We start from the raw sequence: 57671 nt of genomic DNA, 5'->3' as shown, positions 1-57671 counted from the left end.
AGGCCGTAGAAGCGACGCTGGTGCTCGCTGATCGCTGCGAGCAGATCGGGGTTCCCTCTGCCCGGCGGGTACTGATTCACCCCACGGGAGATCGCCTCCCTGGCAGCGTCGAGCACCTCGGCGGGGCCGTCCTCATCGGGGAAGCCCTGTCCGAGATTGATCGCACCGGTTCGGGCCGCCGCGGCCGACATCTCTGCGAAGATGGTGGGCGCGACGCTTCCGTCTGGTGCGAGCAGACCGGCACCCGCTGCCGTGCGCCGCCATGCTCCGGGGATGACACTCATGAAGAACAGGCTAAGGCCATAGGTGAAACTCATCTTCGCCATACGAAACGCACAGATACAGGCGTCACTCTAAGAGGGCGTTGTTGAAGGAGCACACACCATGAACGAAGACAGCACCCAGGACCACTCGGCACCTGCGTCGAATGACGCAGCGCCGTCCACCGAGGCAGCAGAGGTCGTCGACCGTTCGACGACGGATGCCGCCGCTGAGACCCCAGGCAGCGTCACCGCTCCGGGTCCATACCAGGGACACCACGTCCCCTCGACTTTCGCGTCGTCACCCGCTCCGGCATTCGAGGCTCCGAGCGCCCCGGTGGCGCCCGCCGCTCAGACAGTGCCCCAGCCCTACTTCGGCGCCCCAGGGCACCAGGCCGGACAGTACCAGGGACCCGTCGGTGCCCCGACCTCGACGTCTCCCGGTGCAGCATTCGGTCTCCACACCGCAGCCGGTCCGGGCCAACCGGACGATGGCACCACGAAGGTCAAGCAGACGAAGCCCCGCGCCGGAGTGAAGTTCGCCGCGATCGTCCTCGCGGCCGCTCTCGTCGGCGGCGTCGCGGGGTTCGGAGGTGGAGCGATCCTCAACGGGATCTCGAATCAGGGGTCTACGGGAGTGGCACAGGGCCCCGACACCATCACGGTCAACAATCCCGGATCCGTGAACGAGACGACCGCCGTCGCGACCGCGGCGCTCCCGTCGGTCGTCACCATCGAGGTGGCGGGCTCCGATCAGGGCGGCAGCGGTTCGGGCGTCATCATCAGCGACGACGGCTACGTGCTGACGAACACCCACGTGGTGACCCTCGGCGGAGCCGTGGCTGATCCGACGATCCGGGTCACCACATCGGACGGTCGTATCTTCTCGGCGACCGTCGTCGGGACCGACCCGATCTACGACCTCGCTGTGATCAAGCTCGAGGATGCGACGGATCTCACCCCGATCGACTTCGCCGACTCGTCGAAGCTCAACGTCGGTGACACCGCGGTGGCCCTGGGCGCACCGCTCGGTCTGTCGAACTCGGTCACGACCGGCATCGTCAGCGCGCTGAACCGCAGCATTCAGATCGCGTCGTCGGCTCTGCCCGATTCGACCTCGGAAGACGCTCCGCAGAACGAGCAGGAGACGCCGGAGGAGGGCGAAGGACCGTTCCAGTTCGACTTGCCGGGCAACACATCGCAGCAGACGTCTGAGTCGATCTCGATCGCGGTGATCCAGACGGACGCGGCGATCAATCACGGGAACTCGGGTGGTGCGCTCGTGAATGGCAAGGGCGAGCTGATCGGCATCAACGTCGCGATCGCGAGTTCCGGGAGCTCCGAGGAGTCGGGGTCCATCGGAATCGGATTCGCGATCCCCGCCAACATCGCCCAGCGGGTGTCGGACGAGATCATCGCGAACGGCGCAGCCAGCCACGGTCTGCTCGGTGCGTCGGTGAGAGATGCGGCCAGCGTCGAGAACGCCGACGTCTCGGGCGCGTACATCGCCGAGGTCACCGGAGGCGGCGCTGCCGCCGCCGGCGGGCTGAAGGCCGACGACGTGGTGACCGCCTTCAACGGAGTCCCCATCACGAGCGCCAGCGACCTCACGGCACAGGTGCGTGCAGCGGCCGCGGGCAGCGAGGCGAAGGTCACGTACATCCGCGGAGGCAAGGAATACGAGATCGAGGTCACCCTGGGCGAGCTCGCCGGCTGACTCGGTCGATCCCGCTCACCGAGAAGGACGCCACCCCGCGATAGGCTCGCGGGGTGGCGTCCTTCTCTTTCGGCTCCGGCAATGCGGCCAAGCTGCTTCGGATACCGCTCTACCTCGTCGGGCGAGTCGGCACGCTCCTCGTTCCGCGCGGTACGCGCTGGGTGTTCGGTTGCGGCGCCGGCATCGGAGACGGTGCGCTCGCCCTGCAGCGCCTCGTCGCGGCCGAGGGGCACGACACCGTCTGGCTCACCTCCTCCGATCGGGAGGACAGCGACGCCGCGGCACTCGGTCTTCGCACGATGCGCAAGGCCAGCCTGCGAGGGTGGTGGGCGACGGCGCGTGCCCGCGTCGTCGTGGTCACGCACGGCCTCGGCGACGTGAACCGCTATGCGGTGTCGGGTGCTTTCATCGTGCAGCTGTGGCACGGGATCCCGCTCAAGCGCATCGGACTCGATTCGCCCGCGACCACACAGGTTCCGAACATCCCCGGCGCCCCGGTGCTGCGCCGCCTCATCGGCCTCCTCTACCGGCGTGCGGCTCAGCGGATCCGAGTCCTGCCGGCTGCATCGCACCGTTCGAGGGGGCGTCTCGAGTCGGCGTTCGCGCTCGGTGACGGTCGAGTCGTCGTCACCGGCGAGCCGCGTGTCGACGTGCTGTCGTCAGGCGATCCGATCGAGCGTCGAGCGACGGCATCCGATCTTCTGCACCGCGTGCTCGGCGGTCTGCCGACGGGTTCTCGGATCATCCTCTACGCGCCGACGTGGCGTGACGGCGCCGACGACCCGGCGATTCCGACGGCTGACCAGTGGGTGCGGATCATCCGTGTGCTCGACGAGCATGACGCTGTGCTGCTCGTGCGCTCCCATCCGCTCGGCGAAGGCGGATACCTGCCCCCGCTGCCCAGCCGGAGGGTCAGGACGCTGGGGGCCGGTCTCCTGTCCGATGTCACCCCCGTGCTTCCGGCGGTCGACATCCTGGTCACCGACTACTCTTCGCTGGCCTACGACGTCGGGCTGCTGAGGATGCCGGTGCTCTTCCTCGCCCCGGACGCAGAGGACTACGCCCGCACGAGAGGCTTCTACGGTCGCTTCCGGGACGTCGCGGGCGAGGACGCGCCGACGAGCTGGGACTCGCTACTCCTTCAGCTGTCGGCACTGCTTGACGATCATGACGTCTTCGCCGCGCAGTCCGAGCGTTCGGGTACGCTCAGCGCGGAGATGCACGCCTTCCGCGACGGAGGCAACACCCGGCGCGTCTACGAGACAATCCGTGCGCGGGGGATTCCCGCGCCGAAGGGAGCAGCATGACCACGGCCAGGATCGATGAGACGGCAGAGACGCTGGTCATCGCAGGCGCCGGTCAGCGCCCTAGCAGGGCGGAGCTGGTCGGGCCTCGCGCCCGTGTCGATGCTCGGATCACCGGCGGGGGCAAGACCTGGAAGGCGACGTTCCCGCTGCGCGCGTCGCGGTGGGGCGGCCCGGAGCTGCCGCTTCCGACGGGGGATTACGAGCTGCGCATCGCGGATGCCGAGTTCAGCGATCTCGTCATCGCCCCGGAGGTGCTGGCGGGTGTGCGGATCGCGGTCGCGGGCTCGACGGTGCGTATCGCAGCGCCGATCGACCCCGCCTACGAGACGAGCGAGGGGCAGGCGACTCTCGAGGGGCGCTATGTCTCCCACCCCGGGGCCACCGAGAACGCCGTCTTCTTCGAGAGCTTCTACGGCCGCACCGTCGGCTGCAACCCGCAGGCCATCGACCGTGCCCTTTTCGCACAGGCGCCGGATGTCGTGCGCTACTGGAGTGTCGTCGACCTGTCCGTTGCGGTTCCGGAAGGGGCGATCGCGGTCGTCGAGGGCAGTCCGGAGTGGTGGCGGGCTCGTGCTGCATCGCGGCTGCTCGTCGTCAACGACTGGCTGCGTCGAAGGTTCGTCCGCAAACCGGGCCAGAAGGTGCTACAGACGTGGCACGGCACGCCGCTGAAGCGGCTCGCTCTGCACCGACCGGGGTTCGACCCTCGTCGCATGGCGGCGGTCGTCAAGGAGTCCCGCCGCTGGGACGTGCTCCTGGCGCAGAACACCTACGCGGAGCGTATTCTCCGCAAGGCATACGCCTTCCTGGGGAGGCCGATCTGGGTCGAGGGGTATCCGAGGAACGACGCCCTCGTCACCGGTGACGCCGGTGCGATCCGAGCCGACCTCGGCATCGCCGACGGCGAGCGGGTGCTGCTGTACGCCCCGACGTGGCGCGATGATCGGACCGAGATGGTCGACTTCATCGACCCGGAGGAGCTCGCGAGGCAGACCGACTCCGTCGTGCTGGTGCGGGGTCACTCGCGAACGATCGACACCGGGCGGGATCGTGCCGGTGCCCGCGTCATCGACGTCACCGGGTACCCCGAGACCTCGAGGCTCCTGCTCGCGGCCGACGTGCTGATCACCGACTATTCGTCGGTCATGTTCGACTTCAGCGTGACGGGAAAACCGATGTTCTTCCTCGTTCCCGACCTCGATCACTATCGAGGAGAACTCCGAGGGTTCTACTTCGATCTCGCGACGCGCGCGCCGGGGCCGCTCGTCCACTCGCAGGACGAACTCGTCGCTGCGCTGGCCGACGGCGAGCACGAGAGCCTCTACGCCGAGCGATACCGCGCCTGGCGGACGCAGTTCAACCCGAGGGACGACGGGCACTCGGCGGAGCGGGTCGTCGCACGCATCCTCGATCAGGGGTACGTCGCCAGGTGAGTCGACGCGTCGGGGTGACGGCGCTAGGGGAGTGGTGTGTTGCGCGTGCCGAGACGCGATGCGTCGACGGTGTCGCGAGCACCGCGCAGCACGCCACCGAGGAACCCGAGGCCCCACGAGAGGTGCATGGTGGGCAGTACCAGCAGAGTCCACAGCCTCTGACGGAGACCGCCCCCGCCAGGTAGGCAGGCGACGGCGACCACGAGCACTAGGTATGCCGCCAACGGCAGATAGACGACGGCCGAGACGATGAGCGAGAGCACTCCGCTGAGGACGCCGGTGAGCTGCAGGATCCCGGTGACGACGGCGACGGCGACGAGCACCACGAGAGCCGGGGGAGCGAAGAAGCGGATGCCGTTGCGGCGTCCGTATCGGCGCACGAGCTCGCCACGCCATGCCCCGGTCGCGCGGAACTGACGCGCGAGGCGCATCCAGCTCTCACGTGGCCAATAGGTCACCGAGAGGTTCGGATCGAACCAGACGAGGTGTCCTGCTTGACGGATCCGGAGGTTGAGCTCCCAATCCTCGCCGCGGCGGATCGACTCATCGAACAGCCCCACTTCTTCGAGCACCGCCCGGCGCATGACGCCGAGGTACGCGGATTCGGCTTCACCCTCGTGAGTACCACCGTGGTAGGCGCCCCCGCCGAGACCCACCGGCGAGTTGTAGAGGCGCGCCACCGACGTCTGGAACGGCGTGCGGCCGTCGGCGCGCATGACGCCGCCGACGTTCGCGGCGCCCGTGCGCTCGAGGGTCTGCAGTGCGAGCGCCGCATAGCCGGGAGCGAGTTCAGAATGCGCGTCGACGCGGACGATCGTCGCGAAGCGGCTCGCCCTGATCGCCGCATTCAATCCGACGGGGATGTGTGCGGCCGGGTTGTCGACGAGCCGGATCCGGTCGTCTTCTGCGGCGAGACGCTGCGCGAGTTCCGTCGTGCCATCGGTGGACGGGCCGAGTGCGAGCACGAGTTCTGCCGGGACCGCCAGCTCCTGGGTCAGCACGGAGGCGATCGCGTGCTCCAAGTAGGCGCGCTCGTTGAGCACGGGCATGACGAACGACACTCCGGTCTCTGGGGCGGCGATGTCGTTGTCGGGCACATGACGATCATGGCATGCGCTGCTCGGACGTTCGCTGATTCGTGAGAGCGGGGATCTCGGGAGCGGCCGTCGGCTCGAGTCCCCGTACTCGGTATCCTGGAGGGATGGGTGCAGTGTCCGACGCGAAGAAGGCCTACCGTCTGCTGAAGCGGGCGCTCGCCTCCCGCAAGGCTGTGCAGCGAGTGCGACGGCGCCTCGCCGAACACGAACCGCACCAGCCGGGGAACTACCAGGTGGCGGTGTACTTCGCCGACGGCGACGTGAACATGTACCAGATGAGGCAGTGGTACCGCCCGCTCGCCGAGCTGTCGAAGCGCTGGCCGGTCGTCGTGCTGTCGCGTTCTGCGACCGGCGCCGACAAGCTGCTCGACGAGGACGGCCCGCCGGTCGCCTTCGTCCCCACGATCCGTGACCTCGAGAGGTTCATCTCGTCGCAGGACATCCGCGTCGTCCTGTACGTCAATCAGAACACCCGCAACTTCCAGATGTTCCGCTACGGCAGGCGCTGGCACGTGTTCATCAACCACGGCGAGTCCGACAAGATGTACATGACCACGAATCAGTACAAGGCGTACGACTACGCGCTGGTCGCCGGGCAGGCCGCGCGCGACCGTCTGTCCAGGACGCTCTGGGACTGGGACATCGATCAGCGCACGATCGAGATCGGCCGCCCGCAGGCCGACCACTACTCGGGCACGCTGCCATACGTGCCGGACGAGCGCACGGTCGTGCTCTACGCCCCGACGTGGGAAGGCGACCGCCCGAGCGCGCACTATGGGTCGATCGCCACGCACGGCGAGACGTTGGTCACGACGCTGCTCGCTTCCCGTGGCCATCGCGTGATCTACCGACCGCACCCTCGGAGCGGAGTCGTGGACGGCGAATACGGCGCAGCGCACCGTCGCATCATCGCGGCCATCGCGGCGGCGAACGCCGCGGACCCCACTGCGCAGCACGTGTACGACAACGGGGCGGAACTCGGATGGCAGCTGGCGGCCGCGGACGTGGCGGTCGTCGACATCTCGGCGATGGTCTACGACCGCCTGGCCGTCGGCAAGCCGCTGATGATCACGCGACCGGCAGACGAGCGCGCATCGATCGACACCAACGGCTACCTGTCGGACTGCGAGTGGCTCAGCGCGGGCGATGCGGGCGACATCGTCGCCGAGGTCGAACGCGTCCGTGCCGATGAGGTGGCCATCGCCAGGCTGCGCATGTGGGTGCAGCACTATTTCGGCGACACCACGCCGGGAGCGGCGACCGAGAAGTTCCACGCGGCGATCGAGCGCCTCATGCACGAGTGGGAGCGCTGGCAGGCGCACGAGATCGGGGCGGTGCGCACCGACGAGGATGACGACGACGAAGAGGCCGACGAAGAGGAGGTCTGACGATGGATCTTCCGCTCACGGCCGCGGTCGCCTCGCATCTCGAGGTACTGACCGATGCACCCTCGACCAATGACGTCCTCAGTGAGCGCGCGCGCGACTCGCCGATGATGCCGCACCTCTCCGTGCTCCTGACCGACACTCAGACAGCGGGGCGCGGCAGGCTCGGCCGCTCTTGGACGGCGGCGCCTGGCGCGTCGCTCGCCGTCTCCGTGCTGCTGCGGCGGCTGCCGTCAGGCGACGCGCGCGGCTGGATCCCTCTCGCGGCCGGCGTGGCGATGGCGGATGCGATCGCCGAGCAGCTTCCGGACCACGACGTGGCTGTCAAATGGCCCAACGACGTGCTGGTCGACGGCCGCAAGATCTGCGGGATCCTGGCACAGGCGACGCAGGATGCCGTGGTCGTGGGAACCGGCGTGAACACGGCGATGACGGAGTCTCAGCTGCCGGTGCAGACTGCGACGTCCTTCGCCGTGATCGGGGTCGGGGCTGACGCCGATCGGCTGCTCGCCACGTATCTGCGCGGACTCGACGAGCTGATCGCCGATCTCGCCGCCGCGGGAGACGCCGTCTCGAGCGGCCTTCATGCCGCGGCGAGCGGGCGCTGCGCGACGATCGGGCTCGATGTGAGGGTCTCGCTTCCGGGGGACTCCGTGCTCGTCGGAACCGCCACAGGACTGGACGCCGACGGTCGGCTGCTGGTGCTGGCCGGGGGTGCGGAGAGGCCGATCTCTGCGGGCGACGTGGTGCACGTTCGGCCGGCATGAGTCTGACACGCCCGGCATGCGAGCCGCGATGTCGGCGGTTGCGGGCACAATGGAGGGGTGACTCAGCCCGTGACTCTCGGCGGAAGGCCGACGATGCCACCGCCGGGTGCGCCCGCAGAAGAGCTGCTCATCGCCCGGTTCCGCACGCACGCCCGGAGGCTCTTCTGGTCGGCTCTGGTGCTGATCGCGGTGTTCGGTGCCACGACGTTCTTCTATGACAATCTGCCTGCGCCGTTCGAGAACTGGATGCTTCTGAGCGCAGCCGGGGTCATCGTCCTCCTGCTGGTGGTCGTGCCCTGGGTCGTCTGGTACTCGCGTTCCGTGACGCTCACCACCCGGCGGGTCATCGTGAACCACGGCATCGGTGCGCGCAACAGGCAGGAGATGTCGCACGCGCGCGGTTACACGATCGGCGTGCGCCGCGGCGTGATCCAGCGGATGTGGGGCGTCGGCACGATCACCCTCTCCAACGGCGTCGACGCGCCGATGCGCCTCGCCAACGTGCCGAATGTGACGCTCGTGCACGAGACGCTCGCCGATCAGATCGAGGTCAGTCAGATCCTCGCGCACCGCGACGCGCAGGCGGGGAACGACGGGACCGCCGGATTCTGAGAGCCGGGCCGCTTCGCCGTGGGCGGCGCGACGAGTGAACGGCGTGCTCGCCGATGCGCGAGAATGGTCAGGACGAATGGAGGCGGCCCATGGCGCTGCGCGTTGGTGTGATCGGTGGAGGCCAGCTGGCTCGGATGATGATCGCTCCGGCGGTCGAGCTCGGACTCGACCTGAGGGTGCTCGCTGAAGACCAGGGGATGGCGGCGCAGCTCGCCGCGACCGCCGTCGGCGACTATCACGACCTCGAGGTCGTCCGTGCGTTCGTCGCCGACGTCGACGTCGTCACCTTCGACCACGAGCACGTCCCCCAGGAGGTGCTGCAGGCTCTCGTCGCCGAGGGCGTCGCCGTTCACCCCGGGCCGGATGCTCTGCAGTTCGCCCAGGACAAACTCCTCATGCGGGCGCGACTCGAAGAACTCGGCGTACCGCAGCCCGACTGGGCACCGGTTCGCGATGCGTCCGAGCTGCAGGCCTTCCTGGACGAGCACGACGGGCAGGCTGTCGTGAAGACGCCGCGCGGCGGCTACGACGGCAAGGGTGTGCGTGTCGTCAGAGCGGCGAGCGAGGCTCAGGACTGGCTCGACGGGCTCGCTGACGGCGAGGCCCTGCTGGTCGAGGAGCTCGTCGGGTTCGTCCGCGAGCTCGCGCAGCAGGTGGCCCGCCGTCCCAGTGGCCAGATCGTCGCCTACCCGGTCGTCGAGACCGTGCAGCGTGACGGCGTGTGCGCCGAGGTGATCGCGCCCGCGCCGCACGCGACCGACCGTCTCGTCCAGGTCGCCGAGGAGATCGGGCGGTCGATCGCCGAGGGGCTCGGAGTCACCGGCATGCTCGCGGTCGAGCTCTTCGAGACCGACGACGAGCGGATTCTCGTGAACGAGCTCGCGATGCGCCCGCACAACAGCGGCCACTGGAGCCAAGACGGTGCCGTCACCGGGCAGTTCGAGCAGCACCTGCGTGCGGTCGCCGATCTGCCCCTCGGCGACACCGCACCGCTGGCTGCGTGGTCCGTGATGGTCAACATCCTCGGTGGGCCGAAGAACGGCTCGCTCGGCGACCGTTTCGCGGGAGCGATGGCGGCGCATCCTTCGGCCAAGATCCACACCTACGGTAAGGCTCCGCGTCCCGGCCGCAAGGTCGGACACGTGAACGTGACCTCCGACGACCTCGACGATGCGGTGTACATCGCCCGCGCCGCAGCGGCTCACTTCGACTGAGGGTGCGACCAGGGGTGTGCCGTTCGGGGTTTCTCCCAGCACCAGACCGTAGCCTGAGTGGGTGACCGAGCCATTGCACTCCTCCACCGCGCCCCTCGTCGGCGTCGTCATGGGATCCGACTCCGACTGGCGCGTGATGAGCGACGCCTCTCAGTCGCTGACCGACTTCGCGATCCCGCACGAGGTCGAGGTCGTCTCGGCCCACCGCACCCCTGACAAGCTCATGCAGTACGCGCGGGATGCACGCGGGCGCGGCATCCGAGTGATCATCGCCGGCGCCGGTGGCGCTGCGCATCTTCCCGGGATGCTCGCCTCGATGACGGCGCTGCCGGTCATCGGGGTTCCCGTGCCGCTCGCCTACCTCGACGGTATGGACTCCCTCCTGTCCATCGTCCAGATGCCGGCAGGCATCCCTGTCGCGACGGTGTCGATCGCGGGAGCCCGCAACGCGGGCATCCTCGCGGCCCGTATTCTCGGTGCCTCGGACGACGACCTCGCTGATCGCATCGAGGCGTACGCGCTCGATCTCGAAGCGCAGGTCGAAGAGAAGAACGATCGGCTGAAGGGGTCCCTGTGACCCTTGCGCCGCCGCGAGGTACGGCGCGACCGCTGATCGAGACTCGCCCTCTGCGGCATCCGAACACCGCGGATGCCGGGATGATGACCAAGCGCGGCTGGTGGCTGGTGCTGGTGAACCTCCTGGTGCCCGGTTCTGCTCAGGTGCTCGCCGGCAATCGCCGGCTCGGGCGCCTCGGCCTCGGAGCGACGCTGCTCGCCTGGTTCCTCGTCATCGTGGGCGCGGGGCTGGCTCTGTTCGCGCGGCCGGTGCTGCTGTGGCTCACGGTCGGCGGCGGATGGTTCTCGGCGGTCGTTCTCACGCTCGTCCAGGTGCTTCTGATCGCCTACCTCGTGTTGTGGGCGGTGCTCACCTTCGACGTGCTGCGGCTGGTCAGACTGGTCAGAGTCCCGGGTCCTTCTAAGTTCGCGATACCTCTCGTTGCCCTGCTTCTGCTCGGTCTCGTCGGAACGGGCACCGGGTACGCCGCGTCCTATGTCGGCACCGCGCGGGGCACGATCAACACGATCTTCGGTCAGAGCGGGCCGAGTCTGCCCCCGAGTGAGGGCTATTACAACATCCTGCTGCTGGGAGCCGACAGCGGCGAGGGCCGCGACTCGATGAGGTTCGACAGCATCTCTGTCGTCTCGGTGAACGCCACCACCGGTGCCGTCACGATAACCGGCATCCCTCGTGAGCTTCCCCACGCGCCCTTCAGCGAAGGAAGCCCGATGCAGGCGCTGTACCCGAACGGCTTCGAAGGCCACAGCTCGAGTTCGTGCGGATGGAACGGCTGGATGAACCACGTCCGCAACGCCGCGGAGATCTGCCGCGACGACAACGGCACGGGGCTGTATCCGGATGCTGCGGGACACGGTTCCGACGCAGGGATCGAGGCCACCAAGGATGCGGCCGAGGGCGTTCTCGGGATCGAGATCCCGTACTACGTCTTCGTCGACATGCACGGCTTCGCAGCTCTGGTCGACGCGCTCGGTGGCGTGGACATCAACGTGACGGAGCGGCTTCCCAAGGGCGGTCCGCCGGATGGCGTGGACCCGTACGACGTGGATGCATGGGCGATCGGCTGGATCGAGGTGGGGCAGCAGCACATGGACGGCGACACCGCGCAGTGGTACGCCCGATCGCGATACACCACCAGCGACTGGGACCGCATGAAGCGTCAGCGTGAACTGCAGGAGGCGATTCTCGCGCAGTTCACCCCGCAGACAGTGCTCACACGCTTCAACGAGGTGGCATCGGCGGGAACGGCGCTGATCAGCACCGATCTGCCTCAGGACAAGCTCCCCGAGTTCTTCGATCTGATGACCAAGGCGCGTGAGCAGACCGTCACGACGATCGAGCTCACTCCCGAGAACGGCGTCGACGAGCATGCTCCCGATTACGGCTTCATCCACGAGATGATCCAGCAGACGCTTCATCCTCCGACGGAGACCCCGACACCGACACCGTGATCCGACGGCGCCGCGGGGCCGGTGATCCCCGGTGGTTCTTCCACACCTCGGCGCATGAATGAACCCACGGCCACCACCTGAGAGTGAAAGTGGTGGCCGTGGGCCTCCGGTGCATGACCGGATTCACCAGACGACGGTGATCGGAGGGGGAGGGATCACCGTCGTCCAGTCGACTCCCGCAGAGCGGGAATCTGACCTAGGAGCGCTTGCGGCGGGTGACGCCTGTTGCGACGAGTACTCCACCAGCCACGAGAGCAGCTGCCCCACCTCCGAGAACCCACGGCGACACGCTGCCGCCGGTGAGCGCCAGCTCGAGCCCGCCGCCGGTGAGCGGAAGCTCGGTGCCTGCGGACGCGACACCGGGGTCGTGGTCGCAGCTCACGGCGGAGTCATGGCCCTCTGAGACCGTGATGGTCGCCGTGTACGACCGCGAACCGCTGAAGGCGAGCGCGTAGGAGCCCTCGCCGTCGGACGGCGGGCGGAACGTGAGGACGAGGCTGCCGTCGGCGGCCGCCGTGTTGCCAGAGATGGCCGAGTCGCCGGCGTTGAGGCCGGAGACGGACACTCCGACGTTCTCGGACGGCAGGAAGTAGCCTGCGCCGAATGCGACGGTGGACACTTCGCAGATGTCGATGATCGGATCATCGACGGTCACCCGCGGTGTGCCCGCATATGAGTCCGACTCGGTCGGAACGACCGGCGAGGCGGAGGCGACAGCAGGTGCCATGAGCACGAGTACGCCAGCGGTAAGGCTGATCGCAGCCAGTTTCTTCAGCATGATTCTCCCCAGAAATACACGCGGAATCGCCTTCGGATACACCCCTGCATCCGACTGCGTGAGTTCTTCCTGTCCCCACGACAGAATTGCAGAACTCAGATATTCCCCAGTGGGAATGACACTACATCATCGAATCGGGAAAGTCACGATGCGCAGCGGAGTTCTTCTCGGGATGTCTCCGGCGTCGTCACCATAGGCGTGTGATCGACCACTGTGAGTCGCTCTCCGGCGCCGGTTCCCTGGAATTCCACGGTGATCTTCGACGATTCTCCCGGGGCCAGGAGCACCTCGTGCTGAACCGCCGACCGGGAGCCGAGCAGAGCCGTCTGCACGCTCATCTCCTCACCGTCGCGGTCGATGTGAGACGGAGTCGCACCTTCCGGGCCGTACACGGTGATGAGGGTGCGGGTCGACCCGGCTGGCACGCCGTAGAACCCGTCCGCGGTCACGTAAGGCGGGAGCGATGTGCTGGCATCCGCCGGTGCGTCGTTCATCCACGTCACCGTCACCTGCGTGGTCGGCTCGCCGTCGCAGGTGCCGATCGAGGTCGTGATGGCAGCGTCGGCATAGAAGTCCATCTTGCCGCCGGTGGTGTCGTTCACCAGCACGCCGATGTGAGTCTGAGCGTCGTCCTCGGGCAGCGCCCCGCCCAGAGTCGACGCCGACAGGATCGCCTCCTCTTCCTCGTGCGCGCTCCAGATGCGGATGCGTCGCTCATCCGCCGACACCGAGAGGGCAGCGACGAGATCCTTCGGATCCGCCCCGGTCAGCGCAGCGGAGAGCAGGGCTCCCGCCGCCTGCGAGAAGATCTCGTCCTGCGCGGCCGGGTCGGGCACCGCGGCGTAGATCTCGGACAGCAGCAGGTCCACCACAGTCTCCTCCGTGGCGGTGAACGGTCCGAATGCGAGCGGTCCTGTGGCTGCGACGAGACTTTCGGTCATCACAGCGTCTACCGCGATGACACCGTCGACCGGCTGCCCGAAGCGGTTCTGCCATCGCGTCGCGATCGCAGGTCCCGCCTCGGTGAAGTCCGGGATGCTCGTCAGGTTCTGCAGGTATCGACCCGGACGATCCTCGAAGAGGGCGACGGTCGACTCACTGAGTGGTATCGGCGTGTCGAGAGGCGGGAAGTCCTGGGTGGATGCCTGCTGCACGAGAGTGATCCTGCCGTTCTCCGCATGAAGAAGCGCGATGGCCCCGATGATGCCTCCCGAGGATCGCAGCTCGGCATTGTTCTGCATCGCGAGCACGTAGTTGCGGGGCCCTTCCGCGCCGAGCATGCTCGGCAGCAGTGCCGACGCTCCGTGCAGCGCTCCGACAACCGTGGCGGCCTGGGTGACAGTCGATCTCATCTCGCGCACGGCATCGGCGAGCGGCGGCAGGGTCGCGTCCGCGTCGATGCCGAGTGCCCGTGTCTCAGCCGAAGTCAGCGTCGCGCTCGCGTCAGCGAGCGAGGGCTCGATCTGCGCGAAAGGCGTCAGATCGATCGCGCCGCCCGAGAGGCCCAGGCTCGCGAGGTCGAGTGCATCAGCTGCCTCCAGGACGGGGAGAAGAGCGTCCGAGGCGACGTCGTCGGCGATCTCGGCGACCTCGCTCACCGCAGAGAAGTTCGGCCCGAGCCACGGCAGGAGGCCGAATCCGAGCCAGATCGGATCGGAGGTCAGGTCGTGAGCCGACTCGGCATGGTGGGCGATGCGTGACGACAGCGACGCTGCTCTGTCGAGGTCGCCCTGTCCGATGGCCTGCTTGAGCTTCGATGACGACGTTGCGACCTCCTGCAGGCTGTTCACGGCCCCGATGCCGCGGATGCCGACCCAGGCGATAGCGAGCACGATGAAGATCACGATCACGCCGATGGTCCACCGCAACCACCGACGACGTACAGGCAGACGTCCGTCACTCACCCCTGCATTCAAGCACGAAGCGACATATCGGGGGTGTGGGGCATTTCCGATCCGCGTCGCGCGCGGTCACGCTCCCAGGTTCTGGGCTGTCGGGCGATTACTGTTGTCGCATGGGTGCTCGGCTGCGTGTGGTTCTGGATCAGCTGACGCATGTCGTGGATGCGGATCACGCATCGGCGGCATCCGACCTCACCGCGGCGCTGATCTCGACAGCCCCCGCCGGGTGCGAGGTCGAAGCGATCGTCCCCTCCGGCGCCGAGGTGCAGATCGCGGGTCTCTCCGATGTGCACCGACTGTCGTTCGCGCGGCGGGAGCTCGCGGCGTCGTGGCAGCTGGGGATCGTACGGGGGGTCGGCGGAGGTCTCATCCACTCGCCCACCCTGATGGCCCCGCTGGTGCGGCATGACCGCCTGCACGACCATGATCAGACCACGGTGACCCTGTGGGATCTGCAGGCGTGGGAAGAGCCTGACTCGCTGTCGAAGACCGCTGTCGCCTGGCAGCGGGCGATGCTGAAGAGGGCCGTCAAGCACGCGGATGCCGTCGTCGTGCCCTCGCACGCGGTCGGTGCGAGATTGGAGGGGATCGCGAAGCTGAGCGGACGGATCCGTGTGATCCCGGGAGCCGCCCCCTGCGACCTCGTCGTGCCGTTCGATGCGACCGCACGACGGGCGTCCCTGTCGCTTCCCGCGGGCTATCTGGTGCTCACCGGGTCCGCCGAGTCGCTCGAACACGGGTTCCGGGCCGCGATCGCCGCAGGCAAGGAAGCCGTCGTGCTCGACGCGCCGGAGGGTTCGGAGCCGAGGCTGGCCGAGGTCGCGGCAGCGGCAGGACTGCCCGAATCGAGGGCGCACATCCGCGGGTCGCTGTCGGTCGCGGACCGGGCCGCGGTACTCGCAGGCGCGTCCGCACTGGTGGCCACCAGCGCGCACGCCGTGTGGCCGTGGCGTGCTGTCGAGGCGATGACCCTCGGAGTGCCGGTGGTCGCCGTCGACAGCGGAGTGCACCACGATGTGATCGCCGACGGGGGAGTGATCACCGAGCCTACGGACATCGCCGAAGCCGTGGTCGATGCCGTCGGTGACGGCGCGCGTCGTCTGAGCGTGCTCGGCGCGGACCGCTCGCGTTCGTTCTCATGGCTCGGCTCGGCCGAGCGCGTGTGGGGACTGCACGCAGATCTGTGAGCTCTGGAAGCCCCGTCCGGGGCGCCCGGGACTGATCAGGAGCGCATGACCTCGACGGCCTCGGCACTGGGGCCGTCGAAGCGCACCTTGCCCTTCTGAAGCAGGATGCCGCGATCGCAGAGGTTCGACACCATGTTGAGATCGTGGCTGACGACGACGAGCGTCTTGCCCTGGTTATGCAGCTCGCGGACGCGAGCGAGGCACTTCTTCTGGAACGGCTCGTCACCGACCGAGAGGATCTCGTCGATCAGCAGCACGTCCATCTCGGTGTGGATCGCCACGGAGAAGGCGAGTCGGAGGAACATGCCGGATGAATAGTGCTTCACCTCGGTGTCGATGAACTGCTCGATCTCGCTGAACGCGACGATCTCGTCGTACCGCGCCTCGGTCTCCTTCTTGCTCATGCCCAGGATCGCGGCATTGAGGAAGATGTTCTCGCGTCCGGACAGATCCGGGTGGAACCCCGCTCCGACCTCGATGAGGCCGGCGACGCGGCCGCGAGTGAGCACGGTGCCGGCATCCGGTTCGAGCACTCCGGAGATCAGTTTCAGCATCGTCGACTTGCCGGATCCGTTGAACCCGAGAAGAGCGACGGATTCGCCCTGCTGGATATCGAACGAGACGCCGTCGAGGGCGTGGAAGTCCGTCGTCAGCGGCTTGCGGCGGATCGCAGCGAGCGCCGTCTCTTTGATCGAATGCGTGTGCCGGAGCTTGAAGGTCTTGTGGACGTCGTCGATGATGATCCGCGGGAGAGGCTGCGCATCAGAGATCTTGGGCAAAGCGGCCCTCCAGTCGGCGGAAGACGAGCTGGCCGATGACCAGCGCGATGAGTGACGTCACGAGTGCGATGAGCCCGTACATCCATACGTCGGGGATCGGGGAGGCATCGGGTCCGAGCGGGAACCAGACTCCGTAGTGGAACAGCTCGACGGCCGCGGTGATCGGATTCAGTCGGTAGAGGACGAAGAGCCACTCGGGCACGACCCTGGCGACCTGGGTCCACTCGTACATCACGGGGGAGGCCCAGATGGCGACCATCACGATGATCTCCACGAAGCTCTGCGCGTCGCGGAACGTGACGTTGATCGAGCCGAAGAAGAGGCCGAGGCCGCTGGCCAGAACGGCGATGATCACGAGAGCCAGGAGGATCGCACCCAGGGAGGCGAAAGTGGGAGCCCAGCCGAAGAACAGCGAGATCGCGATGACGACGATGATCTGCGGCACCGTGTTCACGGCGGCGATCATCATGCTCGCGATCGGGAACATCTCGCGGGGCAGGTAGATCTTCTTGATGAGCGCCGCATTGTCGACCAGCGATCGAGTGCCGTTCGAGAACGCCTCATTGAAGAAGGTCACGACGGTGATGCCGGAGAGCAGATAGATCGGGAAGAAGTCGACCCGGTCGTTCAGGCCGAGGAAGACGCCGATCGCGACGAAGAAGACGACGAACTGCACGAGCGGCTTCACGTACGACCAGAGCCACCCGAAGATGGAGCCACGGTAGCGGATCTGCACTTCCTTGCGCACGATGAGCGAGAGCAGATGCCTTTGCCGGAAGACCTCGAGGAGTCCTCGATTCGCGCCAGGAGTCGTCATTCTCTGGTCGTCGGCTGTGCGAGCCTGTTGCACCGCGATTCCACCTTCCGACGCGCCGACGGTCTCGGGCGCACCGTCAGCAATCATACGATCCCCGGCGCATCGTCCCTGGCAGATCGGTGGGGAAGCCGCGAACGCGAGGCACAGGCTCGTTCCAGGGTCGGGCGCACCGTCGCTGGTAGGCTCGCGGTGGTCTCGTGCGTCCGTCGATCCGAAAGCAAACTGTATCCGTGACACCTCTTCAAGCCCTCGATCAGCCTGCACTCTTCCGATTCGAGGACCCGCAGACGGGCGCGGATCTGTCGGAGCGCGAACGACGCCTTCTCGTCGGGGCTCTGAACTTCCATGCGCTGATGGCGCCCGAGCGCACCCTGCGGATCCATCGCTACGACGGCTCGACCGAGACGACCCCTCGACTCACCGACGACAGCACGTTCGACGGACTCTCGAGGAACAACCGCCACCGCGTCGAGAGCTTCGACATCGTCAGCTCCGTCTCCGCCGAGGAGCGGGACCCCGAGCACACCGAAGCGGCCTCGAACCGACTCGTGGCGTCGCCCACCAGACATGTGCACGTCTCATCCGACGATGTTCTCGACTCCGACCCGTACCGCCCGCAGCGACCTGGGCTTGTGGGCCGGATCGCACGGAGCGTCAAGTCGCGCGCTCCGCTCCTCTACGACGATGCCCGTGATCTCTCGCTGCTCAGATTCCGACGCAGGCTCACGACGGCCATCGAGCCTCGCGACTACGAAGCGGAGTTCCGCCGCGGAGGCGCCCACGAGGGCGAAGTGATCGTGCCGGCAGGTCCCGTCCTCGAAGGAGCGCAGAAGGCCGTGATCATCGGCCTCCACTGGTTCGAGCTCGGCGGCGCTGAGCTCTGGGCCTTCGAGACGGTGCGTCTGGTGCGTGAAGCGGGTCTGCTCCCCATCGTGCTGACGAACCGTGACTCGCACCAGCCGTGGGTCACTCGTCCCGAGCTCGACGGGGCTCTGCTGATCCCGTTCTCGGAGCCCACCGTGGATTCTCAGACGGCCGGCGTGGAACCGCTGCTCCGCGCGCTGCTGCGCACCTTCGACGTGCGCGGTGTCGTCATCCACCACAATCAGTGGCTCTACGATCGGGTGGCGTGGATCGCCGCGTCGCGTCCCGGCATCCCCATCATCGACAGCACTCACATCGTCGAGTACACCGGTGGTGGCTATCCGATGAGCAGCGCGATCGCATCGAGATCGATCACCACGCACCACGTGATCTCGCCGAGCCTCGCCCGCTGGATGACGGACGTGCAGCGCATCCCCGCTGACCGTGTCGTCATGGCACCGCTCGGCGGACTCACCGTGAAGCCGAAGGATGCCGTGTTCCGTCCGCGGACGGCGGGTGAGCAGTTCACCGTCGCGTTCATCGGTCGGATGGCGCGACAGAAGGCGCCGGAGGTCTTCATCACGATGGCGCGACGGCTGAAGCGGCAGGGGTACTCGCTGCGTTTCATCCTGCACGGTGGCGGCGAGCTGTCGAGCTGGGTCGATGACATCATCGAGGCCGAGGGGCTGACAGCCGACATCGTCCGGCGAGCCTCGAACACACCTGTCGCTGCGACGCTCGATGAGGCGCATGTCCTCGTCGTGTCATCTCACAACGAGGGCCTCACGCTCACGACTCTCGAGGCGATCGCGCACGGAGTGCCGGTGATCTCGACGGACGTGGGTGCCCAGGGCGACATCATCCCGGAGTCAGCGCTCGTCCCTCGATATGCGCGCCTCGCCGCACGCAGACTCGCGGAGGCGGTGGCCCCGCTCGTCAACGACGAGGACGCGAGAGAAGCGCTGTGGCGCAAGGAGCGCAAGGCTGAGAAGAAGCTGCTGTCCCAGCAGTCCGCGAGTTCATGGTTCAAGGAAGAGGTGGGCTCGTGGTGAGTGTCGCTGGAGTGGTCGTCACGTTCAATCGGCTCGAGAAGCTGAAGACCGTGATCGCATCGATCGAGGCGCAGACGCACCCGGTCGAGACGCTGTTCGTCATCGACAACGCCTCGACCGACGGCACGGCGGAGTACCTGGCCGCGCTCGAGACGTCGGTTCCCCTCGAAGTCGTGAGCATGTCGACCAACTCCGGGGGAGCGGGCGGGTTCTCGGAGGGGATGCTGCGAGGTTACGCGTCCGGCGCAGACCATGTGTGGATCATGGACGACGACTGCTACCCGAAGCCGGAGGCTCTCGCGAGCCTCATCGCCGGTTTCGACGGGGCGGTCCAGGAGCTCGGCGGCGACGTGCCCTTCGCCTGCTCCGTCGTCGAGTTCACCGACGGCAGCATCTGCGAGATGAACAACCCGGTGACCACGTGGGACTGGGGGCGACTGCTCGTCAAGGGGCAGAAGAACGTCATGGTGACCGCATGCTCGTTCGTGTCCGTGCTGATCCCGCGGTGGGCCATCGCTGAGTACGGACTTCCGTATTCGGAGTACTTCATCTGGTTCGACGACCGCGAATACACGCTTCGCCTCACCGCGCGCTGCCCGGGTGTGCAGGTGCTCGACAGCGTCGTCGTGCATGACATGGGAGACAACCGGGGTGTGAACTTCGCGATGGTCGACCGCAAGAGCCTGTGGAAGTTCTCGTACGGTGTGCGCAACGAGGCCTCCTGGCAGCTGCACCACCGTGGGTTCCTGTACTTCGTCGAGTTCGGTGCGCGACTCTTCGTGAGCCTCCACCGCGGCCGCGTTCCGCTGGATCTGCGTGCGAAGCTGCTCGGCAAGTGGGTGAAGGGCATCACCTTCAATCCGAAGATCCGCTACCCGGAGCAGAGCAAGCGATGAGCTGGCTCTCTGCGCTTCTGCCCTTGATCACGGCGGCCGCGCTGCTCGTAGGCCCGGGGTACCTCATCGCCCGACTGCTCTCGCTGCGTGGACTGTGGGCCTGGGCGTTCGCCGCGCCGGCGTCCGTCACCGTCATCGTCCTCGCTTCTCTGTGGACTCCGCTCGTCGGGATTCGATGGACGCTGCTCCCGGTCGCCGCCACAGCTGCTGCGGTGATGATCGTCGCTGCGGTCATCGGCAGGGCGCTGCGCGGCTCGGAGCCCACGGTGCCCTCCGTGCAGACCCCCCGCGCCACCGTGTGGGCGCTGGTCGCAGCCGGCGTCATCCTCTCGCTGCAGCTGGTCCTGATCGTCGGCGATCCGAACAACATCTCGCAGACTTTCGACAACATCTTCCATCTGAATGCCGTGCGCTACATCATGGACACCGGCTCGGCCTCTCCTCTGACGGTCGGCGGGATGACCAGCCCAGAGGGCGGACTGTGGTTCTATCCTGACGGGTGGCACGCGTTCGTCGCACTGGTCGCCGAGACGACCGGCACGTCTGTCATGATCGCGTCGAACGCCTCCATGATCGCGGTCGCCGCCCTCGTCTGGCCGGCGTCCGTCCTGCTGCTCACGCGCGTCATGGTCGGCGGTCACCCGGTCGTGACGCTGACCGCCGGTGTGCTCGCCGCCATCATCCCCGTGTTCCCTCTCATGCTGATCGACTACGGCGTGCTCTACCCGTACTTCCTCGCGTTGAGCCTCCTTCCGGCCGTCCTGGCGGCCACGATCGAGCTGCTCGGCTTCGCATCCTCCCCGTCGGGGCTCACCAAGGCGACGCTCCTCATCGCTCTGCTGGGAGGGCTGCCCGGCGTCATCATCGCGCACCCCGGCGCTTTCGTCGCGTGGATCGTCCTGGCCATCGTGACCGCGGGGTTCGCCTACGTGAAGTTCGTCCTCGGGGCCCCCGCGCGAGGCCCCCTCATCCGCAACACGGTCTTCTTCGCGCTCGCGCTGTTGCTGGCAGCGGTCGCCTGGACGGTCTTGAAGCCCGCTGCAGAGGCACGCGGTTGGCCGGTGGACCAGACGATCGGGCAGGCGATCGGGCAGGCGATCACACTGTCCCCGACCTACGGAAACGTGAGCTGGGTCGCTGTGTTCCTCCTCGTGATCGGCACGGTGGGCCTCATTCGGCAGCGCAGTCTGTCGGCGGCGCTGCCGATCGCTCTGTATCTCGTCGTCGCGGTTCTCTACGTCGTGTCCAGCGCCATGGTGTGGCCGGAGCTGAGAGACATGCTCACAGGGGCCTGGTACAACAACGCGCCCAGGCTCGCTGCGCTGCTGCCGATGCTCGTGGTGCCGATTGCGGCGCTCGGAGGCCTTCTCCTGTTCGGCTGGATCCGCGGCCTGCTCGCCGCCGAAGGGGCACGGCGCAGAGTCGTCGCGACCGGCATCGCCGCGGTCGGGATCGTGCTCTTCGGCGGGCAGCTCTATGCGAACCAGCAGGCCGTCAGATTCGTGTCCACCGTCTACGCGTACGGCGAAGAGTCTCGGCTCATCTCGATCGACGAGCTCGAGCTGCTGGAACGGTTGCCCGAAGAGACTCCTGAGGATGCGGTGATCGCGGGCAGTGCGTGGACCGGTGCCGGGCTCGCCTACGCCTATGCCGACCGTCGTGTCACGATGCCGCATACGCTGACCAGTCTCACGGAGGATCAGCAGCTCATCCTCGACGAATTGGCTGACGCGGAACCCGGCTCGGAGGTGTGCGACGCGGTAGAACGAACCGGCACGAGCTATGTGCTGGACTTCGGCACCCAGGAGATCCACGGGGCGCGTCACGACTTCGAGGGCCTGCGACGCCTGGCCTCATCCGATGCGGTCACGCTCGTCGACGCCGAGGGCCGGGCGAAACTGTATGAAGTGACGGGATGCTGACACGGTGACTCATGAGATCTTCGTCCCCTTCTGGGGCGAGCCCGCACTCCTGTTCGAGACGGTCGAGTCCGTCCGAGCGCAGAGCGACCCGGATTGGCGGATGGTCGTCATCGACGACTGCTACCCGGACGAGAGCGTCGCCGAGTACTTCGCCACGCTGGGCGACCCGCGCGTCGAGTATTCGAGGAACCCTACGAACCTGGGTATCACCGAGAACTACCGGGAGGCGATCCGTCGGGCCACCAGCGAGTTCGTCACGATCCTCGGGTGCGACGATCTCATGCACCCCGAGTACCTGCGAGTCGTGAGGGCGGCGGCGAAGCGTGTGCCGGGTGTCGACGTCATCCAGCCGGGAGTCATGGTCATCGATGAGAACGGTCGAGAGATCATGCCGCTCGTCGATTCCGTCAAACAGCGGATCCTGGCCCCCAGGACCACAGGAGGGATCGCGGTCCTCACGGGTGCGCAGATGGCCACGAGCCTGATCCGAGGCGATTGGCTGTATTGGCCCTCTCTGACCTTCCGCACCGCGACTCTCAAGCGCATCGACTTCCGTGACGGTCTGCCGATCATCCAGGATCTCGCCCTCCTCATGGACATCGCCTTCGAAGGCGGCTCTCTCGTCTTCGTACCCGAGACCGTGTTCTCGTATCGGCGACACGGCTCGAGCGCATCGCAGAAGACGCTCCTCGACGGGCGGCGTTTCCGGGACGAGCGCACGTACTATCGCGAGGCGTTCGCACTGGCGAGAGCCATCGGCTGGCGCGGGACCGCACGTACGGCCCGAGTCCGGCTCATGTCACGCCTGCACGCGGTCACCGAGCTGCCCGGCGTCATCACGCACGGCGATCGTGCTGGACTACAATCGACGCTGGCGCACATCTTCACCATCTGAGCGCCGAGCTGGCGTGAAGTTCTCGACGGCGATGGATCCCCGGAGGCCCACTGATGCCTGAGCATGTATTGATCACTGGAGGAGCGGGCTTCATCGGCACGCGTCTCGCCGCCCGGTTCGCACAGGACGGTCATGCGGTCACAGTGCTCGACTCGCTCATTCCCCAGGTCCATGGGGATGACCCGCAGCGGACGTCACCTCTGCTGAGATCGCTGCACGGCATCGCGGACGTGATCGAGGGCACCGTGACGTCTACGGACGATCTCCGCCGTGCGCTCGACGGCGCCACGGTCGTGGTGCATCTCGCGGCTGAGACCGGCACGGGGCAGTCGATGTACGAGATCGACCGGTACGTCGAGACCAACGTGGGCGGCACGGCGAAGCTCCTCGATGTGCTCGCGAACGACCACAATTCCGTGCATCGCATCGTCATCGCGTCGTCCAGGTCGATCTACGGCGAGGGCTCGTACCGGACCGCAGACGGACGACTGGTGTACCCCGGTCATCGCGCGGATGCGGATATGGCGGCCGGCGACTTCGACGTCCACCACCCGGGGGAGGAAGCGCTCACGCTCGTACCCACGGACGAAGACGCGAAGCTCCATCCGTCGAGCGTGTACGGGATCACCAAGCAGATGCAGGAATCGCTGGTGATGACGGTGGCTCCGACGATCGGCAAGGACAGCGTCTCGGTCCGGTACCAGAACGTGTACGGGCCCGGCCAGTCGCTCAAGAACCCGTACACGGGCATCCTGTCGATCTTCTCGACCCTGATCCGCCAGGGCAAGGAGATCAATATCTTCGAGGACGGAGAGGAGAGCCGAGACTTCGTGTACATCGACGATGTCGTCGAAGCGACTTTCCTGGCGGCGACCGATCCACGGGCGGCAGGACAGACCTTCAACGTCGGATCCGGGGTCGCCACGACCGTCAACGAGGTCGTCGCCGCGCTCTTCGAGGCTTTCGGCCGCGACGTCCCGACGCGGGTGTCGGGCAACTACCGCCTGGGCGACATCCGACACAATGTCGCGGACACGCGCCGTCTCCAGGAGGTTCTCGGCTTCATTCCCGCGACTGAATTCCGCGACGGGGTGCGCGCGTTCGTCGAATGGGTGCTGTCGGAGCCGATCGAGGCAGACGGCTACGAGCGTTCACTCGATGAGATGAGCAAGAGAAATCTCCTGAAGTGACGCATCCGCTGCTGCGGGCAGAGAAGTTCCCCTATCGGAAAAACAGCCTCAATCTCTTCCGATTGATTCTGGCGTTCCTGGTCCTGTTCGCTCACGCCTTCTATATCGTCGGCCGTTCGGACAGCCCGGGGTTCAACGGCGAGAACCTGGGCGGCTGGGCGGTGATCGGGTTCTTCGTGCTCAGCGGGTTCCTGATCACGCGATCACGATTCCGCTCGGATGCCGGGACCTTTCTCCTGCACCGCATCGCGCGCATCGTCCCGGCGTTCGTGGTCTGCCTGCTCGTGACGGCATTCCTCTTCGCACCGCTGGCTCAGCTGCTGACGAAGGGAACACTCGACGGGTTCCTCACGACGGGACCGACGCCCCTGGAGTACGTGTGGGGAAACCTCTTCCTGCACATCGACCAGTACCAGATCGGCGAGTCGCTCGCGACGGTGCCGTATCCGAACGCATGGAACGGCTCGCTCTGGACGCTGTACTTCGAGTTCCTCTGCTACCTCGTCGTGTGGCTCCTGGGCGGCCTCGCGATCTATCGACGCTCCATCGCCCTCGTCGCATCGCTCTGGCTGGTCTCGGTCGCACTGCGGGCGACCGTCGCGCTGGGCCACACCGGAGGTCTCGACGAGGACTTCTCGCTGTTCGTGCGACTCGTCCCTTACTTCCTGGGCGGCTCGCTGATGTACCTCTTCGTCGAGCGCCGGGGGATCGTTCCGCTGGCGGGCATACTCGCGATACCGGTCGCAGCGGCCCTGATGGTGTTCGTTCCGGTGCTCGGTGGGCCCTTGGCGGCGCCGGTCCTCGGCTACGCGCTGCTCTATCTTTCGACGATCATCCCGCAGCCCTCATGGATCGCGCGCAACGACGTGTCCTACGGCTTCTACATCTACGCCTGGCCCGTCCAGCAGCTGGTGGTCATAGTGGGCGGCGCGCAATGGGGACTCGCTCTCTACATCGTCATCACGACGGCGCTCACGTTCGTGTTGGGATGGATGAGCTGGGTTCTGGTCGAGCGGCACTTCATCCGGCTCGTGCGTGGGCCGAAGGACGGCGTGCGCGAGTCGTCCGATCCCCCCTCATCGGTGCAGGCGCCTGCATAGACCGCCCAGGTGCGTGAGCCCGCTGCGGCCGGCGCGGGGTGGTGCGCGAGCGTCGCGGGCGTCTAGCCGCGATCGGCTCTGGCACGGAGGCGGCGTCCGGCCTCTCGCCACAGGCGCACGAGCAGCAGCCTCGAGCGCAGGGCGGCGGCCAGGCCCCGCGGCCGCGAGGTGGAGGCGTTGCTGTCGTGGACGCGGCGCAGCACCGTCGCCTGGTCGAGATGTGTGAGCGCGCCCGCGCGGTTCGCGGCGGTGGCGATCCATAGATCATGCGATTCGCGGAGGTCTTCGGGGAAGGGCGTGACGAGCGCGAGGATGTCGCGACGAATCGCCATGGCGCATCCGAAGTACGGAGCGTTGCCGGCGAGGATCAGGAGCGCGGTATGCAGCTTCCGAGGCGTCGCGCCGCCGTGGAGGAGCCACGGCCGACCGGTCAGGGGGGAGCGCAGCGGGGCGCGCGAATCGAGCAGCAGCAGATTCGATGCGGCGACGCCGAACTCGGCGGCGGCGTCGGCGAGCGCGTCTCGTCGTCCGGGTACCCAGACGTCGTCCTGATCGCTCAGCAGAAGGACATCTCCATCTGCGAGCGACAGCGCGCGTTCGAAGGACTTCACGTAGCCCAGGTTCTGCGGGTTCCGGTGGACCTCGATGCGGACATCGCGGTAGGTCTCGAGAAGCGCGACGGTGCCGTCGGTGCTCGCGTCGTCCACGACCACCACCTGATCGTCCGGTCGCAGTTCCGCGAGGATCGAATCGAGCTGGTCGCGCAGGTACTCCGCACCGTTGTAGGTAGCCATGCAGACGCTCACAGATGGGTCCTGCATCACGGAGTCTCCTCTTCGGTCTCGGACCGGGCGTCCCTGGTGGTGGTGGCATCGGATCGGGGAGCGAGGCCGACGCGGGTGGCGAGGACGATGCACCCCAGCAGTGTGGCGGTCTCGCTCACCGCGAAGCCGATGGCGACGCCCGTGGTTCCGAGCCACGAACCCAGCGCGACCATCATGGCCACTCCGACGATCGCGGCGAACATGCTGACGGCGAGGACGAAGCCGTCGCGACGCGCGGGGATCAGGATATTGCGGATGAGCGGCGTCGACATCGTCACTGCGATGAAGGCGATTCCGAGGAAGTGGAAGGCCGCGGGGTCACCCTGCTTGTCCGCGCCGAAGAGCAGGCCGCTGAGCAGAGGGCCGCAGATCGCGAGCACGACCCAACCGATCGCCGCGATCACCCCCATGACGGCGAAGGCAGCGAGGTTGCGCGCGCGGCGGCTCCGATGATCGGTGGTCTCCAGCACCCAGCCCTGAAGCGCGTTCCCGGCGGCGGACACCCCGAGGGTTCCGTATCGGTAGATGCGATCGCTCGAGGCGTAGGCGGCGACATCGACGGGCGAGGCGATGAGACCGGAGACGGGGACCGGCGCATTCTGATAGAGGCTGCCGATCGACTCGACGCCCCACGCGGCCTTCATGTCGCCGACGTCGGATCGCAGCCGTGCGAGTCCCGGCCATGTCGGCCACAGACGATGCAGGATGCGTCGATGGAACGCGAGAGTGCCCAGCACAATCGAGAGGCTCAGCAGCACTCCGTACCAGAGCACGTTCTGCGTCACGAGGACGACCCCGATCGCGACGGCGGTGGCCACGCCCCGGGGTACCACCTCGTACCAGAGAGCGATGCGGGGCGAGGAGACGCCGACGGCGTACCAGCTGAGGCCGATGCCGTTCAGAGCTCCTGCGACGGCGAAGGCGGCGGCGACGCCCCAGGATGACGTGGGGGAGATGACCGAGGCCACGATCGCGCTCAGCAGAGACGCGACGACGACGACTGCAGCGCGGATGTAGAAGGAGCGGCCGTACAGGGCGCGACGGTCGTCGTCGGAGCTCGCCATGGCGACGAGCGGCGTGCCGAGTATGTTCCATCCGACGAGTCCGATCGCGCCTGCGAACGTTCCGACGCCGAGCCCGATGTTCAGCGCGGTCCAGTCATCCGTGCTCGACGCACGCGACATGAACGGGAGCGCGATGAGGGGAAGGACGGAGGCGAGGAAGGGCAGCGTCGAGAATCCGATGAGGCGACGCGCGAGTGCATTCGCCGGCGACGGAGTCGGTCGTGCTCCACTCATCGGGCGATGCCGATCGACGGTGCTGCGAACCGGGCAGTCGCCTCGATCGAGCACGGGTGAGGGAAAGCCCGGGACATGAAATCATCCTACGGCCTCGAGGGGGTGGCCACCTGGGAGCACGAGCCGCCCGTCCTCGTTCGGGCATGCGCGTAGACTTGTCGGGACCCGACGAGCTCTTGCGAGGAACGATGGCGCATACGCCTGGCCGTGGAGCGATTGTGCTCGCCGCATACGACCCCCACCCCGAGCTCTTCGCTCGACAGATCCGCTCCCTGCGGTCCCAGACCGTGACCGAGTGGGAGTGCATCATCTCCGTAGACGGCGATGATGCGACGGTGCGGAGGGTTCTCGGCGAGGTCGCCGCCGACGATGATCGGTTCCGCGTGCTCGCGGACGGTGAGCGGCTCGGGTTCTACCTCAACTTCGAGCGGGGGATGCGTGCCGTCTCGGCCGACACGGCCTGGGTCGCGCTGTGCGACCAGGACGACTCCTGGTACCCGGAGAAGCTCGAAGTGCTGCTGCCGCACCTCGAGGACGCCGATCTGGTGTCGGGCCAGGCCCGACTGGTCACCTATCCCGACGAGGTCGTGACGGGACGAACCGAGCGTCGCGATCTCGGACCGATCATGACGCTGCTCAACAACCAGTTCACCGGGTCGCTCTGCGTCCTCCGAGGCGATCTGATCGCGCCGTCGCTGCCGTTCCCGCGCATGTCGACGCGGGCGGCCGCGCACGATCACTGGCTCGCGGCACTCGCAGGTGCACGCAGGGGCACCCGCGTCGTCGACGTCGTGGTCCAGGACTACGTGCAGCACGCGAACAACGTCTTCGGCGACCCGAGTCGTATGAGTGCTGCGACACGTTTCTCCGCGCTGACCACGGCATGGCGCAACGCGCGTGCTTTCACCGAGCGCTACGAGGGCTCTTCCGGCCTCCCCGCCATGCTCAGGATGCTGTTCCGGGTATACGTCGGCTGGCGGCAGCTTCTCGCAGAGACCGTGGTCGAGCGGACCGGCGATCCGACGACTCCTGTCAGCGCCTTCGGAGTGGACCGCCGGTTCTGGCCGACGGTCCGTCTACTCCGCCGAGCGCGGAGGCGTGGCTACGTGCGCGCCCGGTTCGTGCTCGAGTACCTCGCCAGCTGGATCGCCGGCGCCTTCATCGGCGGACGCTCCGCCACGGATCCTACGGCGAAACCGACCAGCTGATGCGGGCCGCCGCCACCTGCGTCTTCGCGGGAGCGCGTCCGCCACGGCCACGGAAACCGTCCGCGGCTCCGCGGAACAGCACGGCCACCATGAGACGTCGCGGTCTCGCGGAGGCCGCGATCAGCGCGAAGTAGGCGAGGTCGATCGCCAGATCGGCGAGCACGCGCAGCGGGGCGGTGCGCAGGTGACGACGAGTGAGGATGAGCCGGTTGCGGATCCGGTAGTAGTACCGGAAGGGCGTGCTCACCATCGTCGAGATCGTCGGGGGGAGCGGTGCGAACGGCCGGAGGCGAGCCGGTCGCCCCAGCTCGTGCTCTATGCGGGTGGGAGCGGCGATGATCCGGAACCCGAGGGCCATCGAGCGCAGCTCGTAGTCGGTGTCGACGAGGTCGATGAAGAGCGCCTCATCGAACGGTCCGACAGAGTCCCAGGCCTCCCGCGGAATCAGCATGCCCGATTGGATGACTCTGCGGGCCACGGGCAGGGCGTCGTCCGATCGCGTCTGCCGAACCTCCGCGAACTGTGCGGGCACCACTCCCGAGACCCGGTGCTCGGCGGAGGACGCCTGCTCCCAGGTCGCGCGCAGCACGCGAAGAGTGTCGGACGACGGCGTCGAATCCTGGTCGAAGGTGACGACCGCGGGGGCGCCGTCCTCGAATGCGACCGTGATGGCCGCGTTCAGCGCTGCGGCGATCCCGTCGTTCGACGGCCTGCGCAGCACACGAGCGCCCAGGCCGAGGAGCGGGGAGAACACGTCGTACGGGTCTCCGCCGCCGTCGTCGACCACGATGATCGGATGCTGAGCGGCGAGACCGCGCACCGTCTCGAGGAGGGAGGGCGTCGGATTGAAGGTGCTGAAGACGAGCGCGAGGTCACTCATCGTCGGTGATCTGACGATTCCTCGCGAGGGCCTTGAGCTCGGCGACATCCGCCTCCAGCCGGCTCTGTGCGAGCCGGGCGATCGCCGTCTCCTCCGCCAGGCGGCGGAGGCGCTCCTCGCTGCGGGTCAGCTCATAGGAGAGATGCAGGGAGGCGGCGAGCAGCAGAGTGATGGCGAGGGTGAAGATCAGATTCGCCGGCAGCTGGAATCCGAGCGCGAGAGTCAGCCACTGGAGCGCCTCCGGGAAGATCCCGAGCAGGAGGACCGCGAGTCCGATCACCAACCAGAGCACCGCGTACTTCTCGCGCAGCTGGCGCTTGAGCAGCATCGCGGTGACCGCTCCAACGATGAGCAGGCCGAGAACGAGGGCGCCGATGGAGATCATGCGCGACCTCGCATCGGACGGCGGACCACGGCGAGCGACATCGCGAAGATCGATCGCGCGAGGTACACGGCCGAGCCGATGAAACCCTGGCTCGGGTTGCCCGACATGCGCGGACGCATGGCGACGGGTACCTGAGTCACTGTGAGGTTCGCGTGAAGCGCAGCGACCAGACTGTCGATGGTGTCGCCGAGGTACTCGGCGGGGTAGTAGGTGACGTACTGGTCGATCGCTCGCCGGTTGGCCGCCCTGAACCCGCTGGTGACGTCTGTGAGCTTCGTGCGCGCGATCCGAGAGATCGCTCCGGCGAGGAACAGCATCGCCCATCTTCTCGGGCCGCTCGCCTGGTAGGTGCCGACTTCAGCGAAGCGCGCGCCGATCGAGATGTCGGCTGAGCTCAGACCCCCGAGGATTCGTGCGATGTCTTCAGGATTGTGCTGACCGTCGGCGTCGACCTGGATCGCGGCGTCGTAGTCGTGACGCTGCGCGTACGCGTAGCCGGTGCGCATGGCTCCGCCCACACCCATGTTGTAGGGCAGGGTGAGCACTTCCGCTCCCGCGTTCCGAGCGACCAGTCCCGTGTCGTCCGTCGATCCGTCGTCGACGACGACGATGTCGGCATCCGGAAGGGTCGCCCTGATCTCCGCCACCGTCGCTCCGACGTTGTTGGCCTCGTTCCACGCGGGCACGATGATCAACAGTCGTTCACTAGCCGCGCCCATGGATCTCATTCTAGAGGCATCGCCCTCCGCGAACCCTGGAGCGGGACTCAAGGGATCGGCGTCCCGAACTGGTAGCTGGCGCGATATGCGGCGGGCAGCGCTTCGACCGTCGGCCAGCGCGGTGCCGCCAGACGGATGAGGGTGGCCGAGGACTGGATGTGGCGCAGGACGCCCTTCTCGACGTAATAGGTCTCGGCGGTGCCGAGCGTCACGAATGTGCCGTCTGCGAGGAGCGGCGCAGCCGATCCGAATCCGCCGCGAGTCTCCGCGGTCCATGAGAGGAAGTACAGGGGTCGGCTTCCGTTCGCCTCGGCCAGTCGCTGCTGGCTGCGCACGTGTCGGAGCTGATTCCCCTGGATCAGGTAGACGGGGTCGGCGCCGGCTGCCTTCACGAACACCGCCTCGGCGATGGTGCGTCCGGTCTTGGGGATGCGAGCGCAGAGGGAGTCGGGGAGAGCGGTCACGGTCGCTCCCGCCGTCGCCTTCTGCAGGCGCGTGAGACCGCCGCCGTCGACGGCGTACTGTGCACCGCCGCACGATAGGAAGGCCGAGAGCTTCGCATTGACGGGCTTGTTCTTCGCGAGGGTTCCGCTGGGCACGACCCCTGCGTCCTTGATGCCCGCGTCACGAGCCAGGCCCCAGGTGGGCAGGTGGATGATCTCCGCGCCGGTACCGGCGACGTAGACGTCGGGAGAGCCGTTCTCGCGGACCGTCATGCCGGCCGGAAGGATCGCGAGACCCACCGGGATCCTGTTCGCGCTGGCGGTGGGGATGGTCGCGACATACGCGCGGTCGGCGGCACTCAGCTGTGCCCAGGCGAACTGGTTCACCACATGCCGTCTGGTGCCGTTCTCCCAGCGGAAGTACCTGTCGTCGTTCTCCGCCTTGAAGTAGGCGCCCACTGGCGTCCCGGTCCGGAACCTGTCGACGAGACCGGGAGGCAGCGAGGTGTACGCGGACATGTTGAAGCCGTAGCGCGTGACGATGTCCGCAGACGTGAAGTGGTGCTTCGAGCCGTTCGTCTCGATGAGATACATGCCGCCGTTCCGGCCGTCGCGGATGAACCGCGTGGCGGTGCCGCCGTTGGGGGTGGCGGCGATGACGGCCGGGCTCACGGTGTCGTACCAGCCGACGACCGCCATGTACGCCGCAAGGTCGGTGCTGTTGGTGACGTGCATCTTCTTCTTGTCAGCGACGAGATAGATCTCATCGGCGTTGCTCGCCTTGATGAGGCGGACCGACGGCACCTGCGTCGATCCGAACCAGTCGGTGAAGAGCTGGTAGAAGTTGCGGTTGCCGTAGCTCGAGCAGGCGTCGCCCTCGCCGTAGCCCGCGGCGAGCGAGGCGCGGTTGGGCTGGTACGGCGTGTAGTAGTAGAGCGCAGAGGTCGCGACGTTCTCGATGTACACCGGCGCGCGGCCGCAGCTGGCGTTGGGGTGGTACAGGACGTTCCACGTCTTGCCCGGTGCATAGTACGTGAACCAGCGTCCCTCGGCGTAGATCTTCATCTGGCGTGCGGCGCCGTACACCTGGTAGAAGAATCCGGCATAGGCAGGATCGCACCCAGCGGTGTCAGGGCATCCCTGCCCCATGGCGATCCGGAAGCGCGCGGCGTCGGGATAGACGTGGGTGACGAGGCTCTGCTCCTTCTCGAGCATCGAGAGGAGGACCTGCGGGTTGATGCCGCAGGACTGCGCGACCTTGTAGATGATCGTCGACGCGTACTCGCTGAGCCCGGCCGTGTACCCGTTGCAGTAGGCGTCGGGTGCCCTGTTCGGAGTGTGCTGCGAGTAGCTCTTCAGGCACGCGTAGTTCGAGCGGCAGACCTTCACCTTGCCCTCGAGGAACGAGTTGATCTGCGCGACGTTCATCGTCGAGCTGTCGAAGAAGACCTCGTCCGAGATGATGTTCCCGGGGCGGAACTTCGAGAGGTCCGCCGCCTTGCGGATCGATGTGTCGACGGGGGTCGCGGCCGCAGTCGACGACGCGATCGCAGTCGCGGCCGTGGTCACGCCGCCGGAGGTCGAGGGGGAGACGGCACTGGCCGGCGTCGCCACGAGCAGGGATGCGGCGAGGACGACAGCCGCTGCACTGGCGAGAAGGCCGAGCAGGTGGGGGGATTTTGAGCCGGTCACCTGCTCATTGTGGCGGAAATGCACAGATGATGCCAGTGTGAACGGTGTTACGCAAGTAAATCGTGTCTTTCTGAGTCCCAGCTGGGATGTGGCACGATATGGGGGTGAAAGGCATTATTCTCGCTGGCGGCTCAGGCACTCGACTGCACCCGATCACGATCGGCATCTCCAAGCAGTTGATACCCGTGTACGACAAGCCGATGGTCTACTACCCGCTGTCGACGCTGATGCTGGCGGGGATCCGGGACATCCTGATCATCACGACGCCGCACGACGCGGAGCAGTTCGAGCGGCTGCTCGGCGACGGTTCGCAGTTCGGGGTGAACCTCACGTTCGCACAGCAGCCGTCGCCGGACGGTCTCGCGCAGGCCTTCGTCATCGGCGCTGACTTCATCGGCGACGACAAGGTCGCTCTCGTGCTCGGCGACAATCTGCTCTACGGACCCGGCCTCGGCACGCAGCTCAAGCGCTACACGGACGTCGAGGGCGGCGCCGTGTTCGCCTACTGGGTGGCGGAGCCCGGTGCCTACGGCGTCGTCGAGTTCGATGCGGACGGTCGCGCCGTCTCGCTCGAGGAGAAGCCGGAGCACCCCAAGAGCAACTACGCCGTGCCCGGGCTCTATTTCTACGACAACGACGTGGTCGAGATCGCTCGCACACTCGAGCCGAGCGCTCGCGGCGAGTACGAGATCACCGACATCAACCGTGCCTATCTCGAGCGGGGCGGACTGCAGGTCGAAGTGCTTCCCCGGGGTACGGCATGGCTCGACACCGGGACGTTCGACCAGATGGCGGATGCCGGAGACTACGTGCGCACGATGGAGCGCCGCACAGGTCTGCGCATCGGCGTCCCTGAAGAGGTCGCCTGGCGTCAGGGCTTCCTCACCGACGATGACCTGCGCGAGCGGGCCACGAAGCTCGTGAAGTCGGGCTACGGCACATACCTGCTCGAGACCCTGGAAAGAGGTCGTTGATGTCGAACATCCTCGTCACCGGAGGGGCCGGCTTCATCGGCTCGAACTTCGTCCACTACGCCATCGAGCACACCGACCACACGGTGACGGTCCTCGATGCGCTGACTTACGCCGGCAACAGGGCCTCGCTCGCGGGGCTTCCCGAAGACCGGGTGCGGTTCGTGCACGGCGACATCACGGATGCCGAGCTCGTCGACGGGCTCACCGCCGAGGCGGACGCCGTGGTGCACTACGCGGCGGAGTCCCACAACGACAACTCACTGCACAGCCCCCGTCCCTTCCTGGACACCAACATCATCGGCACGTACACGCTGCTCGAAGCCGCGCGGAAGCACGAGACGCGATTCCACCACATCTCGACCGATGAGGTCTACGGCGACCTCGAGCTCGATGACCCCGAGCGGTTCACCGAGCAGACTCCGTACAACCCGTCGTCGCCGTACTCGTCGACCAAGGCCGGCAGCGATCTGCTCGTCCGCGCCTGGGTCCGCTCGTTCGGCGTTCAGGCGACGATCTCGAACTGCTCGAACAACTACGGGCCCTACCAGCATGTCGAGAAGTTCATCCCACGCCAGATCACCAATGTGATCCGCGGCATCCGTCCCAAGCTCTACGGGGCGGGTGAGAACGTCAGGGACTGGATCCATGCCAATGACCACTCGTCCGCCGTGCTCACCATCCTCGAGAAGGGCCGGATCGGCGAGACCTACCTGATCGGTGCTGACGGCGAACGCAACAACAAGGACGTCGTCGAGCTGATCCTCGAGGAGATGGGCCAGCCGCGAGACGCGTACGACCACGTCACGGACCGGGCCGGTCACGACCTGCGGTACGCGATCGACTCGACGAAGCTGCGCACGGAGCTGGGCTGGAAGCCGGAGTTCGCCGACTTCGAGTCCGGGCTGGCGGCGACCATCGCCTGGTACCGCGACAACGAGTCGTGGTGGGCGCCTGCGAAGGACCAGACCGAGGCCTTCTACGCATCGAAGGGACAGTGACCCGATGAGTGGGATCGACTTCGGCAAGTCCCTGGCTCGCACCGAGACGACGATTCCCGGACTGGAGATCTTCGATCTGCCGGTGCACGGCGATTCGCGCGGGTGGTTCAAGGAGAACTGGCAGCGCGAGAAGATGACCGCGCTCGGCCTGGCCGACTTCGGCCCCGTGCAGAACAACGTCTCCTTCAACGATGCCGTCGGGACGACTCGCGGGATCCACGCCGAGCCGTGGGACAAGTGGGTGTCGATCGCGACCGGTCGCATCTTCGGCGCGTGGGTGGACCTGCGCGAAGGCCCGACGTTCGGCGCGGTCTTCACGGCGGAGCTGGATCCTTCGAAGGCCATCTTCGTGCCTCGAGGTGTCGGCAACTCGTATCAGACGCTCGAGCCCGACACCGCCTACACGTACCTCGTGAACGACCACTGGTCGCCGGACGCGTCCTATTCGTTCCTGAACCTCGCCGACGAGACCGCGGCGATCGAGTGGCCCATCCCGCTTGCGGAGGCCGAGGTCTCTGCGAAGGACCTCGCGCACCCGCGCCTCTCTGATGTGGAGCCGGTCGCTCCTCGGAAGACTCTCGTGATCGGCTCGGGCGGACAGCTGGGAACCGCGCTGCGCGCCGAGTTCGACGGGATGCCGAGCATCGAGTGGACGACGCGCGCCGATTTCGACCTCGGGTCGACGACACTGGCCGATGCCCGCCGGTGGCGCGACTACGACACGATCATCAACGCAGCCGCGTACACGGCCGTCGATCGTGCGGAGACGCCCGATGGCAGGCGCGATGCGTGGGCGGTCAACGCCGCGGGACCTGCGGCGCTGGCTCGCATCGCCGCAGAGCACGGCATCACGCTCGTGCATGTGTCCAGCGATTACGTGTTCGACGGAGCGGCCGACGGCGCGTACACGGAGGACGACCGGGTGTGTCCTCTCGGCGTCTACGGCCAGTCCAAGGCCGCAGGCGATCTCGCCGTCTCGACGGCCCCGCGTCACTACATCGTCCGCACCTCCTGGGTGATCGGGAGCGGCAACAACTTCGTCAGCACCATGGCCTCGCTGGCCGCGAAGGGCGTGGACCCGAAGGTCGTCGACGACCAGCGCGGCCGACTCACGTTCGCGACCGAGATCGCTCGCCTCATCCGCACGCTCGTCGAGAAGCGTCCGCCGTTCGGGGTCTACAACCTGACCTCCGAGGGCGAGGTCGTCACCTGGGCCGACGTCGCTCGCCGGGTGTTCGAGCTCGTCGGCCATGATCCGGCACGGGTCACGGGTGTGTCGACGGCTCAGTACTTCGCCACGGCGACGTCGCCCGTCGCGCCGCGCCCGCTGAACAGCGTGCTCGACCTGACGCGAGTGCAGGGCATCGGCTTCACTCCTCGTTCGGGAGACGATCTGCTTCGGGAGTATCTCGCGCCGTGAGCGCGTTGTCGCGGACCGCGGATGCTCCGCTCGCCGCGCCGAAGGCGCGGGTCTTCCGCACCGACATTCAGGCACTTCGCGCCGTGGCCATCGGCTTGGTCGTGCTCAACCACCTCTGGCCTTCCCGCATGCCCGGCGGCTATGTCGGTGTCGATGTCTTCTTCGTGATCTCCGGTTTCCTCATCACGGGGCATCTCGTCGGCGAGATGACGCGGACCGGGGGAGTGCGACTCGGCGCCTTCTACGCTCGACGGATCCGACGCCTGCTTCCGGCGGCGCTGCTCGTCCTCGCGGTGTCGCTCGTGCTCCTCGTGCTGTTCCTTCCGTACCCTCGCTGGGAGCGGGGTGCGTGGGAGATCGCGGCGAGCGCGGGGTATGTCGAGAACTGGTTCCTCGCATCGATGTCGGTCAACTACTCGGCGCTCAACGATGCGGCGAGCGTCGTGCAGCACTACTGGTCGCTGTCGGTCGAGGAGCAGTTCTACATCGTCTGGCCGCTGCTGCTGTTGGCAGCGCTCGCCGTGTCGCGGTGGAACGCGGCCCCGGCCTCGAGACGAGGAACGAGGGCGAGGACCGCCAACGCCCTGATCGCGGTCGTGGCCGGGGTGGGACTGCTCTCCTTCGCCGCCAGCGTGGTCTACACGACCGTCGCACCACCCCAGGCGTATTTCGCGACATTCACGCGTGGGTGGGAGTTCGCCGTCGGCGGGGCGATCGCGATTTTCGGAAGCCGGATACCGCTCGGACGTGCGGCCGCTGAGATCGTCAGTCTGCTCGGGTTCGCCCTCATCGTCTTCGCCGCTCTCGTCTACGATCACACGACTGCGTTTCCCGGGTACACCGCGCTGGTGCCTGTGCTCGGCACGGCGGCGGTGATCCTCGCCGGAGGTGGGTTCGCATCTCTGTGGCATGCGAAGGTGACGGCCCTGCGTCCCGTGCAGTGGGTCGGCGGGATCTCGTACTCTCTGTATCTGTGGCATTGGCCGCTCATCGTCGTCGCGCCGTTCGTGATCGGGGGTGAGGCGACCACGCTCTCGAAGCTCGCGGTGCTGGCGACCGCACTCGTCCTGGCGGCGCTGACGAAGCGGTTCGTCGAGGACGCGGGCCAGACATGGGGATACTGGCGTGGTTCCTCCCGCCGGGCGTTCGGGCTCATGGTCACCGGGATGATCATCATCGCGGCTCTCGTGGCCGGCGTGCTCGCGTCGTACAACGGGCGGGTCGAGGGCGACCGCCCGCCCGACGATGTCATCGCATCGAACTGCGAAGGGCCGTCGGCGCTCGCACCGGGGGCCGAGTGCGCCGACCCGTTCGGGGCTGCGGACTATTCGGTGATGACGGAGAAGAACGAGTACTTCTACACCCCTGCGGAGTGCGGCGACTTCCTGCCGATCCTCACCTACGGAGATCTGAAGACCACACGCGAGTGCGACTTCTCGCGTGGCGTGCAGGATCCGACCCGGGTCTGGCTGGTCGGAGACTCGCACGCACAGCAGTGGCAGGGAGCCGTGTTCGACATCGCCGAGAAGAACGGCTGGATCGTCTACACGAGCTACTACGGGGGATGCCCGGTGGCCGACGTCGAGTTCACCGGATTCCGCAGCGAGTGGGGTGCCGCCGATGTCGAGAGGTGTCGCGAGTGGTCCCGCGATCTGGTCGAGACCATCATCGAAGACGACCCCGACCTCGTCATCACCGCGATGGCATCGCGGCTTCAGCTGGTGGATGACGGGAGCGACAGGCCGCAGATCGATCAGATGTCGCAAGGGCTGTCTGCGTACTGGGCGCGCTGGAACGACGCGGGCATCAAGGTGCTCGCGATCGCGGATCCGCCGTTCAACGGCGAGGTCAGAAGCCCTGACTGCGTTCTCCTCAACGCCGACGAGCCGCAGTCGTGCGCGCGACCACGCGCTGTGGCGCACCCCGCCGACCCGATCGTCGCCGCCGGTGCAGCAGCCGGATCGGCGTCGATCAGCGTGCTGGATCTGACGGATCGCTTCTGCGACGCGACCTCGTGCTATGCCGTGGTGGGCGGTATCCCCGTCTACTACGACGCGGATCACCTCAACCTCGAGTACGTCAGGCTGCTCGGACCCGAGGTCGACGCAGCGGCCGAGCGGTTGCTGACGGAGAGCGGATAGGCTGAAAGCGGCAGACGGTCGACCCGAGACGACTGCGGCGACACCACCGCCGATGCGCCCACTTTTCATGAACCCGACGCGACCGATACGGCTTCGGCCTCCCGAGGCTGACTCCGTGCGCACTGCGACGCACCGCGCGGACATCGACGGTCTCCGTGCGCTCGCGATCCTGCTCGTCGTGGCATACCACGTGTGGCTGGGCCGCGTCTCGGGCGGAGTCGACGTCTTCCTGATGGTGTCGGCGTTCTTCCTCACCGCGTCGTTCGTGCGGCGGGTCGAGACCCAGCATCCGCTCGCACTCGGATCGTTCTGGCTGCGCCGCTTCCGACGGCTGCTGCCCGCGGCCGCCGTGACGATCGTCGGTGTGCTCGGCGTCGCGCTCGCGGCGTATCCGCAGACCGAGTGGCCGCGCGTCTGGCGTGAAGCCTGGTCGAGCCTCTTCTACGTCGAGAACTGGGCGCTGGCACTGTCGGAGGTCGACTACTACGCGCGCGAGTCCGTCACGCCCAGTCCGTTCCAGCACTTCTGGTCGCTCTCGGTCCAAGGGCAGGTCTTCATCCTCTGGCCGCTGATCATCGCGGCGGTGTGGGTGGTGCTCCGCAGCCGACGGCGCATGATCGTCCCCGCCTTGGCGTTGGTGTTCGGCACCATCTTCCTCGCCTCACTCGGGTTCTCGGTCGTCGAGACGATGCGGGCCCAGTCGTTCGCCTATTTCGACACGCGGACGCGACTGTGGGAGTTCGCGGCGGGCTCACTCGTCGCGATCGCTCTTCCCTACGTCCGCGTCCGTCCGTCGATCGGGGCGATCCTCGGATGGATCGGCATCGTCGGCATCGTGATGTGCGGAATCGTGCTCGACGTGCAGGGCGGATTCCCCGGGTATCTCGCTCTGTGGCCGGTGATCTGCACGGCGCTCGTCATCGTCGCCGGGCGCGACCGCCCGCGAGGCGGCCCTGCGATGATCCTCGAGTCAGCGTCGTTGCGCTACGTCTCACGCGACGCGTATGCGCTCTATCTCGTGCACTGGCCCGTGCTCGTGACGTGGATGATGCTGAGCGGCCGTAGCGAGCCGGGATGGCTCGCCGGCGTCGGAATCGTCCTCGTGTCCTTCGTGCTCGCGAGACTCGTGTCGATGCTGGTCGAGAGGCCGGTTCGAGACTCCGCCGTCCTCGATCGGTCGCATCGGCTCGGTGCGCTGGTCCTCGCCGCGTCCGTCCTCGTCGTCGCCGCACCGCTCACCGTGTGGCAGCTCACGATCGAGCAGCGTGAGGCCGCCCTCGTGACCGACGACACCGGCGGATACCCGGGGGCTGCGCAGATCGATGCGCCGATCGACCTCTCTGCCCAAGATCTTCCGCTGATCCCGCTGGCGACGGCTCTCGATGAGGAGTGGGTGGATCTGAAGGGCAGCTGCGCGGGCGAGCTCGAGCCCCTGACGCCGGCGCTGCAGGGCAGCTGCGTTCAGAACGCCAACGCGGGGGCCTCGGATGCATGGCGGGTGCTCGTGATGGGGGACTCGCACGCACAGCAGCTCATGTCGCCGCTCACGGTCGTCGCCGACGAGCAGGGGTGGGGCATCGTCGCCCTGTTGAAGGGGGGATGCGCGATCGGCATCGGTGCACCGATCCGGTCCGATGCCGTATCTCAGTGCGAGGAGTGGCGCGCCGCTGCGATCGAGTACGCGACGAGGGTGCAGCCCGATGCCGTGTACCTCGTCGTGACTCGGGCTGATCCCGCGGCTCCCGAGGTGCTCGTGGAGGGAATCCGAGAGATCGCCGACGAGCTCACCGCGCACGGGATGCAGGTGATCGCCGTGCGCGACAATCCGCGCTTCGACTTCGACATGTACCAGTGCGCGCTGGAGGAGTCGGAGATCGCTCCCGGCGCTGATGCAGCATCGTGCGACGTTCCCGAGCCCGGGTTCGCCGTCGGGGAGGATCTCGACGATCTCGCGGTGGCCGAGGGGGTCACCGCTGTGGACTTCCGGCCCTGGCTCTGCCCCGAGGGCGTGTGTCGAGGATCCATCGGCAACATCGCCGTGTACATCGACGACAATCACATCTCCGACTCGTACGGGCGCACTCTCGCTCCGATGCTGCGGGAGATGCTCGAGGTCGGGGAGCCCCGCGGTGCCGAGTCGCGCTGACAGGTTGCGCCGAGTCCGCTGCCGGTAGAGTTGTCTGCTGTGTGCCGTGCGCGACGCCGTGCGGATGTGAGCCTTGTGGGCAGAAAGCAGCAACATGGATCTTCTTGTCGTCGGGTCGGGCTTCTTCGGCCTCACCATCGCAGAACGTGCCGCCAACGCCGGCCGCAAGGTCACGGTCATCGACCGTCGCCACCACATCGGCGGCAACGCCTACAGTGAGGCGGAGCCGGAGACGGGCATCGAGGTCCACCGCTACGGCGCCCACCTGTTCCACACGTCGAACGCCACGGTGTGGGAGTACGTCAACCGGTTCACGAGCTTCACGAACTACGTGCACCGGGTCTACACGACGCACAAGGGAACGGTCTTCCCGATGCCGGTCAACCTCGGCACCATCAACCAGTTCTTCCAGTCGGCCTACACGCCCGACCAGGCGCGTGCCCTCGTGCGCGAGCAGGCCGGGGAGTTCGACGTCAAGACGGCGGCCAACTTCGAGGAGAAGGGCATCGCCCTCGTCGGGCGTCCGCTGTTCGAGGCGTTCTTCCGGGACTACACCGCCAAGCAGTGGCAGACCGACCCGCAGAAGCTCTCCGGCGACATCATCAGCCGTCTCCCCGTGCGCTACACCTATGACAACCGCTACTTCAACGACACGTGGGAGGGGCTGCCGACGGACGGCTACACCGCGTGGATCGAGCGGATGGCGGATCACCCCAACATCGAGGTGAAGCTGAACGTCGACTACTTCGACGAGAATCAGCCGCTGAACAAGAAGGCGACGGTCGGACAGCTGCCCGTCGTCTACACGGGCCCGGTGGACCGCTACTTCGACTACACGGCCGGCGCCCTCAGCTGGCGCACGCTCGACTTCGAGCAGGAGGTGCTGAACATCGGCGACTTCCAGGGGACCAGTGTGATGAACTACCCCGACATGGACGTGCCCTACACGCGCATCCACGAGTTCAAGCACTTCCACCCGGAGCGCAAGGACGTCTACGAATCCGACAAGACCGTCATCATGCGCGAGTTCTCCCGTTTCGCGAACCGCGAGGACGAGCCGTACTACCCCGTGAACACGCCGACCGACCGTGACGGGCTGCTCGCGTACCGTGAGCTCGCGAAGGGCGAGAAGGACGTGCACTTCGGCGGACGCCTCGGCACGTATCAGTACCTCGACATGCACATGGCCATCGGCTCGGCACTGTCGCTGTGGAACAACTCGCTCTCGTAGACTCGGCACTGTGAGTCATACTGCTGCCGGGGCGCCCGGAACGCCCCGGCGCTATCTGCATTCCCTGTGGCTGCTGTCGGCCAGGGACCTCAAGGTGCGGTACTCGACGAGCCTGCTCGGCTACCTCTGGTCGGTGCTCGATCCGCTCGTGATGAGCGTGATCTACTGGTTCGTCTTCACACAGATCTTCAACCGCGATGTCGGTGAAGACCCGTACATCGTGTTCCTCATCAGCGCCCTGCTGCCCTGGGTATGGTTCAACACGTCGGTCACCGACTTCACTCGCGCGTTCAAGAAGGACGCGAGGCTGGTGCGATCGACCGCGATCCCTCGCTCGATCTGGGTGAACCGCATCGTGTTGAGCAAGGGCGTCGAGTTCCTCTTCTCTCTGCCGGTGCTCGCCGCGTTCGTGATCATCAACCTGCTGGTGGAGCAGGATCCGGCCCACACGGTCCAGGTCGGATGGGGAATCCTCTGGGTTCCGGTCGCGATCTTCCTGCAGACCGTCCTGCTCGTGGGCCTGGGGCTTCTGGTCGCCCCGCTCTGCGTCCTCTTCGTCGACCTGGAGCGCACGACCGCGCTGATTCTGCGCGCCATGTTCTATGCGACCCCGATCATCTACAACGTGACAGATCTTCCCGGAATCTTCCAGACCCTCGGTGCGTTCAACCCGCTGGCCGGGATCTTCATGCTCTATCGGATGCCGTTCTTCCCCGACCAGTGGAATCTCTTCACGCTGCTCGTCAGCGTGGGCATGACCCTCGTCATTCTGGCGCTCGGCGTATGGACCTTCCGGTCCCTCGAGCGCACCGTGCTGAAGGAGCTGGGATGACCGTCGCGATCGAGGCCAACGGGCTGGGCGTTCGGTTCCGCCGCAACCGCCGTGGGCGTCAGAACTTCAAAGACCTGTTCGCCCCTGCGGCGCGGCGGTCGCGCTCGGGTGAGTTCTGGGCGCTGCGTGACGTCTCGTTCACGGTGCAGCAGGGGGAGTCGATCGGCGTCGTCGGACGCAACGGCCAGGGCAAGTCCACGCTGCTCCGTCTCGTCGCGAACGTGCTGCTCCCCGACGAGGGGGCGGTGAAGGTGCACGGTGGAGTCGCCCCGCTGATCGAGATCACGGGCGGGTTCGTGGGAGATCTGACCGTGCGGGAGAACGTCGCCTTGATGGCGGGTCTGCACGGAATGCCGCGCGACGCGGTCGCGCTGCGCTACGACGACATGATCGCCTTCGCCGAGCTGGCGGGATTCGAGGACACTCCCTACAAGCACCTGTCCAACGGCATGAAGGTGCGCCTGGCGTTCTCGGTCGTGTCCCAGCTCGACGAGCCGATCCTGCTCGTCGACGAGGTTCTCGCCGTCGGAGACAAGGCGTTCAAAGACAAGTGCTACAAGCGCATCGACGAGCTCCTCGCCGAGGGACGCACGCTCTTCTTCGTCAGCCACAACGAGCGGGACCTCCGTCGCTTCTGCACCCGGGGTCTGTATCTCGACAAGGGCACGCTCGCCCTGGACGGGCCGATCACAGACGTCCTCGACCGGTACAACGCCGACTACAACCGCGGCTGACGCAGGCGGGCGGTCGCCCTCACGGTCATTCTCCGAGCTTCTTCTGCTCCACGTGCGCGTTGACTGCGGCGAGCTCGGGGTGTGCCTCCAGGACGGCCACGATCTCGGAGACGTCCAGCGATGCAGCGCCGTGCGCCTCGATGAGCGCCCGGATGACGGACAGGTCCTCCGGGGTGTCCAGGGTCACCCGGTAGCGCGAGGCGTCGATCTGCCGGGTGATCGAGTGGATGCTCGAACGCGGCGAACGTCCCGCGTAGAGGTAGGGGGTGACGTGTTCGCGCTCGGCCGGCTCGATGGCGTTCCTGTCGGCGTCGGCGAGGGCGGACGCAGAGAAGACCTCGAAGTCGAACCCGCGCGGGTAGGTACGCTCGAGGACGTTGGAGACGTGGGCGTGAGGATCATCGAGATCGACGAATCGGCGAACGCCTTCAGCGATGAGCGCGGGGTCTATCAGAGGGCAGTCCGAGGTCACTCTCACGACGACATCGAGCCCCGCGGACGTCGCCGCCCCGGCGAACCGACTCAGCACGTCGACCTCGCTGCCGCGGAAGACCTCGACCCCTCGCGCGTGCCCGAGCGCCGCGAGAGCGTCGTCAGCGGCGTTCGTCGTGGTGGCGAGGATCACCGGGAGATCGGCGGCGACGAGTCTGTCGATATGGTGATCGAGCATCGACCGGCCGCCGGCGGGAATCAGCACCTTGCCCGGGAGGCGGCTGCTGGTCATCCGCGCCTGGGTGATGATGCCGATGCGCGTCAACGGAGAGCCCTGACGAGCGACTCGACGACCTGGTCGACCTGATCGTCGGTGAGCTCCGGGTGGATGGGGAGCGAAAGCTCCTCGGCATAGAAGGCTTCAGCATTGGGGCACATTCCGCGGCGGTAGCCGGCATCCGCATAGACGGGATGCCAGTAGACGGGCATGTAGTTGACCTGCACCCCGATGCCGTCTGCACGCATCCGGTCGAAGACCTCTCGGCGGCGCTGGTCGAGGATGCGCACGGGATAGAGATGTCGGATCAGCTCGACATGGTCGCGCTGGATCGGCGTGCGCACCCCGTCGATGCTCGAGAGCGCCGCGTCGTAGCGACGAGTGATCTCGGCGCGTCGCCGCCGGAACGTGTCGAGCCGCGCCAGCTGAGAGAGGCCGAGCGCGCAGGCGATGTCGTCCAGGCGGTAGTTGAAGCCGAACTCGTGGACCTCCTGATGCCAGGCGCCCTCGGTCGTCATCGCGAATCGGTCGGGGTCGCGCACGAGCCCGATGAAGTGGAACTCGTGGGCGCGCTGTGCGATCAGCGGATCCTTGGCGACGAGGGCGCCGCCCTCGCCCGTCGTCAGATTCTTCGTGGGGAAGAACGAGAACGTGGTCAGGTCCGCCAGGTCGCCCACGGGTCGACCCTTGTATGTGCTGCCTATCGAATGTGCGGCGTCGTCGAGGACGAGCGCGTCGACCCGTGCGGCAGCGGCGGAGAGCCTGTCGTAGTCCGCAGGGTGGCCCGCGTAGTCGACGGCGGCGATCACCTTGGTCCGCTCGTCCACGAGCGCGTCGACCGCATCCGGGTCGATCAGCGCCGTGTCTTCTTCGACATCGGCGAAGACGATGTTCGCACCGAGGACCGATGCCATGGCCGTCGTGGCGATGAAGGTCATGGGCGTCGAGACGACGGTGTCGCCCCGGGTGACGCCTGCGGCACCGTACGCCATGTGGAGCGCTGCGGTTCCCGACGTCGCGGTGACTGCCCGGTGCCCGCCGGCGACCTCGCCGAGCCGCGCCTCGAAGGCGGCCACCGCTGGGCCCGTCGTGAGCCAGTCGCCGCGGAGCACCTCGACGACGGCCTGGATGTCGTCCTCCGAGATCGACTGACGCCCGTACGGCAGCATCGTCAGATCCCCGCCTCGATGATCTCCGCGATCTCCTGCTGCGAATACCATCGGTCGTTGCTGTCCGAACGATAGGCGAAGCCTTCGGGCACCGGCACTGCGCCTGCGGGCATCTGATAGCCCCACGAGGCGAGGTCCGGCTGGATGATGAAGTACTTGCCGTCGTTGACCGTCACCGCGCGGCGGCCCTCCTCCGGGCTGATCATCTCCTCATGGAGCTTCTCGCCGGGGCGCAGCCCCACGTCGACGAGCTCGGCTCCCGGCACGACGGCGTGCGCGAGGTCGGTGACCTTCATCGACGGGATGCGGGGGACGAGGAGCTCGCCTCCCTGCATGAGCTCGAACGTGTCGACCACCATCTCGACGGCCTGGGGGAGCGTGATGAAGAACCGGGTGCACCGCAGATCGGTGATCGGGAGCGGCTTGCCTTCGGCGCCCAGCCGGGAGAAGAACGGGATGACCGACCCTCGGGATCCCATGACGTTGCCGTAGCGCACGACGGCGAACCGCGTGTCGTACGCGGCGGCGTAGTGGTTGCCGGTGATGAAGAGCTTGTCGGCGGTGAGCTTGGTCGCACCGTAGAGGTTGATCGGGCTCGAGGCCTTGTCGGTCGAGAGCGCCACGACACGCTTGACGCCGGCATCGATCGACGCCTCGATCACGTTCTGGCTGCCCAGGATGTTCGTCTTGACGAACTCGAAAGGGTTGTACTCCGCGGTGTCCACCTGCTTCAGCGCAGCGGCATGCACCACGTAGTCGACGCCGTGCAGGGCGCGAGCGAGACGGCGCTCATCGCGGATGTCGCCGATGAACCATCGCAGCCGAGGGTCGTCGCCGAACTGCTGTCGCACCTCGTACTGCTTGAGCTCGTCCCGCGAGAAGATGACCAGCCGCCGGGGGTTGAGGTGGGTCAGGGCGTGGCGTATGAACGCCTTGCCGAATGACCCTGTGCCGCCAGTGATGAGGATGCTCGCGCCCTCGAGAACCGACACTCTGTCTCCTCAGCGTTGTCGTGATCGCATGGATGCTCGGGTTGTTCCATGCCCGGCCTATCCTATCGGGTGGGCGCAGGCGCGCCCCGGAGGAGAGGGACGTGCGATGAGCGGGCGACGTGTGCTCCTGCACTGCAACGCCGGAGTCGAGTCAGGCATGGGACACCTCATGCGCACTCTCACGGTCGCCCGCATCGCGCGCGACCGTGGGTGGTCGGCGTCGGTGTTCGGCGAGGTCGACGGGGCCGGTGCAGACGTCCTGCGCCGGATGGAACCGGAGCTGGAGCTGGTCACGACTCAGGGGGCCGCGGCGAGCCTCGGCGACTTCGCCGAACTGGCGCGTGGCGTCGACGTGATCCATCTGGACAGCTACCGAGAGATTCCCGATCTCTCGTCCGTCGGGCCTCTGATCAGCAACATGCAGGACGGTCCGTTCGGCGTGCGTGATGCCGATCTCGCGATCGATGCCAACCTGGCATCCGAGCGCACCTTCGCGAGTCCTCAGCGAAGCCTCAGCCATCTGGCGGGCATCGACGCCGCGGTCGTGCGTGCGCAGGTGCTCGCGCAGCGCGAAGCCCGGACGCCGCTCTCGGCCGTGCCCAGGGTGCTGATCGTGATGGGCGGCACGGATCCCCACGGTGTGACAGCTCGCGTGGTCGCCGCGTTCGATCGTCTGCCCGTCAGGTTGCAGATCACCGTGATCGACCCCCGTCGCAGCGACGACGTGCGCTCAGCGGCCAGGAGTTCGCGCCACTCCGTCGAGGTCCTGGGCTTCGTCGACGACCTCCCCGCGCTCGCCAGGAGCCACGATCTCGCGGTGACCGCGGCCGGCACGTCCGTCTGGGACTTCGCGTGCATGGGGCTTCCGATGGCACTCGTCTGCGTGGCGGACAATCAGCGGACCGGCTACCGTCAGGTCGTCGAGCGCGGGCTCGCCATCGGTCTGGGAGAGCCGCCCCATCAGAGCCTCGACGAGCGGATCGGCCTGCTCGCCGATCTGCTGCGATCGCCGGAATCGCTCGCCGAGACCGCTGCCGCTCTGAAACGGATCGTCGACGGGCTCGGAAGCTGGCGGATCGTCGCATCGTGGGAGCAGCTTCTGCGCACGCGGCCTCACATCGCAGCTGCGCCCGCGGTGATCGCTCGGCCTGCGACCCTCGACGACGGGCAGAAGCTCTTCGAGTGGCGCAACGATCCGACTGTCCGCGTCAACTCGCGCTCCCGCGGCGAGGTCGACTGGGGATCGCACCGCGACTGGCTCGCGAGGAGCCTGCAGGATCCCGACCGTCGACTCCTCATGATCGAATCAGACGGGATGCCGGTCGCCACCTGCCGGTGGGACAGGAGGTCGGCGGACGACTGGGAGATCTCGATCACCGTCGCTCCGGAGAGTCGTGGACGCGGTGTCGCCGCCTCAGCGGTTCGCGCGGCGGAGAGCACGCTCACGGCAGAGCCCCCGATTCGCATGGTCGCCGCGGTGCACCGCGACAACACCGCGTCTCGTCGGCTGTTCGAGCGTGCCGGCTATCTTCCGCATCTGCCCGCGGGTGAAGACGGCTTCCTCACCCTGGCGAGATGGCGACTGGTGTGAGCTAGAGCACATCCCAGGTCAGCGGCGTGCCGCGTTCGACGTCTCGCGTGAACGTGCGACCGCTCACAAGGACGAAATCATCGGGGCGGAGCCCTCCGGCCGGTCGGATCGACCGCACGTTCTCAGGGGTCACGCTGTCGCCGGCCCGCACATCGGCGATGACGAACAGAGAGCGTCGCAGGGCGAGAACCGCCTCCTCTTGGGCGGTCGGTCCGAACGACACACCGCTCGCCGACGCGATGCGTGCCTGTTCGGAGGCGACGACCAAGGCGTGGAACTCGTCGGGCGTGAGAGAGAAATCCGCGTCGACGCCGCCATCCGTGCGGTCGAGCGTGACGTGCTTCTCGATCACGACTGCACCGAGGGCGGCAGACGCGACTGCGACACCGATGCCGAGGGTGTGGTCCGAGAGCCCCACCGGGACGTCGAATGCGTTGCGCAGCGCCTCGATGTTGCCCAGTCGCGCTTCTTCGGGAACCGCGGGGTAGGCGGCCGTGCAGGCCAGGAGCACCAGCTCGGTGCCGCCCGCGTCACGGATGGCGGTGACGGCCGCATCGATCTCGGACAGCGTCGCCATGCCCGTGGACACGATCATCGGCTTGCCGGTGCGGGCGACTTCGCGGAGCAGCGGCAGGTCGACGATCTCGGCGGATGCCGTCTTGTACATCTCCACGCCCAGCCCCTCGAGGAAGGCGACCGAGCTCGGGTCGAACGGGGTGGAGAAGGGGATGAGTCCGTGGCTCCGTGCGCGCTCGAAGATCGGCGCGTGCCACTCCCACGGCGTGTGGGCTTCCTGATACAGGGAGTACAGGTTGCGGCCGCCCCAGAGACCGTGGTCGCTCGCGACCTGGAAGGCGGGTTTGTCGGAATCGATCGTGAGGGTGTCGGCCGTGTAGGTCTGGATCTTCAGAGCATCGGCACCCGTGGCCGCGACGGCGTCGACGATGGCCAGCGCGCGATCGATGTCGCCATTGTGGTTTCCCGACATCTCCGCAATGGTGAACACCGGCGAACCGGCGCCGATGCTCGCGGTGGAGAGCTGGATGGTCTGCGAAGAAGTCACGCCGACAACTCTAGACGCGTCCTGTGACGGACTCACCGCCGTGCCACCGGAGTCGGCGTCGACGTGCCCTAAGCTGAGGTCTCATGGGGCATGCCACGGATCTTGTCGGTGATGACAGGGCGACGGCCGGGGAGGCCGAGTTCTACGACCGACTGCGTCCGCTCGTCAGCGCTTACGGGCGATCCGACACGGTGCGCCGGATCGCGGTCGTCGGCAACCAGCCGCTCGAGCCGTCAGACCGACGGGCCGAGATGATCGACTCGGCGGACGTCGTGTTCCGAGTCAACGGTTTTCGCGTGGACGATCTCGACGGTCCGTCGTCGGTGGGACGCCGCGCCGATGTCGTCGTCTTCAACCGCGGGGTGCGACCGACGCCGTGGTTCTTCGACGGCTACTCCGAGCGCCTTTATCTGATGATCGAACCGGGGCGTCTGCTCTGGGAGAATCCCAAGCTCCCCGCCTTCTGGCCCGCAGATCTCGGGATCGTCACGATGCCGAACCGCGAGGTGGTGCTGCCTCTCGGCGAGGCGATGGGTTCTGATCCGCGCAGCGGCGGCCAGTGGGCGACGACCGGAACCGTGATGTTGTGGATCGCGACCCGACTGTTCCCAGATGCTCAGGTCGATGCCGCCGGATTCTCCTTCGTCGATTCCCCGGATCAGACCTCCTGGAACCACGCCTACGGCGACCCGTCCGCAGTGGGGGCAGAGCACCGGATCGACCTGGAATCGGAGCTGGTGCGGCGATGGATCGACTCAGGCCGCATCAGCTATCACCGCTGAACTTCACCGACCATCGACAATCACCCGAATGATTGAGGACTGAATGCTCAACCGACTCCGTCGCAGACTGGACGCCGTCGTCGAACGCCGCGTGGATGCGAGAGTGGACGCCAGGATAGGGCGTGCCCTCGAGCAGTTCGAAGCCGCACAGCGCGACTACGAGGCACGTCTCGCCGGCACCCAGGCCGACTTCTCGTACATCAGATCCGAGTTCGACCGCATCGCGCCTCAGCTCGCGGCTGTGGAGCAGCGCTTCGAATGGCTTCGTGTGCGGCTCGAGGCGGGAGACCTGGATGCCGACGGCGCACTCAGCCGGGCCCAGGCCGAACACGAGCGCGCGCGAATCCGGCTCGAACTCGCCGCCCATTACGAGGAGCGTCTCCGCCGGCTCGAGTCCAGCGCCGACTGAGCCCGCACAGCGTGGGGCTCGGCCGGGGAGTCAGAGCCCGATGATGTCGCGGAGCCGGTTCACCGCAGAGCGTGCGTCGTCGACCGCCGTCCCCGAGTCAGCGTCCGCTCGCAGATCGCTGAGCTTCTGGTTGTAGTCGTTCACGGCGGCACTCCAGGCGGACTCGATGGACGCAGGGGGAGCGGTCTCTCCGAGTCGCTGGGCGTCGGCTTGAAGGTTCGCGATCACAGCGGTCGCATCCTGGCCGCTGGTCTCGCTCACGATCTGAAGCCCTGTCAGAGCGTCGTCGAGCCACCCCTGCACCTGCCCGCGGAAGGCATCGACCGAGGGGTCCGTGGCGGGCGGCGGGGTCGTGATCGGCGTCGTCGGCTCCGGTGCCGCCGTCGGCTGGGGAAGCTCGGTCTGGGTCGGAGTGGGCGATGACGAGGGCGATGCCGACGCCGATGCCGACGGGGATGCCGACGGGGACGGTGACCCGCTGGCGCCGGGAGCCGGGGACTCTCCGCGCGGAAGGAGGAAGAACAGCAGCACGCCGACCACGACGAGTGCGGCGACGACGAGTCCGACGATGAGCCAGACCCGACCGCGATTGCTCGGCTTCGGCTCCAGCGGGGCCCAGCGGAGGTCCGGCTGTGTGTCGTCGGTCATGGTGTCAGTCCTCCAGAGCGGGCATGGGCGTCCAGGAGCGATCGCGGCTGAGCTTGCCGCCCTCCTTGAGCCCCCGGAACAGGTTGCTCGTTCCTCGCACCGTGCGCTCGACGAACAGCAGACGGATGAGCTCCTTCGCGAACGTCATCGACGTCCCGAGTCCGAACAGCACCGGGTTGTAGTTGCCGTGCACGCGGTAGTAGTGCTTGATGTACGCACGGTTGCGCATGATGTAGAACCGGTAGGCGTTGCTCGACGCGTTCATGTGGCGGATGCCCATGTCCCACTGCTTGATCTCGCGAGTGCGTCGCAGGACGAACTCGTCGACGATCACCGCAGTGGTCTTGCGTGAGGCGAGCCATCCGTACATCTGGTCATCCCAGTAGATGAAGAAGCGGTGGTCTGGCAGACCGATCTGCCTGACGATGGAGCGATGGATGAACATGCCCTCGAAGCATCCGCTGTTCATCTCCTTGAAGCCGGACGCGTCGAAACCCGACGGCGCGAACGGAATCGGGATGCCCATGCGCTCGGCGATCCGGTACTGCCAATAGAACTCGCTGCCGTCGTAGTCGTACCGGCGGCCCTGGATGCTCTTGAAGCGCGGAGCCCATTTGCCCATCTTGGCCAGACCGTCGGTCACGACCTCGACGTCGTCGTCCATCATCCAGATCCACTCGGAGCCGAGTTCGTATGCGGTGCGCATGCCTTCGCTGAAGCCCCCCGATCCACCCGTGTTCGTCTCGAGACGGCGGTACACGACCTCCGTGCCGAGCGTCGGACGGAAGGACTCCACGACGTCCGTGGTGTCGTCGGACGAGGCGTTGTCGATGATCACCACGTGGCCCGGCTTCGGGTCCATCGCGGTGATGCTCTCGAGGAGACCGGTCAGGAGGTGAGACCGGTTGTACGTGACGATGACGATCGTCGCGGACGCCGGGTCGAAGGGGGCGTGAGTCACGAGGTGCAATCTCCGGTGGCTGGGGGCCCGCAGGGCGCCGCGAGCAGCTCCACCCTACCCGGCGCAGTTCGGAATCCGCCGAGGGCGCGGCGGAGAGGTCAGCGTTCGGGGCGCAGGGTGGGGATCGCGCCGGTGTGTGCGGCGTCGATGCTCTCGCGCCACGACCTCGTCTGTCCGGCCCGCAGAGCGCACAGGACCAGCATGAACCACCCGGCGCCGACCAGGGTGAAGCTCTCGAACATCGACTCGACCGCGAGAGTGACCAGCATGAGAGGTGTCCAGGCGTAGACGACCGAGCGTCGCACGCTCGCGACGAGCCATGACCGGATGGTGGCGATCCCGCCGAACAGGAGGAAGAGCACGAGCCCTGCCGCGCCCAACTGCAGCAGGACGTCGAAATAGGCGTTCAGCGCGCTCTGATGGCGGTCGTCCAGCAGGAAGTTGATGTAGGTGAAGGGGAACTCGCCGCGGGCCCAGGACCCGAACCAGCCCCAGCCCTCCACCGGCTTGAGCGCGACGAAGTCCAGGATCGTGTTCCACAGGGTCGCCCGGATCGAGAAGTCGGAGCCCGCGTCGAGCAGCGCGATGATCACGTGGCGCAGCGCGAAGGCCGCGGCGAGGGCGAGGGTGACGAGAGAGCCGAGAACCCATTGCACGATGGTGCGTCTTTCCGCAGGTGCATGACGGACGATCGCGAGAGCGACGGCCACGACGCCGACCGCTGCCGCGAGCACCAGCACGGTGGGGGAGGACGAGAAGAACGCCAGCAGGGACGCGAGTGCGATCGACGGGATCGCGATGCGAGCCGTCAGCGACTGGGTCCGCCACTCGATCACGAACGTGATGAGCGCGATCACCGTGACGAATCCGAGCATGTTCCTGCTGCCGAAGATCCCCTGCACCGGACCTCCGACGGCCAGGTCGCCCTGGATCCCGAGGAACATGAAGGGGGTGTCGAGCAGCACTCCGGAGAGGATCTCCAGGCCGAGCGACACGAGCAGCAGGAACCTCAGCGAGTCTCCGAGAGCTCGGACGGTCTGGAGCGTGTCACGGATGTGACCGACGGTGACCGCGAGGAACGCGAATCCGAAGAGCTCCATCCACCCGAAGGCGGTGGCCGACTTGTCGGGCGTCCACACGATGCTGATGGCAGCCCAGGCGAGGAAGGCGAGGAGCGATGACGGAGCGATGCGCAGCAGCGAGAGCTCTTCGCGCCGTACCCACAGGATGCAGGCTCCGAGCACGCACAGCACGGCGATGACCGTCGAGAGAGTGACACGCGAGGCCGCGGCCTCGATCGTGAAGGACGAGAAGACCGCGGTGAGGACCGCCACCGTGTACGCGCGAGCGAACTCGGCCGAGCCGAGCAGGTCGCCCAGACGACGCTGCGGCGTCACGGAACCCGCCGGCTTCGCTCGCCGCGCTCGATCACACGCTCACGCTCGCCCATGCCGACCAGGGGCACGACTTTGATCTTGAACGTCAGCAGCACCAGCAGCATCCAACCCCACAGCATGATGGGCGTCGACTCGGTGAGCCCCTGCACGAGCAGGACGACGGTGAAGAGGCTCGGGAGCAACGTGATCGACGAGAAGCTGCGGTCGGACTTCAGATCCCAGCGAGGTCTGTCGACTGCGAAGAACCACGAACGCCAGAGCAGACTGAGGTAGGCGAGCGCCACGAGGACGACGCCGACGACGCCGAGCTGCATCAGCACGTCGAGCCACATGTTGTGCGCATGGAAGACGGTGATGCCGTGATCCTCGATCCACCCGGCGAAGGCAGGGTCGAAAGGGACCCAGGGGCTCGAGAAGCCGTTTCCGAAGATCGGGTGCTCGGCCGCACGCGCGAGGACCTGGTCCCAGATCTTGTCGGAGCGGCCGGTCAGGTCTGCGCTGCGCCCCAGCAGGGCGAAGAGCGGTTCCCGAAGCAGCCAGACGGCGGCTCCGGCGATCGCGGTGCCGCCGATGAACAGCACGTAGAGCCTCGTTCGCGCGCCCGGCGTCTTCGTGCGGCGCATCAGCAGCGCCACGACGAGAACCAGGGCCGCGGCCGCCGCGCACGCGTATGCGGTGGCGGACCCGGCTCGGAGGAAGAAATAGCCCGCCAGCAGAGTCCACAGGGCCAGAGTCGTGCGCCACCGTGCGCGGGCGGCGAAGAGCACGCCGAAGGTGAGGATCGCGAACAGGCAGACGATGGCGAGCACGTTGGAGTTGCCCACGATTCCCTGGATGCGGCCGCCGTCGAGCAGGTTGCCCCTGACCCAGTACCAGTGCGCATCCGTCTCGCCCTCGGGGCGGACGAAGAAGTTCGGCAGGATCGGAGCGCGCACGACGAGAGCGACCCACAGCTCGAGCGCGAGGGACAGCCCGAGGATCCATTTGAATGCGGAGGCGAGCGCTCGCACGATCTCGGGCCAGGACAGCACGTGCACGATGAACAGGGCGTTCACGGTGACCGTCGCGAGCAGAACCCACGTGATGACGGTCGCTCCTCGCCACTGCGACCACGCGATGGAGAGCAGTGCCAGCACGGTGTAGGCGATCGCGGCCCACGGCAGGCGACGCCAGGCGAACGCGGCCGGACGGCGACGTGCGACCATCGGGACGCCGATGGCGAGCGTGGCGATCAGGAACGCGAGGAGCGTCACGAAGGCGCCGATCTCGCCCACGAGGTTGTAGATCGCCGAGTGCGCGAAGGTCGCGAAGAGCACGAGGCCGATGTAGCCGCGCAGCAGAAGGTGCCCCGTCGACTCCCGCTCTGGAGCGGTGGGCGGGGCGGCGACCGGGTGCTTCGTGTATTGCGCCATCGCGTTCAGGCTACAGCGCGGACATCAGGACGAACCTGATGCAGTGCGTCGTGGCATGGCGAGTTCGCATGCCAATACCCTGGTGACATGCTGCTCAGCCTGACGAATGTGCCCCGTGACTACGCCTGGGGGTCGTCGACCCTCCTCGCCGACCTCGAGGGCCGCACCCCCGCGGGCGGCCCCGAGGCGGAGGTGTGGTTCGGCGATCACCCCGGGGACCCCGCAGATGTGCAGGGCGACGGGACGCTCGACGCCGTCACCGGTGGATCCCTGCCCTACCTCCTGAAGCTGCTCGCAGCGGCATCGCCGCTGTCGATCCAGGTGCACCCGACCATCGAGCAGGCGAGAGCGGGGTGGGCGCGGGAGTCGGCGCTCACCGCCACAGACCCGAATCGCAACTATCGCGACGACAACCACAAGCCGGAGCTGATCGTCGCGCTGAGCGATCGCTTCGAGTCGCTGAGCGGGCTGCGCCCCATCGATGACACCCTGCGGCTGCTCGAGGAGCTCGGCGACGGCGGGGGAGTCGAGGAGCTCGCCTCTCGTCTGCGCGGTCCGGGAGATGTTCTGCGCGACACGATCGGCTGGCTGCTGTCGGGCGAGGCGCAGGCTGTCGTGGATGACATCGTGGGCTCCCTGCACACGGCCGCAGGCTCGGCGTCAGGGGAGTGGGGCCCCGCCATCCGCGGGGTGGCGGCGATCTCGGAGACCTACCCGGGGGACCCCGGTGTGGTCGTCGCGCTCCTCATGAACCATCTGGTCCTGAACAGGGGAGAGGGCGTCTTCCTGCGAGCCGGGCTCCTGCACGCCTACATCGCGGGGCTCGGGGTGGAGATCATGGCGGCGAGTGACAACGTGCTGCGCGGGGGGCTCACTCCGAAGCGCATAGACGTGCCGGAGCTGCTCTCGATCCTCGACACCACGACCGGTGAAGTGCCTGTGCTGCGTCCGGTGGCTGCGGGCGCGGTCACCGAGTACCCGGTCCCTGTCGCCGACTTCTCACTCCGCAAGATCGAGCTCGACGGCGCGAGCGTGGCGATCGACGTGGAGGGGCCGACCATGGTCCTCGCCACCGCCGGTCGTGTCACGGTGAGCGGGGCGGACGGTGCGCCGCGCGACGTCCCGGTCGGCACGGTCGCGTTCGCGACCGCCGACGAGGAGCGCGTGGCGATCAGCGGCCGAGGTGAGGCGTTCGTCGCCTCTCCCGGCGATCCTGCCGTTCAGGGGTGACCCTCCGAGCGGGCGTGCGACACGCCGTGTGGAGGTCAAGAACCTTCAAGACCGGATTGAGGGTTTACGATCCGCGACTTGACCGATGTGAATGACACGGGTGTAATTAGTTGTGCACGGCCCGCCGAGGGGGCGGAATTTAGGGGTTGGAGAGCGAGATGACGGGTTACCGTTCAGACGTACCGGAGAACTGGTTCGTCGATCCGATCAACCTCGGTGTCCCCGGGGTCCGGAAGATCGAGACGGACGACGACAACGCTCTGGCGTGGCAGAGCGACGCGCTCTGCTCGCAGACCGATCCTGAGGCGTTCTTCCCTGAGAAGGGCGGATCCACCCGCGATGCCAAGAGGATCTGCACCTCGTGCGACGTCCGCGGAGAGTGCCTCGAGTACGCGCTCAACAACGACGAGCGCTTCGGAATCTGGGGCGGACTCTCCGAGCGCGAGCGCCGCAAGCTCAAGCGTCGCGCAAGCTGATCGCGGCCACGCCGAAGCAGGTATGCCTCGGAGTCCTGCCGCGCGCTTAGGCTGACCACGTCATGCCAGCCCGAGTTCATGCAATTATCGTCGCGCGCCCCGGTTCCTCCGCCCGCGCGCAGCTGCTCCGCACACTCGATGCGTTGCGCTCCCAGACCACACCCCCAGCCGCGATCACCCTCGTGATGTGCGGCGATGCGGCCTCTGCCCGCGAGAGCGGGGCCATCGCGAGCTCTGTGGAAGGCATCATCCAGGCACGCGGAAGCACGTCCTTCGCCGACGCGGTCGAGCTCGCCAGGCCTCGCGTGCTCGAGGGGAGCGCTGTCTGGCTTCTCGCGCATGACACCGCGCCTCACGAACGGGCTCTGGAGCGTCTGGTCGGGACCCTCGAACGTTCGCCGTCTGCGGCGATCGTGGCACCCAAGCTCGTGCAGACGGACAACGATCGCGAGATCGTCTCCCTCGGGCTCAGCATGACGACCCTCGGACGTGCCGTCGAGCTCGCCGCAGGTGAGCTGGACCAGGGGCAGCACGACGGCAGCGACGACGCGCTGGGCGCAGACATCCGCGGCATGCTGATCCGCAGCGAGGTCCGTGACGCTCTTCGGCCGGATCCGGCCCTCGCCGGTGCGGATCAGGGGCTCGATCTCGGAGTCCGCGCCAGACTGGGCGGCGGACGCGTCGTGCTCGCGCCGTCTGCGAGGGTGTCGGTCTCGCCGGATGGGCCAGGCGCTCTGCCCACCGCGCGAGGCAGACGCGCGTTCGCGACCCGGCTCGCGCAACTGCATCGTCGGCTCGTCTACGCGCCGGCGATCGCCGTGCCGTTCCATTGGTTGAGCCTGCTGCCTCTGGCGCTCTGGCGATCGATGACCGATCTGGTCAGCAAGCGGCCGGAGGCGGTCGCCCCCGAGTGGGCAGCTGCGGTCACGGCGATGTTCCGCTTCGGCGCGATCGCCCGGTCTCGTGCGCGCATCCGTTCGTTCCGGACATCGAGTTGGTCGAGCATCGCGCCGCTCCGGGTGAGCAGTTCCGACCTGCGTCGACGGCTGGACGACGGTCACGGCAGTGAAGGCGGAGCTGCCAGCGAACTTCGGTTCTTCTCCGGCGGTGGCGCCTGGGCGGTGCTCGGCGCACTCGTGGTCAGTCTCGCGACCTTCACCATGGTCCTCGCGTGGCCGGTGCTCGGTGGCGGGGCACTGCTGCCGATGCGGGAGACGGTCGGAGCGCTGTGGAGTGATGCCGCCTGGGGGCTGCGAGGTCTCGGGGTCGACGTCGTGGGGCCGGCTGATCCGTTCGCCGGCGTGCTCGCCGTCCTCGGATCGCTCTGGCCCGGTGCCCCGTCCTTCTCGCTCGTTCTCCTCTGGGTGCTGGCCCTGCCTCTCGCCGTGCTCGGCGGATGGTTCGCCGCCACGCGTGTGACGGACCGCGCGGGCCTGCGCATCTTCGCCGGAATCGTCTGGGCGCTCGCGCCGACCTTCCTCACCGCACTGGTGGATGGCCGACCGGCCGGCGTGCTGGTCCACCTCCTCCTGCCGTGGCTCTTCCACGCAGCAGCGGTGTCTCACCGTTCCTGGGGTGCGGCAGGAGCCGCATCCATCCTCTTCGCCGCGGTGGCGGCGTGCGCGCCGTCGCTCGCCCCGGCGCTCCTCCTGCTGTGGGTGGTGGCGCTCGGTATCACTCTCTCCGGAGCGCGGATCCGCGGGGCG

51 protein-coding genes (2 of these 51 only partly in view) are annotated in these 57671 nt (G+C 67.1%); 31 read left to right on the top strand and 20 right to left on the bottom strand.

The genetic code is table 11. From position 1 onward, the window contains the following. Window positions 1-284, bottom strand: the start of a protein-coding gene (locus tag QMA07_RS04440) for an aminotransferase class I/II-fold pyridoxal phosphate-dependent enzyme (protein WP_290160248.1). It extends 916 nt beyond the left edge of the window; only the first 284 of its 1200 coding nucleotides appear in the window; it begins with the start codon at window positions 282-284; its stop codon lies off the left edge, out of view. 100 nt (window positions 285-384) lie between these two features. Here QMA07_RS04440 and QMA07_RS04435 point away from each other — a divergent pair, with 100 nt between their 5' ends. The 3 genes from QMA07_RS04435 to QMA07_RS04425 are packed head-to-tail and all read left to right on the top strand — an operon-like array spanning window position 385 to window position 4717. Next, window positions 385-1977 carry a trypsin-like peptidase domain-containing protein gene (locus QMA07_RS04435; RefSeq protein WP_290160247.1) on the top strand — a complete coding sequence of 531 codons (1593 nt, stop codon included), beginning with the start codon at window positions 385-387 and terminating at the stop codon, window positions 1975-1977. A 53-nt stretch (window positions 1978-2030) separates the two neighbouring features. Next, window positions 2031-3284, top strand: coding sequence for a CDP-glycerol glycerophosphotransferase family protein (locus QMA07_RS04430; protein ID WP_290160246.1), 1254 nt, complete (start codon window positions 2031-2033; stop codon window positions 3282-3284). Further along, window positions 3281-4717, top strand: a complete 1437-nt coding sequence (locus tag QMA07_RS04425) for a CDP-glycerol glycerophosphotransferase family protein (protein WP_290160245.1) — start codon at window positions 3281-3283, stop codon at window positions 4715-4717. Before QMA07_RS04430 ends, QMA07_RS04425 begins: the two co-directional genes overlap by 4 nt. Window positions 4718-4740: 23 nt before the next feature. Here QMA07_RS04425 and QMA07_RS04420 read toward each other — a convergent pair whose 3' ends face one another. Continuing rightward, window positions 4741-5766 carry a glycosyltransferase gene (locus QMA07_RS04420; protein ID WP_290160259.1) on the bottom strand — a complete coding sequence of 342 codons (1026 nt, stop codon included), beginning with the start codon at window positions 5764-5766 and terminating at the stop codon, window positions 4741-4743. Between the two features lie 152 nt (window positions 5767-5918). Between QMA07_RS04420 and QMA07_RS04415 the strand changes: the two genes are divergently transcribed. From QMA07_RS04415 to QMA07_RS04390, 6 genes are all read left to right on the top strand, one after another. Then, on the top strand, window positions 5919-7202 hold the full coding sequence (locus tag QMA07_RS04415; RefSeq protein WP_290160244.1) for a CDP-glycerol glycerophosphotransferase family protein: 1284 nt from the start codon (window positions 5919-5921) through the stop codon (window positions 7200-7202). A gap of 2 nt (window positions 7203-7204) precedes the next feature. After that, window positions 7205-7966 carry a biotin--[acetyl-CoA-carboxylase] ligase gene (locus tag QMA07_RS04410; protein WP_290160243.1) on the top strand — a complete coding sequence of 254 codons (762 nt, stop codon included), beginning with the start codon at window positions 7205-7207 and terminating at the stop codon, window positions 7964-7966. 57 nt (window positions 7967-8023) lie between these two features. Then, window positions 8024-8578 carry a PH domain-containing protein gene (locus QMA07_RS04405; protein WP_290160242.1) on the top strand — a complete coding sequence of 185 codons (555 nt, stop codon included), beginning with the start codon at window positions 8024-8026 and terminating at the stop codon, window positions 8576-8578. An 89-nt stretch (window positions 8579-8667) separates the two neighbouring features. Then, window positions 8668-9792 (top strand): 5-(carboxyamino)imidazole ribonucleotide synthase, encoded by a 1125-nt coding sequence (locus QMA07_RS04400; RefSeq protein ID WP_290160241.1) that lies wholly within the window; start codon window positions 8668-8670, stop codon window positions 9790-9792. 109 nt (window positions 9793-9901) lie between these two features. After that, on the top strand, window positions 9902-10369 hold the full coding sequence (purE, locus tag QMA07_RS04395; RefSeq protein WP_290160257.1) for a 5-(carboxyamino)imidazole ribonucleotide mutase: 468 nt from the start codon (window positions 9902-9904) through the stop codon (window positions 10367-10369). Then, complete coding sequence (locus QMA07_RS04390; RefSeq protein WP_290160240.1) at window positions 10366-11820, top strand: LCP family protein; 1455 nt, start codon at window positions 10366-10368, stop codon at window positions 11818-11820. The genes purE and QMA07_RS04390 overlap by 4 nt, the downstream gene beginning before the upstream one ends. A gap of 196 nt (window positions 11821-12016) precedes the next feature. Here QMA07_RS04390 and QMA07_RS04385 read toward each other — a convergent pair whose 3' ends face one another. Together QMA07_RS04385 and QMA07_RS04380 are read right to left on the bottom strand one after the other, a co-directional pair. Then, on the bottom strand, window positions 12017-12598 hold the full coding sequence (locus tag QMA07_RS04385) for a hypothetical protein (RefSeq protein WP_290160239.1): 582 nt from the start codon (window positions 12596-12598) through the stop codon (window positions 12017-12019). A 143-nt stretch (window positions 12599-12741) separates the two neighbouring features. Continuing rightward, entirely contained in the window at window positions 12742-14502 is a 1761-nt protein-coding gene (locus tag QMA07_RS04380) for a DUF4012 domain-containing protein (protein WP_290160238.1), read from the bottom strand. Between the two features lie 110 nt (window positions 14503-14612). Between QMA07_RS04380 and QMA07_RS04375 the strand changes: the two genes are divergently transcribed. Next, the gene (locus QMA07_RS04375; RefSeq protein ID WP_290160237.1) at window positions 14613-15686 is read left to right on the top strand and encodes a glycosyltransferase; all 1074 of its coding nucleotides are present in this window, start codon (window positions 14613-14615) and stop codon (window positions 15684-15686) included. 35 nt (window positions 15687-15721) lie between these two features. Here QMA07_RS04375 and QMA07_RS04370 read toward each other — a convergent pair whose 3' ends face one another. Further along, entirely contained in the window at window positions 15722-16465 is a 744-nt protein-coding gene (locus QMA07_RS04370; RefSeq protein ID WP_290160236.1) for an ABC transporter ATP-binding protein, read from the bottom strand. After that, a complete protein-coding gene (locus QMA07_RS04365; RefSeq protein ID WP_290160235.1) occupies window positions 16449-17282 on the bottom strand; it encodes an ABC transporter permease in 834 nt (277 codons plus the stop codon). The genes QMA07_RS04370 and QMA07_RS04365 overlap by 17 nt, the downstream gene beginning before the upstream one ends. Before the next feature lie 230 nt (window positions 17283-17512). Here QMA07_RS04365 and QMA07_RS04360 point away from each other — a divergent pair, with 230 nt between their 5' ends. Genes QMA07_RS04360 through QMA07_RS04335 form a run of 6 tightly spaced genes read left to right on the top strand, consistent with a single transcriptional unit; the run spans window position 17513 to window position 25201 of the window. Then, window positions 17513-19198, top strand: coding sequence for a glycosyltransferase (locus QMA07_RS04360; RefSeq protein WP_290160234.1), 1686 nt, complete (start codon window positions 17513-17515; stop codon window positions 19196-19198). Then, window positions 19195-20094 carry a glycosyltransferase family 2 protein gene (locus QMA07_RS04355; protein WP_290160233.1) on the top strand — a complete coding sequence of 300 codons (900 nt, stop codon included), beginning with the start codon at window positions 19195-19197 and terminating at the stop codon, window positions 20092-20094. Before QMA07_RS04360 ends, QMA07_RS04355 begins: the two co-directional genes overlap by 4 nt. Further along, window positions 20091-22016, top strand: coding sequence for a DUF6541 family protein (locus tag QMA07_RS04350; RefSeq protein WP_290160232.1), 1926 nt, complete (start codon window positions 20091-20093; stop codon window positions 22014-22016). Before QMA07_RS04355 ends, QMA07_RS04350 begins: the two co-directional genes overlap by 4 nt. A 4-nt stretch (window positions 22017-22020) precedes the next feature. Continuing rightward, window positions 22021-22911: a glycosyltransferase gene (locus QMA07_RS04345; protein WP_290160231.1), complete on the top strand. Its 891-nt coding sequence runs from the start codon at window positions 22021-22023 to the stop codon at window positions 22909-22911. Window positions 22912-22964: 53 nt separating this feature from the next. Further along, window positions 22965-24101, top strand: coding sequence for an NAD-dependent epimerase/dehydratase family protein (locus tag QMA07_RS04340; RefSeq protein ID WP_290160230.1), 1137 nt, complete (start codon window positions 22965-22967; stop codon window positions 24099-24101). Continuing rightward, window positions 24098-25201, top strand: coding sequence for an acyltransferase (locus tag QMA07_RS04335; protein ID WP_290160229.1), 1104 nt, complete (start codon window positions 24098-24100; stop codon window positions 25199-25201). The genes QMA07_RS04340 and QMA07_RS04335 overlap by 4 nt, the downstream gene beginning before the upstream one ends. Before the next feature lie 62 nt (window positions 25202-25263). On the opposite strand, the gene QMA07_RS04330 is transcribed toward QMA07_RS04335, so the two are convergent. Next, complete coding sequence (locus QMA07_RS04330; protein WP_290160228.1) at window positions 25264-26022, bottom strand: glycosyltransferase; 759 nt, start codon at window positions 26020-26022, stop codon at window positions 25264-25266. Further along, the gene (locus QMA07_RS04325) at window positions 26022-27323 is read right to left on the bottom strand and encodes a hypothetical protein (RefSeq protein ID WP_290160227.1); all 1302 of its coding nucleotides are present in this window, start codon (window positions 27321-27323) and stop codon (window positions 26022-26024) included. The genes QMA07_RS04330 and QMA07_RS04325 overlap by 1 nt, the downstream gene beginning before the upstream one ends. Before the next feature lie 188 nt (window positions 27324-27511). On the opposite strand from QMA07_RS04325, the gene QMA07_RS04320 reads away from it, so the two are divergent. Continuing rightward, a complete protein-coding gene (locus QMA07_RS04320) occupies window positions 27512-28531 on the top strand; it encodes a glycosyltransferase (protein WP_290160226.1) in 1020 nt (339 codons plus the stop codon). On the opposite strand, the gene QMA07_RS04315 is transcribed toward QMA07_RS04320, so the two are convergent. The 4 genes from QMA07_RS04315 to QMA07_RS04300 are packed head-to-tail and all read right to left on the bottom strand — an operon-like array spanning window position 28509 to window position 32650. Continuing rightward, window positions 28509-29411: a glycosyltransferase gene (locus tag QMA07_RS04315; protein WP_290160225.1), complete on the bottom strand. Its 903-nt coding sequence runs from the start codon at window positions 29409-29411 to the stop codon at window positions 28509-28511. The genes QMA07_RS04320 and QMA07_RS04315 overlap by 23 nt on opposite strands. After that, on the bottom strand, window positions 29404-29796 hold the full coding sequence (locus QMA07_RS04310; protein WP_290160224.1) for a DUF2304 domain-containing protein: 393 nt from the start codon (window positions 29794-29796) through the stop codon (window positions 29404-29406). Before QMA07_RS04310 ends, QMA07_RS04315 begins: the two co-directional genes overlap by 8 nt. Next, complete coding sequence (locus QMA07_RS04305) at window positions 29793-30515, bottom strand: glycosyltransferase family 2 protein (RefSeq protein WP_290160223.1); 723 nt, start codon at window positions 30513-30515, stop codon at window positions 29793-29795. Before QMA07_RS04305 ends, QMA07_RS04310 begins: the two co-directional genes overlap by 4 nt. Window positions 30516-30562: 47 nt before the next feature. Further along, window positions 30563-32650, bottom strand: coding sequence for a hypothetical protein (locus QMA07_RS04300; RefSeq protein WP_290160222.1), 2088 nt, complete (start codon window positions 32648-32650; stop codon window positions 30563-30565). Window positions 32651-32754: 104 nt separating this feature from the next. On the opposite strand from QMA07_RS04300, the gene rfbA reads away from it, so the two are divergent. The 8 genes from rfbA to QMA07_RS04260 all read left to right on the top strand — a co-directional run bounded on the left by rfbA (window position 32755) and on the right by QMA07_RS04260 (window position 43126). After that, window positions 32755-33624 carry a glucose-1-phosphate thymidylyltransferase RfbA gene (gene rfbA, locus QMA07_RS04295; protein WP_290160221.1) on the top strand — a complete coding sequence of 290 codons (870 nt, stop codon included), beginning with the start codon at window positions 32755-32757 and terminating at the stop codon, window positions 33622-33624. Further along, on the top strand, window positions 33624-34622 hold the full coding sequence (gene rfbB, locus QMA07_RS04290) for a dTDP-glucose 4,6-dehydratase (protein WP_290160220.1): 999 nt from the start codon (window positions 33624-33626) through the stop codon (window positions 34620-34622). Before rfbA ends, rfbB begins: the two co-directional genes overlap by 1 nt. 4 nt (window positions 34623-34626) lie before the next feature. Beyond that, window positions 34627-36042, top strand: coding sequence for a bifunctional dTDP-4-dehydrorhamnose 3,5-epimerase family protein/NAD(P)-dependent oxidoreductase (locus tag QMA07_RS04285; protein WP_290160219.1), 1416 nt, complete (start codon window positions 34627-34629; stop codon window positions 36040-36042). After that, window positions 36039-38183 carry an acyltransferase family protein gene (locus tag QMA07_RS04280; RefSeq protein ID WP_290160218.1) on the top strand — a complete coding sequence of 715 codons (2145 nt, stop codon included), beginning with the start codon at window positions 36039-36041 and terminating at the stop codon, window positions 38181-38183. Before QMA07_RS04285 ends, QMA07_RS04280 begins: the two co-directional genes overlap by 4 nt. 115 nt (window positions 38184-38298) lie before the next feature. Beyond that, window positions 38299-40329: an acyltransferase family protein gene (locus QMA07_RS04275; protein WP_290160217.1), complete on the top strand. Its 2031-nt coding sequence runs from the start codon at window positions 38299-38301 to the stop codon at window positions 40327-40329. Between the two features lie 94 nt (window positions 40330-40423). Continuing rightward, the gene (gene glf / locus QMA07_RS04270; RefSeq protein ID WP_290160216.1) at window positions 40424-41560 is read left to right on the top strand and encodes a UDP-galactopyranose mutase; all 1137 of its coding nucleotides are present in this window, start codon (window positions 40424-40426) and stop codon (window positions 41558-41560) included. 10 nt (window positions 41561-41570) lie between these two features. Beyond that, window positions 41571-42392: an ABC transporter permease gene (locus tag QMA07_RS04265; RefSeq protein ID WP_290160215.1), complete on the top strand. Its 822-nt coding sequence runs from the start codon at window positions 41571-41573 to the stop codon at window positions 42390-42392. Beyond that, window positions 42389-43126: an ABC transporter ATP-binding protein gene (locus tag QMA07_RS04260; RefSeq protein ID WP_290160214.1), complete on the top strand. Its 738-nt coding sequence runs from the start codon at window positions 42389-42391 to the stop codon at window positions 43124-43126. Before QMA07_RS04265 ends, QMA07_RS04260 begins: the two co-directional genes overlap by 4 nt. Window positions 43127-43151: 25 nt before the next feature. Here the strand turns inward: QMA07_RS04260 and QMA07_RS04255 are convergent, their stop codons facing one another. The 3 genes from QMA07_RS04255 to pseB are packed head-to-tail and all read right to left on the bottom strand — an operon-like array spanning window position 43152 to window position 45996. Next, window positions 43152-43883: a glycosyltransferase family protein gene (locus QMA07_RS04255; protein WP_290160213.1), complete on the bottom strand. Its 732-nt coding sequence runs from the start codon at window positions 43881-43883 to the stop codon at window positions 43152-43154. After that, window positions 43880-45004, bottom strand: a complete 1125-nt coding sequence (locus tag QMA07_RS04250) for a DegT/DnrJ/EryC1/StrS family aminotransferase (RefSeq protein ID WP_290160212.1) — start codon at window positions 45002-45004, stop codon at window positions 43880-43882. The genes QMA07_RS04255 and QMA07_RS04250 overlap by 4 nt, the downstream gene beginning before the upstream one ends. Window positions 45005-45006: 2 nt before the next feature. Next, window positions 45007-45996 (bottom strand): UDP-N-acetylglucosamine 4,6-dehydratase (inverting), encoded by a 990-nt coding sequence (gene pseB, locus QMA07_RS04245; RefSeq protein ID WP_290160211.1) that lies wholly within the window; start codon window positions 45994-45996, stop codon window positions 45007-45009. A gap of 106 nt (window positions 45997-46102) precedes the next feature. On the opposite strand from pseB, the gene QMA07_RS04240 reads away from it, so the two are divergent. Further along, entirely contained in the window at window positions 46103-47587 is a 1485-nt protein-coding gene (locus QMA07_RS04240; RefSeq protein WP_290160210.1) for a bifunctional UDP-2,4-diacetamido-2,4,6-trideoxy-beta-L-altropyranose hydrolase/GNAT family N-acetyltransferase, read from the top strand. Between the two features lies 1 nt (window position 47588). On the opposite strand, the gene pseI is transcribed toward QMA07_RS04240, so the two are convergent. Continuing rightward, entirely contained in the window at window positions 47589-48650 is a 1062-nt protein-coding gene (pseI, locus tag QMA07_RS04235; protein WP_290160209.1) for a pseudaminic acid synthase, read from the bottom strand. 83 nt (window positions 48651-48733) lie between these two features. Between pseI and QMA07_RS04230 the strand changes: the two genes are divergently transcribed. Together QMA07_RS04230 and QMA07_RS04225 are read left to right on the top strand one after the other, a co-directional pair. Beyond that, entirely contained in the window at window positions 48734-49432 is a 699-nt protein-coding gene (locus QMA07_RS04230) for a hypothetical protein (protein WP_290160208.1), read from the top strand. Window positions 49433-49475: 43 nt separating this feature from the next. Then, window positions 49476-49841, top strand: a complete 366-nt coding sequence (locus tag QMA07_RS04225) for a hypothetical protein (protein WP_290160207.1) — start codon at window positions 49476-49478, stop codon at window positions 49839-49841. Window positions 49842-49871: 30 nt separating this feature from the next. On the opposite strand, the gene QMA07_RS04220 is transcribed toward QMA07_RS04225, so the two are convergent. From QMA07_RS04220 to QMA07_RS04205, 4 genes are all read right to left on the bottom strand, one after another. Further along, the gene (locus QMA07_RS04220; RefSeq protein ID WP_290160206.1) at window positions 49872-50489 is read right to left on the bottom strand and encodes a hypothetical protein; all 618 of its coding nucleotides are present in this window, start codon (window positions 50487-50489) and stop codon (window positions 49872-49874) included. A 4-nt stretch (window positions 50490-50493) separates the two neighbouring features. Continuing rightward, window positions 50494-51450 carry a glycosyltransferase family 2 protein gene (locus QMA07_RS04215; protein ID WP_290160205.1) on the bottom strand — a complete coding sequence of 319 codons (957 nt, stop codon included), beginning with the start codon at window positions 51448-51450 and terminating at the stop codon, window positions 50494-50496. Window positions 51451-51548: 98 nt separating this feature from the next. Continuing rightward, entirely contained in the window at window positions 51549-52847 is a 1299-nt protein-coding gene (locus QMA07_RS04210; RefSeq protein ID WP_290160204.1) for an O-antigen ligase family protein, read from the bottom strand. Then, complete coding sequence (locus tag QMA07_RS04205; protein ID WP_290160203.1) at window positions 52844-54259, bottom strand: O-antigen ligase family protein; 1416 nt, start codon at window positions 54257-54259, stop codon at window positions 52844-52846. Before QMA07_RS04205 ends, QMA07_RS04210 begins: the two co-directional genes overlap by 4 nt. A gap of 87 nt (window positions 54260-54346) precedes the next feature. Between QMA07_RS04205 and manA the strand changes: the two genes are divergently transcribed. From manA to QMA07_RS04190, 3 genes are all read left to right on the top strand, one after another. Beyond that, window positions 54347-55489, top strand: a complete 1143-nt coding sequence (manA, locus tag QMA07_RS04200) for a mannose-6-phosphate isomerase, class I (RefSeq protein WP_290160202.1) — start codon at window positions 54347-54349, stop codon at window positions 55487-55489. 158 nt (window positions 55490-55647) lie between these two features. Further along, window positions 55648-55965 (top strand): WhiB family transcriptional regulator, encoded by a 318-nt coding sequence (locus QMA07_RS04195; RefSeq protein ID WP_079112584.1) that lies wholly within the window; start codon window positions 55648-55650, stop codon window positions 55963-55965. Window positions 55966-56027: 62 nt separating this feature from the next. Further along, a protein-coding gene (locus QMA07_RS04190; protein ID WP_290160201.1) for a glycosyltransferase crosses the window boundary here: on the top strand, window positions 56028-57671 show its 5' portion. The gene runs 1344 nt beyond the window's last position; the window shows 1644 of its 2988 coding nt (coding positions 1-1644); the start codon lies at window positions 56028-56030; its stop codon lies off the right edge, out of view.

Source organism: Microbacterium sp. APC 3901 (genome assembly GCF_030407765.1).
Classification (GTDB): domain Bacteria; phylum Actinomycetota; class Actinomycetes; order Actinomycetales; family Microbacteriaceae; genus Microbacterium.
This window is presented reverse-complemented; position numbering and strand designations above follow the sequence as displayed.

What these genes read in the sequence shown, in the direction of transcription:
- purE (WP_290160257.1), top strand. Translation starts at nt 9,902, where the DNA reads ATGGGATCCGACTCCGACTGGCGCGTGATGAGCGACGCCTCTCAGTCG.
- QMA07_RS04305 (WP_290160223.1), bottom strand. Translation starts at nt 30,515, where the DNA reads ATGGGCGCGGCTAGTGAACGACTGTTGATCATCGTGCCCGCGTGGAAC.
- glf (WP_290160216.1), top strand. Translation starts at nt 40,424, where the DNA reads ATGGATCTTCTTGTCGTCGGGTCGGGCTTCTTCGGCCTCACCATCGCA.
- QMA07_RS04375 (WP_290160237.1), top strand. Translation starts at nt 14,613, where the DNA reads ATGGGTGCTCGGCTGCGTGTGGTTCTGGATCAGCTGACGCATGTCGTG.
- QMA07_RS04260 (WP_290160214.1), top strand. Translation starts at nt 42,389, where the DNA reads ATGACCGTCGCGATCGAGGCCAACGGGCTGGGCGTTCGGTTCCGCCGC.
- QMA07_RS04205 (WP_290160203.1), bottom strand. Translation starts at nt 54,259, where the DNA reads ATGGCGCAATACACGAAGCACCCGGTCGCCGCCCCGCCCACCGCTCCA.
- QMA07_RS04195 (WP_079112584.1), top strand. Translation starts at nt 55,648, where the DNA reads ATGACGGGTTACCGTTCAGACGTACCGGAGAACTGGTTCGTCGATCCG.
- QMA07_RS04420 (WP_290160259.1), bottom strand. Translation starts at nt 5,766, where the DNA reads ATGCCCGTGCTCAACGAGCGCGCCTACTTGGAGCACGCGATCGCCTCC.
- QMA07_RS04315 (WP_290160225.1), bottom strand. Translation starts at nt 29,411, where the DNA reads ATGAGTGACCTCGCGCTCGTCTTCAGCACCTTCAATCCGACGCCCTCC.
- QMA07_RS04320 (WP_290160226.1), top strand. Translation starts at nt 27,512, where the DNA reads ATGGCGCATACGCCTGGCCGTGGAGCGATTGTGCTCGCCGCATACGAC.
- QMA07_RS04385 (WP_290160239.1), bottom strand. Translation starts at nt 12,598, where the DNA reads ATGCTGAAGAAACTGGCTGCGATCAGCCTTACCGCTGGCGTACTCGTG.
- QMA07_RS04425 (WP_290160245.1), top strand. Translation starts at nt 3,281, where the DNA reads ATGACCACGGCCAGGATCGATGAGACGGCAGAGACGCTGGTCATCGCA.
- QMA07_RS04250 (WP_290160212.1), bottom strand. Translation starts at nt 45,004, where the DNA reads ATGCTGCCGTACGGGCGTCAGTCGATCTCGGAGGACGACATCCAGGCC.
- QMA07_RS04415 (WP_290160244.1), top strand. Translation starts at nt 5,919, where the DNA reads ATGGGTGCAGTGTCCGACGCGAAGAAGGCCTACCGTCTGCTGAAGCGG.
- QMA07_RS04240 (WP_290160210.1), top strand. Translation starts at nt 46,103, where the DNA reads ATGAGCGGGCGACGTGTGCTCCTGCACTGCAACGCCGGAGTCGAGTCA.
- QMA07_RS04435 (WP_290160247.1), top strand. Translation starts at nt 385, where the DNA reads ATGAACGAAGACAGCACCCAGGACCACTCGGCACCTGCGTCGAATGAC.
- QMA07_RS04350 (WP_290160232.1), top strand. Translation starts at nt 20,091, where the DNA reads ATGAGCTGGCTCTCTGCGCTTCTGCCCTTGATCACGGCGGCCGCGCTG.
- manA (WP_290160202.1), top strand. Translation starts at nt 54,347, where the DNA reads ATGCTGCTCAGCCTGACGAATGTGCCCCGTGACTACGCCTGGGGGTCG.
- QMA07_RS04230 (WP_290160208.1), top strand. Translation starts at nt 48,734, where the DNA reads ATGGGGCATGCCACGGATCTTGTCGGTGATGACAGGGCGACGGCCGGG.
- QMA07_RS04310 (WP_290160224.1), bottom strand. Translation starts at nt 29,796, where the DNA reads ATGATCTCCATCGGCGCCCTCGTTCTCGGCCTGCTCATCGTTGGAGCG.
- QMA07_RS04285 (WP_290160219.1), top strand. Translation starts at nt 34,627, where the DNA reads ATGAGTGGGATCGACTTCGGCAAGTCCCTGGCTCGCACCGAGACGACG.
- QMA07_RS04220 (WP_290160206.1), bottom strand. Translation starts at nt 50,489, where the DNA reads ATGACCGACGACACACAGCCGGACCTCCGCTGGGCCCCGCTGGAGCCG.
- QMA07_RS04340 (WP_290160230.1), top strand. Translation starts at nt 22,965, where the DNA reads ATGCCTGAGCATGTATTGATCACTGGAGGAGCGGGCTTCATCGGCACG.
- QMA07_RS04400 (WP_290160241.1), top strand. Translation starts at nt 8,668, where the DNA reads ATGGCGCTGCGCGTTGGTGTGATCGGTGGAGGCCAGCTGGCTCGGATG.
- QMA07_RS04330 (WP_290160228.1), bottom strand. Translation starts at nt 26,022, where the DNA reads ATGCAGGACCCATCTGTGAGCGTCTGCATGGCTACCTACAACGGTGCG.
- QMA07_RS04365 (WP_290160235.1), bottom strand. Translation starts at nt 17,282, where the DNA reads ATGACGACTCCTGGCGCGAATCGAGGACTCCTCGAGGTCTTCCGGCAA.
- QMA07_RS04325 (WP_290160227.1), bottom strand. Translation starts at nt 27,323, where the DNA reads ATGAGTGGAGCACGACCGACTCCGTCGCCGGCGAATGCACTCGCGCGT.
- QMA07_RS04225 (WP_290160207.1), top strand. Translation starts at nt 49,476, where the DNA reads ATGCTCAACCGACTCCGTCGCAGACTGGACGCCGTCGTCGAACGCCGC.
- rfbB (WP_290160220.1), top strand. Translation starts at nt 33,624, where the DNA reads ATGTCGAACATCCTCGTCACCGGAGGGGCCGGCTTCATCGGCTCGAAC.
- QMA07_RS04410 (WP_290160243.1), top strand. Translation starts at nt 7,205, where the DNA reads ATGGATCTTCCGCTCACGGCCGCGGTCGCCTCGCATCTCGAGGTACTG.